We start from the raw sequence: 55156 nt of genomic DNA on the forward strand, positions 1-55156 counted from the left end.
ACCGCTGTTCGCCACCCCGCGTACCGCGACCGTGTCGTTTGAAGTGGGCCTGGCGCCGCTGACCGGCGAAAGCCCGCTGGCGTTGTTTCTCTACAGCTCGGTGTATTTCCTGGTGGTGTTCTTTGTCTCCCTGTACCCGGGCCGACTGCTGGACACCGTGGGTCGCTTCCTGGCGCCGCTGAAGATCATCGCCCTGGCCATCCTCGGCATTGCCGCGTTTGCGCTGCCGGCTGGTGAAGTGGGTATCGCCACTCCAGAATACGTTGCGGCACCGTTCTCCCAGGGCTTTATCAATGGTTACCTGACCATGGACACCCTGGGGGCGCTGGTGTTTGGCATTGTGATCGTCAACGCGATCCGTTCCCGTGGGGTCGAATCGCCCAAGCTGATCACCCGCTACGCGATCATTGCCGGGTTGATTGCCGGCGTCGGTTTGGCGCTGGTGTATGTCAGCCTGTTCCGCCTTGGGTCGGGCAGCCATGAAGTCGCTGCCGGCGCTGCCAATGGTGCCGCAGTACTGCACGCTTATGTCCAGCACACCTTCGGCTCCCTGGGCAGTGGGTTCCTGGCTGTATTGATCTCCCTGGCATGCCTGGTCACAGCCGTCGGCCTGACTTGCGCGTGTGCCGAGTACTTCAGCAAAATCCTGCCGCTGTCCTACAAGGCGCTGGTAGTGATCCTGGCGCTGTTCTCGCTGTTCGTGTCGAACCTGGGCCTGACCAAGCTGATTGCGTTCTCGATCCCGGTACTCACTGCGATCTACCCACCGTGCATCGTGCTGGTGGCGTTGAGTTTCTGCAAAGACTTCTGGCAGGAGCAGGGCCGTATCGTCGGTCCGGTGATGCTGGTGTCGTTCATCTTTGGCTGCATCGACGCGCTCAAGGGCGCAGGCCTGGCAGGTTGGATGCCTTCGCAACTGGCGAACCTGCCGCTGAGTGAGCAAGGCCTGGCGTGGCTGGTGCCCTCGGTGATGACGCTGGTCGTGGCTGTGGTGGTCGACCGAGTGCTCGGCAAGCGTAGTGAAGCTATCGCTTAACTCGCGGGCTTTGGCTTGCACTGAAATGCCCCGTATCGATTGATACGGGGCTTTTTTTTTGAGCGCAAGGCAGTGTCTTTTTCTCTGCGCTAACGTCGAACAGACGCAAAAAGTTTCTCAATCTTCTTTCTGCAAGGACCCGCATGTCGTTCGTCGAAGCCAATCAGATCCACCTGCTTGCCGCCCTCTGGTTCATCCTGTGCTGGGGCGGCTACACCCGTTATGCCACCTGGAAGGCGCGGGACACTGCATGCCTGGCCAGCGTGCTGCATTTGTATCGCGAGGACTGGATGCGTCGGATGCTGCTGCGCGACAACCGCATCGCCGACGCCAGCGTGATCGGCAACCTGGAGCGTAATGCCTCATTCTTCGCCTCCAGCACCTTGATCATCCTCGCCGGCATTCTCACGGTGCTGGGGGCCTCCGAACGGGCGGTGTCATTGCTGGCGGACATACCCATGGTGCAGCAGGCCTCCCAGGGCATGTCGGAGATCAAGCTGCTTTGCCTGGCGCTGGTCTTTGTCTATGCCTTCTTCACCTTCAGTTGGTGCATGCGCCAGTACAACTTTGCCGCGGTGCTGGTCGGGTCGGCACCGATGATCGGTGAACGGCATGTGTCGGAGCTGGAGCGCAAGGCGTTTGCCCTGCGTGCGGCGCGGGTGATCTCCATGGCTGCCAACCAGTTCAACTTTGGCCTGCGTTCTTATTACTTCGGCATGACCATGCTGGCGTGGTTCGTCAGCCCCTGGTTGTTCATGTTGATGAGTGCCGGGGTGGTGTTTGTGTTGTATCGCAGGGAGTTTCATTCCGACGTACTGCAAGTGATGGTGTATACGCAGACGGATACAACGATGCCTGAGCCGGCCAAAGAGGAGATTTAATGCGTGACGCGCTGAGTTAAAAACAACAGGCAAAGTAAAGCCCGCTATATAAGCGGGCTTTCTTTTTGCAGCGAAGCTATTTCATGCCGCGGTATCAGGAACCGGTGGCAGGAGTAGCTGGTGCTGCTTCTTTTGCGGCGGCTTCGTTCGATTCAGCCTGAGCTTTGGCAGCATCGGCGTTTTCTTTCGCAGCGTCGTTCACTTTATCCTGAGCTTTCGCCATGTCTTTTTGAGCTTGCTCAGAATGCGCTGCGGCATCTTGGGCTTTGTCTTCGGATTTCTTGTCGCAAGCAGCGAGACCGAGGGCAGCGGCCAACATCATGGAAATAGCTAAAGTCTTACGCATGGGGTGTTTCTCCTTAGTGAAGATATCTACTGGCCTTTCGAGCATGGCCGTTCAGCATTAGTTCCTTTTATTCCACAGATATATAAACAACGACCTCAAAGGAACTTTCGCCCGCACCGTCTATTTCGCCCATCAACACTAATAAGAGTCTGCAACGAATGACCGAAAATCCCTTGTTAGAGCGCGCGACGCGCTTTGTCTCGGCCTTGCGCCATTGTCAGGTGCTGGGTATCAGCGTTCATCATGCCAGCGAGGAGGGCATCACGTTGGTCATGCCTTACGCGCCGCAGTTGGTGGGTGATCCCCAGACCGGCGTGATCCACGGTGGCGCGTTGACATCCTTGATGGATACCGCCTGCGGCATGGCCACCCTGTGTGTCCTGCCGGAGTTCGAGGTGTGCCCGACCCTGGACCTGCGTGTCGACTATATGCATCCCGCCGAGCCCCATAAGCCGGTATATGGTTTCGCCCAGTGCTACCGGGTGACCACCGACGTGATCTTCACCCGTGGTTTTGCCTACCAGGACGACCCGCAACAACCCATCGCCCATGTGGTGGGCACCTTCATGCGCATGGGCAAGCGTCTCAAGGGCACCCAAGGGTTGGGGCGCGCCATCAAAGGAGAGCAGGCATGACCCATCGATTCAAGACCCGCCTGGAGCAGGCCCATCAGCGCGGCAGCTACGAGGCGCTGCTGGACCTGATCCCCTACGCCAAACTGATCGGGATCGAATGCACCCGGCTGGGGGATGAATTGCTGTTTCGCCTGCCGGCCCACAAGGACAATATTGGTAACCCCATATTGCCGGCGCTTCACGGCGGGGTGATTGCCGGCTTCATGGAGCTGGCAGCGGCGTTGCACCTGCTGGTGTTTACCGGAGCGCCGGGCCTCCCGAAAATCATCGATTTCTCCCTCGATTACCTGCGCGCCGGCCAGTTTCGCGACACTTACGCCAAATGCCAGGTGTGGCGCCAGGGCCGACGGGTGGCGAATGTGGCGATCACCGCCTGGCAAACCACCGCCGCCGAGCCCATCGCCACCGCCCGTGCGCATTTCAAGATCGAGGACGTGGTCCGCCCTTGAAATCCTGCTCTTAGCCCCCAACTTTGATGACAACCCGCCGCCAACCCTTCAGGGCGCGGCCACTGCCATCCAATTGGAGTTTGATGACCATGAGTGTGGAAACTCAAAAGGAAACCCTGGGCTTCCAGACCGAGGTGAAGCAACTGCTGCACCTCATGATCCATTCGCTGTATTCCAACAAGGAAATCTTCCTTCGCGAATTGATCTCGAACGCCTCTGACGCTGTCGACAAATTACGTTTCGAAGCCCTGTCCAAGCCTGAACTGCTGGAAGGTGGCGCGGAACTGAAAATCCGTGTGAGCTTCGACAAAGACGCCAATACCGTCACCCTCGAAGACAACGGTATCGGCATGAGCCGTGAAGATGCGATCACCCACCTTGGGACCATCGCTAAATCCGGTACCGCCGACTTCATGAAAAACCTGTCCGGCGACCAGAAGAAAGATTCGCACCTGATCGGTCAGTTCGGTGTGGGCTTCTACTCGGCCTTCATCGTGGCCGACAAGGTTGAAGTGTTCAGCCGTCGTGCCGGCCTTGACGCCAGCGAAGGCGTGCATTGGGCTTCCAAAGGTGAGGGCGAATTTGAAATCGCCACCATCGACAAGGCTGACCGCGGTACTCGTATCGTCCTGCACCTCAAATCCGGTGAAGACGAGTTCGCTGATGGCTGGCGCCTGCGCAATATCATCAAGAAGTACTCCGACCATATTGCCTTGCCGATCGAGCTGCCGAAAGAACAAACGGCTGCCGAAGGTGAAGAGAAGCCTGCCCAGGAATGGGAAACCGTCAACCGCGCCAGTGCCCTGTGGACCCGTCCGCGTACCGAGATCAAGGACGAGGAATACCAGGAGTTCTACAAGCACATCGGTCACGACTACGAAAACCCGCTGAGCTGGAGCCATAACAAGGTCGAAGGCAAGCTGGAATACAGCTCGCTGCTCTACGTGCCGGCCCGTGCGCCGTTCGACCTGTACCAGCGTGAAGCGCCGAAAGGCCTGAAGCTCTACGTGCAGCGCGTGTTCGTGATGGACCAGGCGGAGTCGTTCCTGCCGCTGTACCTGCGCTTTATCAAGGGCGTGGTCGACTCCAATGACCTGTCGCTGAACGTGTCGCGGGAAATCCTGCAAAAAGACCCGATCATCGATTCCATGAAGTCGGCGCTGACCAAGCGCGTGCTCGACATGCTGGAAAAACTCGCGAAGAACGAGCCAGAGCAATACAAGGGCTTCTGGAAAAACTTCGGCCAGGTCATGAAAGAAGGCCCGGCGGAAGATTTTGCCAACAAGGAAAAAATCGCCGGTCTGCTGCGCTTTGCTTCCACCCAGGGTGAAGAGGGCGAGCAGGTGGTGTCCCTGGCCGAGTACCTGGCACGTGCCAAGGAAGGCCAGGACAAGATTTACTACCTGACCGGCGAAACCTACGCACAGGTCAAGAACAGCCCGCACCTGGAAGTCTTCCGTAAGAAAGGCATCGAAGTGCTGCTGCTGACCGACCGTATCGATGAGTGGCTGATGAGCTACCTCAACGAGTTCGACGGCAAATCCTTTGTCGACGTGGCCCGTGGCGACTTGGACCTGGGTAACCTGGACTCTGAGGAAGAGAAGAAAGAAGCCGAGGAAGTCGCCAAGGCCAAAGAAGGCCTGGTTGAGCGGATCAAGGCGTCCCTGGGCGATGCCGTCAGCGAAGTGCGGGTTTCCCACCGTCTGACCGATTCCCCGGCGATCCTGGCCATCGGCGAGCAGGACCTGGGCATGCAGATGCGCCAGATCCTCGAAGCCAGCGGCCAGAAGGTCCCGGACTCCAAGCCGATCTTCGAATTCAACCCGGCTCACCCGTTGATCGAGAAGCTCGACGGCGAGCAGAGCGAAGAGCGCTTTGGCGACCTGTCCCACATCCTCTTTGACCAGGCGGCCCTGGCCGCTGGCGACAGCCTCAAGGACCCGGCCGCCTACGTGCGCCGACTGAACAAGCTGTTGGTTGAACTGTCGGTTTGATACCGTTGTAGAAAAACCCGCTTCGGCGGGTTTTTTCGTTTGTAGGAGCGAGCTTGCTCGCGAAAAACCTGCGGGCGACGCTGGGTGTCAGGTTGCCCGCGTGATCGTTGAGGTTCTTCGCGAGCAAGCTCGCACCTACAGCCTATTTCCGTTCTAGTGATCTTCAACTGGAGAAAATGATGAGCCAAGTCACCGTGCGTTCCGTGGTCTATCAGATTGATGGCCAGACTTATGAAAGCCGCCTGGCGTTCGATGCCAGCCAAAAGAACCCGCTGCCCGGCCTGCTGATGGCGCCGAACTGGATGGGGGTGAGTGCGGGGGCCGAGGAGATCGCCAAGAGCGTTGCCGCCAAGGGCTACGTAGTGCTGATCGCCGACCTCTACGGGCAAACCGTGCGCCCGTCGAATGGCGATGAAGCCGGTGCCGCAATGATGCCATTGAAGAATGATCGCCCGTTGCTGAACAAGCGCATGCAGGCTGCCCTTGAGCAGCTGCAGGGCCAGACCGAAGCGGCAGTGGACACCTCGAAGCTGGCCACCTTTGGTTTCTGCTTCGGCGGTTGCTGCTCCCTGGAGCTGGCACGGACCGGTGCGCCATTGAGGGCTGCCGTATCGTTCCACGGCACCCTCGACACGCCGAACCCGGCAGACGCGAAAAAAATCAAGGGTTCAGTGCTGGTGCTGCACGGTGCTTCCGATCCGTTGGTGCCGAAAGAGCAACTGCCGGCGTTCGAAGCTGAAATGAACGCAGCCGGCGTGGATTGGCAATTGCTGAGCTACGGCGGTGCGGTGCATTCCTTCACTGACCCGGATGCCAATGTGCCGGGCAAGATGATGTATGACGCCAAGACCGCTGCACGGGCGTTCCGGTCGATGCATAACTTGCTGGATGAAGTATTCAAGGGCTGAATCTTCAGCGCCTGTTCCGGCGTCATCGGGGGCTTGCCCCCGATAGCTATCTCAGCGGCAACTCAATTCTTTCAGCTTCACCCGGCACCGTCGGCCAATCCCCAGCGGCCCAGCGCTGCCTGGCCTGCTCGATCTTCAGCGGATCGCTCGCGACAAAATTCCAATTGATCCGCCGTGGCCCATCCAGCGGTGCCCCGCCGAACACCACCAACTGGCAATCGCTTTCGGCGAACAGGGTCATTACCTGCCCGGCCGGCAATACCACCAGGCTGTGCACCTCAAGCTGCTCACCCTCCAACTGGGCTTCGCCCTCCAGCACATACACCGCGCGTTCCTCGTGCTCGTCTGGAATCAGCAGGGTCGTGGCCGTTTGCATGTGTACATCTGCATACAACGTAGGCGACAGCACCGGCACCGGTGACTTGAGGCAGAAGCCATTGCCGGCGATCAGGCGAATCCGCACGCCCAGGTTGTCACTCACCGGCAGGCTCGCCGCAGGGTGATGGCTGTAGTGTCCAGGCCCCTCTTCGTGGTCCTTGGGCGATGCCAGCCATACTTGCAGGCCATGCATGCTGAAACCACGGGCCTTGAGTGCCTCGGGTGTGCGCTCGACATGGGCGATTGCACCGCCTGCGGTCATCCAGCTGACATCGCCGGCCTCTACCACCTGATCCGACCCCAGGCTGTCCTTGTGCTGCAGTGCGCCTTCGAACAGATAGGTGAGGGTGGACAGGCCGATATGCGGGTGCTGGCGGATGTTCATGCCGCTGCCCGGTGCATAGCGGGTCGGCAACATATGATCGAAAAACACAAAGGGCCCGACGCTGCGACATTCCCGCGAGGGCAGCGGGCGCAGGATCGGCTGGCCTTCGACATCTTCGGGGCGTGGGCGGATCACGGTGAGGGTGGTCATGGTGCGTCCCAGTCTGAGCGGGTTGTAGGGTAATGAGCATAACCCGCTCGACGGGAGGTTGCCGCTATTGGCTGAACGCGCCTTCAGAGAGGCGGGTTTCGATGGTGACCTCGGCGGTGGTCATCAGCTTGTGTACCGGGCAGCGATCGGCCACGCGGTGCAGCTCGTCGCGCTGTTCGTCGGTGAGTACGCCCTTGAGCGTCAGCTTGACGTTGAGCCTGTATTTGCCCTTTTGCTCTTCGCTGGCGTCGTGGGTGACTTCCACGGTGACGCCGGTCAGCGGGATGTCTTTTTTCTGGGCGTAGAGCTTGACGGTCAGCGCCTTGCACGATGCCAGCGCGGCGTCGAAGTAATCGTGGGGGGAGGGCGCGGAGTCGTCACCACCCAGGCTCTTGGGCAGGTCGGTAAACAGCTCGTGATTATTGATATTGACGCTGTGGCGGAAGTTGTCGGCGTTCAGCGTATTGACGGTAACAGGCATGGCAAACCTCACGGGGTGGCAGAAGGAAGGTCATGCAGTTATAGAGCATGCTGGCACGGGGGTGTTCCACATTTTTTTGCCGGCTGAACCCCGGTACGACACGCAAGGTCTACCGGTATTCGCCCTTATCGAGGTTATACCGTGCCCTGGACCCGCTTGAGTCTCGCCCTGTTGCTCGCTGCCAACAGCCTTGCCGCGCAGGCTCGCGACTATGCCTACAGCGATGCACACCTGCATTACGTAGATTTCTTCCAGGAAACGGCGGGGATGGACAAGTTGCTCAAGGCAATGGCAGAAAATCGCATCGAGCACGTCATGATTTCCGGCATTCCCGTCGCAAAGAAATGGCACGAAGACGAGCCCAAGCGCCCACGCTACTACGCCGGTGATGACGCGGATGCCTATTGGTACAGCGCCACGGACGTGATTGTTGCTGCAGCGGTAAATAAACTGACACCTGAGCAGCGCCAGCACTTTCATCCGTTTCTGTCCGGCTTCAACCCCAATGACAAGAATTCGGATGCCCATATCCAGCGCATGCTCGACCTCAACCCAGGGCTGTGGCAAGGCATCGGTGAAGTGTTTACCCGTCACGACGACCTTACCGCCCTCACATCGGGGGATACCCCGCGCGCCAACAACGAAGCCATGACGCGCATCTATCACCTGGCGGCGGAAAACGACTTGCCGGTGATGCTGCACTCCAATATCACCTCCAAACGCGAGCGTAACCCGCTGTACCTCGCCGAAGTGGAAGAGCCGCTGCGCAACCACCCGCACACCCGCTTTATCTGGGCTCACGCCGGTACCAGCAAGGAAATACACCGCCACCAGGTGCAGATGGACTTTTTGCTGCCCACCTTGAGCCGTATGCTCGAGGCTTACCCCAACCTGTATATCGACCTGTCCTGGAGCATGCTCACGCCTTACTTGCTGGATGATGGGGGCAAGCCTCGGCCGGAGTGGGTAACGCTGGTGGAACGCTTCCCGGAGCGCTTTATGCTGGGTTCGGACGTCGTCGGGCGTTTCAACAAGCTGGGTGAGGAAATGCACCGCTTTGATGTCTTCCTTGATGCATTGCCTGAAGACGTTGCCCACAAAGTGGCGAGGGACAACTTCCTGGCCATCCTGCCTAAACCTCGCGGCGATGAGGGTGCGCGTTGATATTACGTTTTCGTCTCACGCAAATGCGGTTGCGGTCTTAAATCCAGTCGCCCATAAAAAAGCCCCGAACCAGTCGGGGCTTTTTCAGGTGATCAACCTGCGGGGCTTACTTACCCTGCCAGCGTTTCAGCACCAGGGTGGCGTTAGTGCCACCGAAGCCGAAGCTGTTGCTCATCACGGTGTCGACTTTGACGTTTTCAACCGTCTTGGTCAGGATCGGCATATCGGCGACGACCGGGTCGATCTCGTCGATGTTGGCCGAACCGGCCATGAAGTTGCCTTCCATCATCAGCAGGCAGTAGATCGCTTCGTGAACGCCGGCGGCGCCCAGGGAGTGACCCGACAGGCTCTTGGTGGAGCTGATGGCCGGTGCCTTGTCGCCGAACACCGCGCGTACACCTTCCATTTCCTTGGCGTCGCCGACCGGAGTCGAGGTGCCGTGGGTGTTCAGGTAGTCAATCGGGGTGTCCACGGTGGACATGGCCATCTGCATGCAACGGATGGCGCCTTCACCGCTTGGCGCAACCATGTCGTAGCCATCGGAAGTGGCGCCGTAGCCGACGATTTCCGCGTAGATCTTGGCGCCACGGGCCAGGGCGTGTTCCAGTTCCTCGACCACCACCATGCCGCCACCGCCGGCGATGACGAAACCGTCACGCTTGGCATCGTAGGCGCGGGAGGCCTTTTCCGGGGTTTCGTTGTACTGGGTGGACAGGGCGCCCATGGCGTCGAACAGGAACGACTGGCTCCAATGTTCTTCTTCACCGCCGCCGGCAAACACGATGTCCTGCTTGCCCAGTTGGATCTGCTCGACGGCGGTGCCGATGCAGTGTGCACTGGTAGCGCATGCGGAGGAGATCGAGTAGTTCACGCCCTTGATCTGGAACGGCGTGGCCAGGCAGGCCGAAACGGTGCTGCCCATGGTCCGCGTGACACGGTACGGGCCAACGCGCTTCACGCCTTTTTCGCGCAGGATGTCCAGCGCTTCCATCTGGTTGAGGGTCGATGCGCCGCCGGAGCCGGCGATCAGGCCGGTGCGTATGTTCGATACCTGGTCTTCGCTCAGGCCGGAGTCGGCGATTGCGTCTTTCATGGCCAGGTAGGCGTAGGCGGCAGCATGGCCCACGAAGCGATAGATCTTGCGATCGATCAGTTCTTCGAGGGGCAGGTCGATGGAGCCGGAAACCTGGCTACGCAGACCCATTTCGGCATATTCCGGGTTGAAGCGGATGCCAGGGCGACTTGCACGCAGGTTAGCGGTGACGGTCTCTTTGTCATTGCCCAGGCAAGAAACAATGCCCAGACCAGTGATAACGACGCGGCGCATGCGGATAACCCTTAAAAGTTGTCAGTGGAAGTAAATACGCCGACCCGAAGGCCTTCGGCAGTATAGATCTCGCGACCGTCGACAGTCACCGAACCGTCGGCGATGGCCAGGTTCAGCTTGCCCTTGAGGACGCGCTTGATTTGAATGTTGTAGGTGACTTTCTTGGCGGTCGGCAGGACCTGGCCAAAGAACTTCACTTCGCCCGAACCCAGGGCGCGGCCACGGCCTGGCAGGCCTTGCCAGCCCAGATAGAAGCCGACCAGTTGCCACATGGCGTCGAGGCCCAGGCAGCCCGGCATGACAGGGTCACCTTCGAAGTGACAGGCGAAAAACCACAGGTCCGGGGTGATATCCAGCTCGGCGACCAATTCACCTTTGCCGTACTTGCCACCCTCTTCGCTGATATGGGTGATGCGATCCACCATCAGCATGTTCGGGGCGGGCAGTTGCGCGTTACCTGGGCCGAACAGCTCACCGCGACTGCAGCGCAGCAGGTCTTCCCGAGTAAAGGCGTTTTGTTTGGTCATGCGAGCTCCTCAATAATCCCATGCGGCAGGGTAGGGCAAATCTTCCCGAACCGAATGAAGCGTTCATGCCTCATGTCGGCAGCCTACACATAGACTATTGCGTTGTAGTGAAAGTCACAGCGGCAAGGTACTGAATGTACACTTGTTCACTGAAATTTTAAACCGAGCCTGTTCAGGGGCCCGTTCGGGTGCCTAAGACTGCCGCACTTTCGTCTTTCACGCCAGTCGGAGTTGGCTGATGGCGCGCCGCTATTGCACCCAGCGCTGCAGGATTTGCTGCAAATCCGTGCGTTTGAACGGCTTGGCCAGGTAATCGTTCATTCCGGCCGCAAGGCACGCTTCGCGGTCGCCCTGCAAGGCGTTGGCCGTCAGGGCGATGATCGGCAGATCGGCGCAGCCGGGCAGTTGGCGAATCTGCCGGGTAGCCTCATAGCCGTCGATCAAGGGCAAGCGACAATCCATCAGGATTGCGGTGAAAATCAGGCTCTCGGCACTGCGGATCGCCTCGGCGCCATCGGTGGCCAGGCTGACTTCAAAGCCCAGGCTGCGCAGCATGGCTTCGACCACGGTGCGGTTGACCGGATTGTCCTCCACCAGCAACACATGGCGACCCTCGCCGGCGCTGTGCTTGCCCTCGGCATCCAGGGCGATCGACGGCTGGCTGTGCGGGTCGATGGCAAGGGGGATCTCCAGGGTAAACACCGAGCCACGGCCTTCTTCGCTCTGCGCACGCAGCGTGCCGCCCATGCGTTCGGCCAGGGTACGGGCGATGGGCAGCCCGAGACCGGTACCGCCGTAACGTCTTGAAATGGAACTGTCGGCCTGCTGGAACGCATCGAACATCAATTCCAGGCGCTCGGCGGAAATCCCGATGCCGCTGTCACGCACGGTGCAGGTGAACCACACCAACTCATGGTCGAGCACCTGCCAGTGGGGCTCCACGCTGACGGTGCCGTGTTCGGTAAACTTCAAGGCATTGCCGATCAGGTTCACCAGGATCTGGCGGATCCGCGTCGGATCGCCCTTTACCCGCAGTGCGTCCATGCCCGGCGGGATCGGCAGCTTGAGCGCCAGTCCGCGCTGCTGGGCGCTGTGCTGGAAGGCTTGGGCGCAACTGTTGATCAGGTCGGCCAGGTTGAAGGGGATATGTTCCAGCTCCAGGGCCGCGCGCTCAATGCGCGAGAAGTCGAGAATATCGTTGATCACCTTGAGCAAATGCTCGGTGGATTCGGAGGCCAGCGCCGCGTATTCGCTCTGTTCCTCGGTCATGTCGGTGGTTTCCAGCAGTTGCAGCATGCCCAGTACGCCGTTCATCGGCGTGCGCAGTTCGTGGCTCATCATGGCCAGGAAGTCTGACTTGGCGTTGTTGGCCCGTTCGGCCTCTTCGCGGGTCTGGATCAACTGGGCCATGGCCTGCTGTTGTTCGCGGCTGGCCTGGTTGAGGCCTTCGGCGAGGTTGTTGATATGCCGCGACAGGTCGCCCAGCTCCGAGTCATCCACAATCGGCAGCGGTGTCTTGTAGTCGCCCTGCTGGATGGCCTTGACCGCATGGCCCATGGCGCTGATCGGTTGCGACAGGCTCGCCGCCAGGCGCCGGGCGAGCAGGAACGTAAACAGCAGGGCGAACAGCGCGAGGATACCGGCCTTGAACAGGATCTCCTGCTGGCGCTGGCTGAAGGCGTCATTGGACATGCCGACGATCACTCGGCCCAGGTAGTCCGCGCGGGGGGCCTTGGGTTCATTGAGGTTGTCTTGGAAAAAGTCGTTGCCCAACTGGATATGTTGCAGGCGGATCGGCGCCTGGAATACTTTTACCGACAGCGCGCGGTCGTGTTTCTCCGAGGGTTGCTCGACGTACACCAGGATATTTTCGCTGCTGTCCTGAATCTCCAGGAAGCGCACATGGGGCGTGGCCAGCGTGGCGCGCAGCAGGCTGTCGAGCACATCGTTGTTGCCCGAGATCACCCCATACTCGGTGGCCGGTGCCAGTTGGTTGGCGATCAATTGGCCGGTGTGGTCCAGTTCCTGGCGCAGGTCCTGGATACGCACGAAGGTGAAGAAGCTGATCAACAGCAACGTCAGCAACAGCGCCGGGCCCAGGGTGATGAGCTGGGTGCGGGTATTGATGTCCCAACGACGACGCAAGGTCATGGGCGTTTTTCTCCTTCGGCCATTCGGGCGGCGACGCTGGCTTCGTCCACCTGTTCGATGCCCAGTGAGCGTGCGACCTGCGCGTTGCCCACGACTTTGAAGTGGTCGGGGTACAGCGCGCGTGGCCAAGCGGCCGGCGGCTGGTCGAGCAAACGATCGAGTACCGCCAGCCAATCGTCCTGGTCGCTGTAGGTGCTGGCGAGGCTGCCGGCGCGCACAAACCCTGCATTGGGCCCGAACAGCGGCAATTGCTGGGCGTAGCTGCTCAGCAGCAGGTTTTTAGCGGTCTTCGGGTTGTACAGCTGCGGGTCATCGAGGCCGAGCAGCACGTCGCTGTTCCTGAACAGGGTTTGCAGCGGGCGACTGTCGTTAGTGTTGTCCCAGCGCTGCGGCACGATCTCCAACTCCAGGGCCGCCGCATGCTGGCGCAATTCGGGCAGCAGGAATTCACTGTCGGCGCCGTAGAGCACGCCGATGCGCCGTGCCTGGGGCAGGACGCTGGTGATCAGGCGCAGCTGCCGCTCCAGCGGTGGGTCGCTCCACAACAGGCTGACCCGCGCGTGCCGTGAGGCCTCCGGGCGCTGATGGGCTTGTAGCCGACTGATGCGCAGTACCAGCGTCGGCGGCCCTTGGGTATCCCGCAGTCGCCAGTCGAGGCCGGGCAGGTCGAGCAGGATCAGGCGCGTGCCGGCGGGCAGGTGGCTGGGTGCTGGCAAGTCGGCGAGGGACGTGAAGGTGACGCGGTCTTCGGGGCGTTGCCGGGCCAGCGCCTGGGTAAAGGCCTGCACCCCGGCGCCGTCTTCGGCGGCGGTCAGCAGGATCTCGGCGCTCCACGCCGGTGCGCACAGCAACAGGCCGGCCAGCAGCCCGGCAAGTCGCCGCAGCTTATAGATAAAGAAGAAGGTCATCCGTGACGAGTCGCCCATGTCAGAACTCTAACTCCGCGCTGAAGTAGAGTACGTGACGATGGTCGTAAGTGTTGTCGGCCCAGGTGGTGGGCTGGTTATCGAGGCGTTGTTGCAACATGCCGGCCAGCTCCACGTTGGCTTTGCCCAGGGCAATGCGCTTGGCCACCCGCAGGTCGACCCGTTCGAAACGATATTGGTTGAGTGCGTCGTCTCCATAGTAAAACAGCGCGCTGGACCAACCTTGGCCCCATTCGCGCAACCAGCCGGCCGAGCCACTGTTACGCGCGGTCTGTGCTTTGTCCAGTGGGTTGCTGGTGGTGGCGTCGACATACGCGTAAGTCAGCCGCAGGCGGTCGGCGTTGCTCACCCGCCAGTCGAACTGGGACTCGGCGCCGGTGAACCGTGAGCTGTTGGCGTTGCTGGCAATGTACTGGTTATTGCGCAGCGGTGAACTGATCATGTCGGTGATTTCGTCGTAGAACACCTTCACGTCCATGTTCAGCCCGATGTCGGCAAAGAAACCGTTGTAGCCCAGTTCCCGCGAGCGCATCAGTTCTTTGTCGAGGTTGCCCGGGCCCCGCGTCTTCACGAAGTACTGTCCGGAACTCTGCCCATAGGTCGGTGAGCTGAGGTTGGTGACGCGGTAGCTCCAGTTGACATTGTTCTCGAACATGTCCGGCGAACGGATGGCTTCCGAGTACACCGCGCGCAAGCCGTGGCGCGGGTTGATCAAATAGTTGACCGCCACCCTGGGCGTCAGCGAAGGGCCGCTCAGGTGCGTGTCTTCGAACATGGCGCCGCCTTGCAGCAGCCAATGTTCACTGGCGCGCCATTCCAACTGGCCGAACAGGCGCCAGGTGGTGTCGTCCAGGGTGCCGTTGAAGTAGGTATCGGAGTCGGCGCGGTCGTAGCGGTAGTTCATGCCACTGACCAGACGCAGGCTGTCGGACAGGCTGAGGGTATCCTGGATTTCCACGTCGTAGCGGCTTTCGCGGGTGCTCTGGTCGATGTCGCCGCATACGCTCTGGTTGGCGCCGTTGCGCCACTGGTCCAATACCTGGTTGGCCAAGGCTTGTTCGGCGGCGCTGCCCGGTGGCGCGGTGCCCTGGCTGTAGGTGTCCATATGCCGGGCCAGCCGTTCGGCATAGTTGGGGTTGAGCTGCCACAACTGGGTCAGCTCGGGGCTGAACGAGACCTTGGCGTCACAGGCCTTCCAGATTTGCCGGCGGTCCCACTGCTGGGCCGAGCCTTGGATATACAGGCTGTGATCGGGGTTGAAATCAAAGTTCCAGCGCAGGGAGCCGGCGTAGTCCTTGGCCGTGACATCGGAATTGTCGCCGCCTTCGGTAATCCCGGCGAATACCGGGGTGTAGGTGTAAGGGCGCTGGTTGGTGCCTTCCTTGGCATTCAGTTGCCAGTCGATACTCTGTTGCGCGTTCAAGGTCTGGCTCACTGCCAGGCTGAAGCGGTTGAGGCGACGGCCGTCCCGGCGGTCGGCGCCAGCGGCATCGCTGTCAAAGCCATCGTCCTGTTGCCCGGACAGCGACAGGCGCAGATCGCCGGTTTCCCAGCCCACGCCCTGGCTGGCATAAAAGTCATTGATGCCGCGCTCACCGCGAATCACCTTCACCCGTGAGCCATGGCTGTTGGCCGGTGAGCGCGTGAGGATATTGACCACCGCCATCAAGGCATTCGCCCCGTAGCTGACGGTGTTGGGGCCGCGGAAGACCTCGATGCGCTCGATGTCTTCCATTGCTACCGGGATGTCGCTCCAGTCCACCGTGGCCAGGCCGGCGCGGTACACCGAACGCCCGTCGATCAACACCTGCATGCGGCGCGCGTCGCTGGCACTGGTGCCGTGGTAATTCACCGCCGCCTGGTTGCCGGTGGTGTAGCCGACCATCATCCCCGGCACCAGGCGCAGCAGCTCGCTGATGTCCCTTGCGCCGCTGGCCTTGATCAACTCGCTGTCGATCACAGTCATGCTGCCCGGCACGGCGGCGGCCGATTGCTTGAGGCGCGTGGCGGTCAAGACCTGCGGCAGCGGCTGGCTGTCGAGGAACAGGTCGTCAGCCAGCGCAGGTGTACTGCACAACAGCACAAGCAGTAGAGATGAACGGGAAGGAGGGCCCAAATACACGACATGGCCTTGATAATGACGGATAGCCGCCCATGTTAACCGAGGTGAGGCTATTTGCCAGTCGTCGCCCTTGCAATTCCGTCACACGGACATGGCAGTTTTCGACAGGCCCACGATTTGATACGGGGGCTGGCCGCAAGCGGGTCGCCCCGTATAATGCCGCCATCGCCACTGGTATGGATTAACGGATTGCATATGACTGAACAGCGCCCTATTGCGGTCCTGGGAGGCGGAAGTTTTGGTACCGCCGTGGCTAACCTGCTGGCCGAGAACGGTCATGCGGTGCGCCAGTGGATGCGCGATCCCGAGCAGGCCGAGGCCATTCGCGTACACCGCGAAAACCCGCGTTACCTTAAAGGCATCAAAATTCATCCGGCGGTCGAGCCGGTCACCGACCTGTTGGCCACCCTGGCGGACTGCGACCTGTGCTTTGTTGCGCTGCCTTCCAGCGCCTTGCGCGCGGTGCTTGCGCCCCATGCCGAGCGTCTGGCGGGCAAGCTGCTGGTCAGCCTGACCAAGGGCATCGAGGCGCAGACCTTCAAGCTGATGAGCGAAATCCTCGCCGAGATCGCCCCCCGGGCGCGCATTGGCGTGCTGTCCGGGCCGAACCTGGCGCGGGAAGTCGCCGAGCACGCACTGACCGCCACGGTGATCGCCAGCGAAGATGAGGCATTGTGCGAGCGCGTCCAGGCGGTGCTGCATGGCCGGACCTTCCGCGTGTACGCCAGTGGCGACCGCTTTGGCGTGGAACTGGGCGGGGCGCTGAAAAACGTCTATGCGATCATTGCCGGCATGGCGGTGGCGCTGGGCATGGGCGAAAACACCAAGAGCATGCTGATTACCCGCGCCCTGGCGGAAATGACCCGTTTCGCGGTGAACCAGGGCGCCAACCCCATGACCTTCCTGGGCCTGGCCGGCGTGGGCGACTTGATCGTCACCTGCTCGTCGCCGAAAAGCCGCAACTACCAGGTGGGTTTCGCCCTGGGCCAGGGCCTGAGCCTGGAAGACGCGGTGACGCGCCTGGGCGAAGTGGCCGAAGGGGTCAACACCCTCAAGGTACTCAAGGCCAAGGCCCAGGAAGTCGGCGTGTACATGCCGCTGGTCGCCGGGCTGCACGCGATCCTGTTTGAAGGGCGCACCTTGAACCAGGTCATCGAGTTGCTGATGCGGGCCGAGCCCAAAACCGACGTCGACTTTATTTCCACCAGTGGTTTCAACTGAGGAACGCGCCATGAACGATCCAAAAGCTGCTCCCAAGTACGAGTCCATTGTCCTGCGTATCCTGTGGATGCTGGTGTTTGCCCTGGTGTGGCAGGTGGCGCAGTTCCTGCTCGGCGCATTGGTGGTGGTGCAGTTGATCTACCGCCTGGTCTACAGCGCGCCGAACCTGGGCCTGATGAACTTCGGCGACAGCCTCAGCCAGTTTCTTGCCCAGATCGGCCGCTTTGGCAGCTTCCACACCGAGCAGAAGCCTTGGCCGTTCGCCGACTGGCCAACCCCGCGCGCTCCCGAGGGCGAAGCCGCCCACAGTGTGCCGCCGGCGCCGCACCCGGTGCGGGATGAGGAGCCGAAGCTATGAAAGTGTGGGTCTTGCGTCACGGTGAGGCCGAGGGGCATGCCCGCACGGACGCCGAGCGCAACCTCACCGAGCATGGCCGCGCCGAGGTGTTGCGCAGTGCGGCGCACCTGATCGGCCAGCCGCTCAGCGCGATCATTGCCAGCCCGTACGTGCGGGCGCAGCAGACTGCGCAGTTGGTGCGGGACGCGTTGGGTTTCGAACCGGATATCCGCACGGTGCCTTGGCTCACGCCGGAGGGTAATCCGCTGGAGGTCCTGAGCAAGCTCGACAGCGATGACAACGTGCTGCTGGTCAGTCATCAGCCGCTGGTCGGCAGTTTGATCAGCTTTTTGCAGCATGGTCATCAGCGCCAGCCGCAGCCGATGTCCACCGCCAGCCTGGCGGAGCTTGAGGGCGACTTCCCGCTGGCGGGGTTGATGAGCCTGGTCAGCGTGAAGAATCCGTAGGCTATCGCCGTGCCACAGAGGATCGGGTCTTATGTCCGTCGCTTTTCGTTGGAGCGAGCGCAGCGAGGCAGTTGTGTGGCAGGATTAGGGTCGTAATAAAACCAATAAGGACAATTCCATGAGCTTGTGGCGCACCCAACCGAATATCGAACAACTCAATGCCGGCCAGAAAAACACCATCGGTGAATTGCTGGACATCCGTTTTGAAAGCTTCGACGACGAATCCCTCACCGCCAGCATGGTGGTCGACCACCGCACTCACCAGCCCTACGGTCTGCTGCATGGCGGTGCGTCGGTGGTTCTGGCCGAGAGCGTCGGCTCCGTGGCGGCCTATTTGTGCATCGACCCGAGCAAGTTCTATTGCGTGGGGCTGGAGGTCAACGCCAACCACCTGCGCGGTGTGCGCAGCGGGCGGGTGACGGCGGTGGCCAAGGCGATCCATATCGGCCGCACCACCCAGGTCTGGGATATTCGCCTGACCACCGATGACGGCAAGTGCAACTGTGTCTCACGGCTGACCATGGCCGTGGTGCCTCTGGGCGAAACCCCGCCGGCGCGATAGGTGTGGCGTGAGTGTCATCATTCCTGGCAGTTACAGTCATTGCTGTGGGGCTTGGGGCTGGTGACAATCAATCTCGGTTTTTGCAGATGGGTCCGCTATGTCGCAGCACGTGTTTTTTGCCCACGCCAATGGCTTCCCCTCGGCCACCTACGGCAAGCTGTTTGCCGCCCTGGCTCCGGAGTATGCGGTGGCTCACTTGCCGCAGCACGGTCACGACCCCAGGTTCCCAGTGGACGATAACTGGCAGAACCTGGTGGACGAGTTGATCCATCATCTGGAGCAGCAACCGCAGCCCGTATGGGGCGTGGGCCATTCCCTGGGTGGCGTGCTGCATTTGCACGCGGCCCTGCGCTGCCCGCAGCTGTATCGCGGGGTGGTGATGCTCGACTCGCCCGTATTGACCCGCGCCGACCGCTGGGTGATCCGCGCCGCCAAGCGTTTCGGTTTTATCGACCGACTCACGCCGGCCGGCCGTACCCTGGGCCGTCGTGAAGAATTCAGCGACCTGGACGCCGCGCGCAGCTACTTCGCCGGCAAGACCCTGTTCCGAGGCTTCGACCCGGAATGCTTCGACGCCTACCTGCAACACGGCCTGTACCAGGCGGGCGATCGCCTGCGCCTGCGTTTCGACCCGGCCACCGAAATCAGCATTTACCGGGGCGTGCCCCACACCAGCCCCGGCCAGGTGCGCCAATTGAAAGTGCCGCTGGCGGTGGTGCGCGGTCGCCAGAGCCGTGTGGTGATGCGTCACCACGCCAGCGGTGTCGACCGTCTGCCCATGGGCGAAATGCTCACCATGCCCGGCGGCCATATGTTTCCCCTCGAACGCCCCCAGGACACCGCGACCTTGATCAAGACCCTGTTCGCGCGCTGGGAAGCCCGGGAGCGCAGCTGCGCATGAGCACACCCGTCGAAGAGGTTCGCCTGAGCCTGCCGCACATTGAGTTGGCGGCCCATCTGTTTGGCCCCGAGGACGGTTTGCCGGTGATCGCCCTGCATGGCTGGCTGGACAATGCCAACAGCTTTGTACGCCTGGCGCCGAAGCTTGCGGGTTTGCGTATCGTGGCGCTGGACATGGCCGGCCATGGGCATTCGGCGCATCGTCCTACAGGTGCCGGTTATGCCTTGTGGGATTACGTCCACGACGTGCTGCACGTTGCCGAGCAACTGGGCTGGAAACGTTTTGCATTACTCGGCCACTCCCTCGGCGCCATCGTGTCCCTGGTGCTGGCCGGCGCCTTGCCGGAACGGGTGACGCACCTGGGTTTGATTGACGGCGTGATCCCGCCCACGGCCAGCGGTGAGAACGCCGCCGAGCGCCTGGGCATGGCCTTGCAGGCGCAATTGAACCTGCAGGATAAGCGCAAGCCGGTCTACACCACCCTCGACCGGGCGGTTGAGGCGCGCATGAAAGGTTTGGTCGCCGTGAGCCGTGAAGCCGCGGAACTGCTGGCCCAGCGCGGTTTGATGCCGGTGCCGGGCGGTTATACCTGGCGCTCTGACAGTCGCCTGACCCTGGCTTCGCCGATGCGCCTGACCGATGAGCAGGCGATGGCTTTCGTGCGCCGCGTGGGTTGCCCTACGCAGTTGGTGGTCGCCGCCGATGGCATGTTGGCGAAACATCCCGAATTGCTTTCCCAGCTACCCTTTACGGTAACCACGTTGCCGGGTGGCCATCATTTACACCTGAATGATGAGCCCGGTGCGGCCCTTGTTGCAGACTGTTTCAATCGGTTCTTCTCCGCGCCTTGACTTGGGGCGGTCAACTGCCGAGGCTGGGCGGATTGAAAGGGAGTCAACCATGAACCAACTCAACACTGCTGCGACCTCCGATGGCCAGGGCTCATCGATCCGATGAGCCTGCGTAAAGGATGTATACGTGCCCTTGGACTGTGCTGTTTCAGCCCCTTGGTGTTCGCCGCCGATGTGCCGGGAAGCCAGGACCTGCCTGCCGTGGCCCGTCAGGTCGACGCACAGATCGTCGATTACCGCCCCGCTGAAGAAAAGGAACGCATCTACCCCATGGGGGCGATCCGCAAGATCAGCGGCCAGTTGCGTTACGAGGGCCAGGCCATTGCCCGTGGGCGAGCCACAGCGATTACCTACGAACTGCCTGCCGAACACACCTCCAGTGCTGCGTTCACGTCGACGCGTGAAGCGTTGCAGGCCAACGGCGCGCAGTTGTTGTTCTGGTGCCAGGCCCGCGATTGCGGTGAAAGCAGCCTGTGGGCCAACGAAGTGTTCGGTAATGCCAAGCTGGTAGGGGCCGACGGGCAGCAGGAATACCTGCTTCTGCGCCTGGCCGCCCCGCAGGAAAACTCCCTGGTGGCCATGTACGGCATCACCCGAGGCAACCGTCGTGCCTACCTGCATGTGGAGCAGTTGGATGCCGGCGCACCGCTGGGCGACCTGCTGCCCACCTCGGCCACCTTGTTGCGCGAGCTCAAAAGCACCGGTGAGCTGGATTTTCCCGCGCTTGGCGGCGACCCGGACGACACCTGGCTGACCCTGATTTCCCGGGGCTTGAACCTCGATACGACCTTGCGCGTCAGTCTGACCGGCCCGAAAGCCGAAGCCTGGCGCCAGGCCCTGGTCGACAAAGGCGTGCGCGCCGCTCGCCTGGAAACCGGCACCACTGAAACCAAAGGCTTGCACCTGCATCTGATACGCTGACCGTAACAGGGCGAGCGGACCCGTGCCGTTCGCCTAAGCTCTCTTCCTACAGCCTTTTCTAGAGATACCCCATGCTCAATAACGATCGCCTGCTGGTGCAAATCCTGCTGCTGGTGCTGTTTGGTGCCAGCTTCTGGGTGATGGCGCCGTTCTGGTCGGCGCTGTTCTGGGGGGCGGTGCTGGCGTTTGCCAGTTGGCCGCTGATGGTGCTGCTGACCCGTTGGCTGGGTGGCCGTGAATCCCTGGCCGCCGGCATCCTGACCCTGGGCTGGATGTTGCTGGTGGCGGTGCCGCTGGTATGGCTGGGGTTCAATCTCGCGGACCATGTGCGCGATGCCGTGGCATTGATCAAGGATATTCAGGTCGATGGGCTGCCCGAGGCGCCAACCTGGTTGGCGGCGATTCCCTTTGTGGGGGAACGCCTGGTCGGCATGTGGAACAGCATCGACGAGCAGGGCGCGGCGCTGATGGTCAGCCTCAAGCCGTACCTGGGGCAGGTGGGTAACTGGCTGTTGGCGCGCAGTGCGCAGATCGGCGGCGGCATCCTCGAACTGACCCTGAGCCTGGTGTTCGTGTTCTTTTTTTATCGCGACGGGCCGCGTCTGGCGATGTTCGTGCATCGTTTGCTGGAGCGCCTGATCGGTGACCGTGCCGGCTACTACATCGAGCTGGTGGCCGGTACGGTGCAGCGGGTAGTCAACGGTGTGATCGGCACTGCCGCCGCCCAGGCCCTGCTGGCACTGATCGGCTTCCTGATCGCCGGCGTGCCGGGTGCGTTGGTGCTGGGGATCGTGACGTTCCTGCTCAGCCTGATCCCGATGGGCCCGCCGCTGGTATGGATCCCGGCCACGGCCTGGCTGGCGTGGAAAGGCGACTACACCTATGCGGTGTTCCTTGGCGTGTGGGGGACGTTCATCATCAGCGGCGTGGACAACGTGCTTAAGCCGTACCTGATCAGCCGTGGCGGCAACCTGCCGCTGGTGATCGTGTTGCTCGGGGTCTTCGGCGGCTTGATTGCCTTTGGCTTTATCGGCCTGTTTATCGGCCCGACCCTGCTGGCCGTGGCCTACAGCCTGCTGATGGATTGGAGCGCAACCCAGGCCCAGGTTCGACGTGAAGACAAGCCCCTTTAAGCCCTGGGCAACCACATCACGGCGGTCAAGCCGCCGCCTGGGGTCTCTTCCAGGCTCAGGCGGCCGCCCAGGCGTTCTGCCGCTTCCTTAGAGATGGTCATGCCCAGGCCAACGCCGCCGGAATTGCGGTTACGGGAACCTTCCAGCCGATAGAACGGCTCGAATACTGCCTCACGCTTATCGACCGCGATCCCCGGCCCGTGGTCGATCACACGGATGATCAGCGCTTCGCGGCTGTCCTCCAGCTCCACGCGGGCGGTGCCGGCATAACGCAAGGCGTTGTCGATCAGGTTGTTGAGGCATGAGCGCAGGGCCATCGGTTGCACCTGCAAGGGCAGGCAATTGCCCGCATATTGCACATCGGAGCCCTGGTCCTGGGCGTTTTCACTCATGGACTCCACCAGCGCCTGCACATCCAGCCAATGCCGGGTTTCACTGGTGCGCTGTTCGTGCAGGTAGCTCAGGGTGGCGTCGAGCATGCCGATCATGTCATTCAGGTCTTGGCGCATCTGGCCCTGCAGCCGGGTGTCCTCGATCTGCTCCAGGCGCAGCTTGAGACGTGACAGCGGGGTGCGCAGGTCATGGGAGACGGCGCCGAGCATGCGCGCGCGTTGGCTGACCTGCTCGCGAATGCGCCTTTGCATCAGGTTGAAGGTCGAGGCGGCCTGCCGTGCTTCCCTCGGGCCGGATTCATCGAGGGGTGGGCTGTCGAGGTCCAGGCTCAAGCGTTCCGCCGCTTCACTCAGGCGCTGTATTGGCCGGCTCAGCAGTTTGGCACCGTACCAGGCCGCGATAATCAACGAGACGAATTGAAAGGTCAGGGGCACCACCGGGCCGCCAAACCAGGGGCGTGGGTGCTTGTCGCGCATCGGCGCCCGGGTCCCGTCCGGCTGCTCGATAAATCGCTCAGGAGGGGGCGGCGGCGGTTGGCCGTAGTGGTGAAACCAGAAGAACGCCAGCCCATGGGCCAGCACAATCGCCACCAGCAACACGCCGAACAGCCGACCGAACAGCGTGTTGAAGGGCGCGCGCATCAGCCAATATCCCGGGCGTCGAACAGGTAGCCTTCGCCGCGCACGGTCTTGATCAACTGCGGTGCCTTGGGGTCATCCCCGAGTTTTTGCCGCAGGCGTGACACCAGCAAGTCGATACTGCGATCAAAGGCCTCTATCGAGCGGCCACGGGCGGCATCGAGCAGTTGCTCCCGGCTCAGCACCCGGCGCGGGCGTTCGATAAACACCCACAACAGGCGGAATTCCGCGTTGGACAGCGGCACCACCAGGCCATCGTCGGCCACCAATTGACGCAACACGCTGTTGAGGCGCCAGTTGTCGAAGCGGATATTCGCGCGCTGTTCGGTACGGTCATCGCGTACGCGGCGCAGGATGGTCTGGATGCGAGCTACCAGTTCACGGGGTTCGAAGGGCTTGGACATGTAGTCATCGGCCCCCAGTTCCAGGCCGATGATGCGGTCGGTGGGCTCGCAGCGGGCCGTGAGCATCAGGATCGGGATATCCGATTCGGCGCGCAGCCAGCGGCACAGCGTCAGGCCGTCTTCCCCCGGCAGCATCAGGTCGAGTACCACCACATCATAGGTTTCGGCTTGCATGGCCAGGCGCATGGCGGCGCCGTCGGTCACGCCGGTGGCGAGGATATTGAAGCGTGCCAGGTAGTCGATCAGCAATTCGCGGATCGGCACGTCGTCGTCGACGATCAGCGCACGGGTGTTCCAGCGCTTGTCATCGGCGACCACCGCGCCTTTGGGCTCGTCATTCACAGGGACGGAAGGGGTATGCATAGTGCGATCATCTGCCTGGTTGTTGCGCTCAGCATAGGCGCCCAGCCCCATGGCTGGTAGTGCTGGTCGGTGGGTCGTGCGGGCGAGGCTAGCGGCAGGGCGTGTTGTGGGCATGTCATGAATGTATCGGCTTTGAAATAATCATCTGGAATGCCCGGCTGATGGCGGTTGGTCAGTATTTACCGATCATCGGATCCCGCAACGGCGCTGCTTGCGCTACAATCCGCGCCGATTTCGACTTGCCTGAGAGCCCATTCCAATGTCCGTCTGCCAGACTCCTATCATCGTCGCCCTGGATTACCCCACCCGTGACGCCGCACTGAAGCTGGCTGACCAGTTGGACCCAAGGCTTTGCCGGGTCAAGGTCGGCAAGGAACTGTTCACCAGCTGCGCCGCGGAAATCGTCGGCACCCTCCGTGACAAAGGCTTCGAGGTGTTCCTCGACCTGAAATTCCACGACATCCCCAACACCACCGCCATGGCGGTCAAGGCTGCGGCCGAGATGGGCGTGTGGATGGTCAATGTGCACTGCTCCGGCGGTCTGCGCATGATGACCGCCTGCCGTGAAGTGCTGGAACAACGCAGCGGCCCCAAGCCGTTGCTGATCGGCGTGACCGTGCTGACCAGCATGGAGCGCGAGGACCTGGCTGGCATCGGCCTGGACATCGAGCCTCAGGAGCAGGTACTGCGCCTGGCCGCCCTGGCGCAGAAAGCCGGCCTTGATGGCCTGGTGTGCTCGGCGCTGGAAGCCCAGGCCTTGAAGACCGCCCATCCGTCGTTGCAATTGGTCACTCCGGGGATTCGCCCGGCGGGCAGTGCCCAGGATGACCAGCGCCGCATCCTGACCCCGCGCCAGGCACTGGACGCGGGCTCCGACTACCTGGTGATCGGCCGTCCGATCAGCCAGGCTGCGGATCCGGCCAAGGCGTTGGCGGCGGTAGTCGCCGAGATCGCCTGATCGATGCGCGTTCCCACGTTCGCGTGGGAACGCGCGGATCTGCCGCGTATCAGCTGACCTTGAGTACCAATTTCCCAAAGTTTTCGCCGTTGAACAGCTTCATCAGCGTCTCCGGGAACGTCTCCAGCCCCTCGACAATATCCTCCTTGCTCTTGAGCTTGCCTTGGGCCATCCAGCCGGCCATTTCCTGCCCGGCGGCGGCAAAGTTCGCCGCGTGATCCATCACCACAAAGCCTTCCATCCGTGCGCGGTTGACCAGCAGTGAGAGGTAGTTGGCCGGGCCTTTCACCGCTTCCTTGTTGTTGTACTGGCTGATGGCCCCGCAAATCACCACGCGGGCTTTCAACGCCAGCCGACTGAGCACCGCGTCAAGAATGTCGCCGCCGACGTTATCGAAATACACATCCACGCCTTTGGGGCACTCGCGCTTCAGGGCGGCGGGCACGTCTTCGTTCTTGTAGTCGATGGCGGCGTCGAAGCCCAGCTCATCCACCAGGAACTTGCACTTGTCGGCGCCGCCGGCAATCCCGACCACGCGGCAGCCTTTGAGCTTGGCGATCTGCCCGGCAATGCTGCCCACGGCACCGGCCGCGCCGGAGATCACCACGGTTTCACCGGCCTTGGGCGCGCCGGTGTCCAGCAGCGCGAAGTAGGCGGTCATGCCGGTCATGCCCAGCGCAGACAGGTAGCGGGGCAGGGGCGCCAGCTTGGGGTCGACCTTGTAGAAGCCGCGCGGCTCGCCCAGGAAGTAATCCTGCACGCCCAGGGCGCCATTCACGTAGTCCCCGACGGCGAATTTCGGGTTATTCGAGGCAATCACCTTGCCCACACCCAGCGCGCGCATGACCTCGCCGAGGCCTACGGGCGGAATGTAGGACTTGCCTTCATTCATCCAGCCACGCATGGCCGGGTCGAGGGACAGGTATTCGTTGCGCACCAGCACCTGCCCGTCCTCGGGCGTGCCCACCGGCACGACCTGGTAAGTGAAGGTTTCCCGTGTGGCCGCGCCGACCGGGCGTTTGGCGAGCAGGAATTGGCGGTTGGTCTGGGCGGTCATGGCAAGGACTCTTTAGAAGTGAAGCATGATTGATAGACCTTGGACGGCCCGGGGGCAAGGTCAGCCGAGGGTGCGAATGCTCATCGATAGGTGCCATTGATAGTGAGCCGGGTTGCCTTATCACCATGACTCATACGGCACTAATCGGCCTTCTGATAGTGCTGACAGCTCTGTCTTGGCGTTGGCTAGACTCCGTTCACTGCAATTAACCCCTATAGGACATCCTCCATGAGCATGACGTTTTCCGGCCAGGTCGCCCTGGTGACTGGCGCCGCCGCCGGTATTGGTCGCGCCACTGCGCTGGCGTTCGCCGCCGAAGGCTTGAAGGTCGTGGTCGCCGATCTCGACGTAGCCGGCGGCGAGGGCACGGTCGCGCTTATCCACCAGGCCGGAGGCGAGGCACTGTTCGTGCGTTGCAACGTCACCCAGGAGGCGGATGTGCAGCAGTTAATGGCACAGACCATTGGGGCCTATGGTCGCCTGGACTATGCGTTCAATAACGCCGGCATCGAGATCGAGAAGGGCAGGCTGGCGGACGGCAGTCTGGATGAGTTCGATGCGATCATGGGCGTCAACGTCAAGGGTGTGTGGTTATGCATGAAGTACCAGTTGCCGCTGCTGCTGGCCCAGGGCGGCGGGGCGATCGTCAACACCGCGTCGGTGGCGGGGTTGGGCGCGGCGCCGAAGATGAGTATCTATGCAGCCTCCAAACATGCGGTGATCGGCCTGACCAAATCGGCGGCGATCGAGTATGCGAAGAAGAAAATCCGCGTCAATGCCGTCTGCCCGGCGGTGATCGATACCGATATGTTCCGGCGCGCCTATGAAGCCGACCCCCGCAAGGCCGAATTCGCCGCCGCCATGCACCCGGTCGGGCGTATCGGCAAGGTGGAGGAGATTGCCAGCGCAGTGCTGTACCTGTGCAGCGACGGAGCGGCGTTCACCACCGGCCACGCCTTGGCCGTGGACGGTGGCGCGACGGCTATCTAGGACCTGGCGCCGGCCCCTTGTTCGAAAACGTCTGGGGGCGCGTGGGGCTTTTCCAGAGCTGGCAAAACGCTGTGATCGAATATGTGTCAGTAGGTAAATAAGTCAATAAAATCAATACTTTAATAAATTTATGCGGCCGGCAACCTGCGGCTTCTGTGCTTAACTCTCCGGGTTGATAACAGACAGTTGAAGTGAGTGGCTCATGGATTTAGGGATCGATCGACAGGCCCTTGTACCGGTAGTGCAGCAAATCGTCAGTGCAGTGGTGCAATGGATTCGCAAGGACGGCGTGAGCCCCGGAACGCGCTTGCCGTCCGTCCGCCAGTTGGCCCTGGACAACCTGCTCAGCCAATCCAGTGTGATCGAAGCATTCGAACGGATGGTCGCCCAAGGGGTGCTGGCGCCCCGGCAGGGCTCGGGATTTGTGGTGGCCCAGCCGGCTGCCTGCCACGAAGGCAACTGGTATGAGGGGGCGGAGCGCGAGTGGGGCGCCTTTGCCGACAATCCGTTGGGCGAGTTGAAGCTGGGCTGTGGCTGGTTGCCCGATGCCTGGCGCGAAAGCGATGACATCAGTTACGCGATTCGTGAAGTCACCCGCACCGACACGGCCGGCCTGTTCAACTACAGCACTCCCCTGGGGTTGCCCGCGCTGCGCGAGCAACTGCTCAAGCGCCTGACCCAGATTCACATCGCCACCAGCCTGGAGCGCATCCTGACCACCGCAGGTGCCAGCCATGCCCAGGACCTGCTGATACGTACGCTGCTCAAGGCCGGCGACAGCGTGGTGGTCGAAACCCCCGGGTATGCCAATCTCTACCGGCAGCTGGCGTTCCAGGGCGTGAAACTGCTGGAAGTACCGCGTACCCGAGGCGGCCCTGACCTCCCGGCACTTGAAGCGCTGCTGCAGCACCATCATCCCAAGTGCCTGTTCATTCACAGCCTCTATCACAATCCCACGGGCACCAGCCTGTGCCGGGTGGTGGCCGAGCGCTTGCTGGAACTGGCACACCGCGAAAACTTCCTGATCATTGAGGAAGATGTCTACGGCGACCTGCAACAGGCCAGTTGCACGCGGCTTTCGGCATTGCCCCATGATGATCGGGTGATCTACGTCGCGAGTTTTTCCAAGACCCTGAGCAGCGCCTTGCGTGTGGGCTACCTCTGCGCCAGCAGCGCAATCATCACGCAATTGGCCAGCCTCAAGACCTTGACCGGTTTCGGCACCTCCCGGTTTGCTGAAGCGGTGGTCGCCACGTTGCTGGCCAATGGTACCTATCGCAAGTGGGTGCAGCGCCTGCGCAAGCGGTTGAGCAGTGAAATGGCCGTGACCCTGCAAGTGCTGGAGGACGAAGAGTGGGAGGTGTTCGCCGTACCCACCGGCGGTATGTTCCTGTGGGCACGTCCGGGGGCGGCGCAGCCTTCGCGGTTGCAGGCGTGCGCCCGGCAGTTGGGGGTGTTGCTGTCGCCCGGGGCGTTGTTCAGTCCAAGCGGTAGTCACAGTGAGTGGCTACGCCTCAATGTCGCCTATGCTACTGATCAACGTGCCTTGGCGTTGTTTCGTGCGATGGGGCCCGCCAGATCGACCTCGACCATTCTGAAAACGACGAGCGTGTAGCTTTTTGCCATTATTGTGGCGCCAGTGCCTTGTGCTCAGTGCCTTTTGGTTGCGAATCTCGTTGCTTGTCCATCGGACTTGATGGCGTCCGCCATTGCAAGAGGATTCAAGTGCAATGATTTCAGGCGTGCAACGACGTTTCGCCAACCTGGGTATGGCGAAAAAACTGGGCTTGGGCTTCACCCTGGTGCTGCTGCTGACGGCGTTGGTCGCGGCTATCGGCGTGTGGTCCCTGCAAACCGTTGGCCTGCGTTTTGAAGGCCTCAAGGCCATGTCGTCGCTTAACAGCGGCTTGCTCAAGGTGCGCCTGATCGAACAGGATTACGCGCTGCACGCCGACCCCAAGGCCGTCGACGCCTTGCATGAAAGTCTCGATGCCCTGGCGGCCCAGGCGGCCGGCCTCAAGGCCCAGTCTGCGGCGAATGTGCCGGTGATGGCCGAGGTCGAGCAGGCTCTGGCAGCCTACCGGAAGGCGTTCGATGAGTTTGTCGAGCTGACGCAGACCAAGGACCTGGCGCTGGAAATGGCCAGTTGGTCGGTGTCCAGCGTGGCGAATAACCTGGATGTATTGCAGGCCGGGCTGGCGGACGACGGCGCCTATGGCCTCAAGGAAAGCCAAGGTAAGGAGGGCGCCGAGTTCATCGAGCAGGCAGGCCAGATCAGTCAGGTTTCACGCTTGATGTTGCAGGCCATGAACGAAGCCCATGTGCGCCTGGACCAGAGCCGCAAGGCGGATGCTGACGACGCCGAGCAAGGCAAGATCGAGCAGGCCGACCAGGCCCTGGCCCAGGTCGAGCAACTGAAAACGTCGGTCAAGGACCCTGGTTATCAGACGGTGCTCAACGAAGTCTCCGGGCATATCGCCGCCTTCAGCGAAAAGCTGGGGGAATACACCGGCCTGCTGGCCCAGGAAAAAGTCGTCTACAAACAACTGCATGATCGAGCTGACCAGGTCGTCAGCCGGGTCAACCAGGCCTATGACGCTGAAGACCTGTCAATGCAGGCGCAACTGAAGAAAAGCGCGATGTTGATCATTGGCTCGTCGGCCCTGGCTTTGCTGGTGGGGTTGATTGCGGCCTGGGTGATTACCCGCTTGATAGTCGCGCCGCTGCGCAGTGTGATCGCGGTAGCCCGACAGATTGCCGACGGGGATCTGAGCGGGCGCATGGAGGTCAGTCGTCGTGATGAAATCGGCCAGTTGATGCAGGCGATGCAACAGATGGGCGGCGGCCTCAGCCAGATGGTCAGCGGCCTGCAGGCCGGTATCGAACAATTGGCCAGCTCGGCGCAGTCGCTGTCCAGCGTGACCGAACAGACCAACGTCGAGGTCAGCAGCCAGAAGGAAGAAACCGAGCAGGTCGCTACGGCGATGAACCAGATGACCGCCACCGTGCACGATGTGGCGCGCAACGCCGAACAGGCCGCGCAAGCTGCGCAGACGGCGGATGAAAAAGTCGACAGCGGCCAGCAGGTGGTGCGCCAGAGTTTGCAGCGTATCGAATTGCTGGCCACGTCGAGTACCCGTGCGAGCACCAGTATCGAGAGCCTCAGTGCTGAAATCCAGAATATCGGCACCGTGCTGAGCGTGATCAAAAGCGTCGCCGAACAGACCAACCTGCTGGCCCTGAACGCGGCCATCGAAGCCGCCCGCGCAGGCGAACAGGGCCGGGGGTTTGCGGTGGTGGCCGATGAAGTCCGGGCACTGGCCAAGCGCACCCAGCAGTCGACCGAAGAAATCGAGCGGCTGGTCAGTACCTTGCGCAGCGCTGCGCAATCATCGGTGCAGCAGATCCAGCAAAGTGGCGAACTGGTCAAACTGGCGGTCAGCGATGCGTTGGAAACCGAAAGTGCCCTGGGCAGCATTGCGGTAGCGGTGTCGTTGATCCAGCAGATGAACCAGCAGATTGCCGCTGCGGCTGAGGAGCAGAGCTCTGTGGCCGAAGAGATCAACCGTAGCGTCACCAGTATTCGTGCGAGTGCCGATCAATCGGCGTTGAGCATGCAGGGCAATGCGGCGTCGAGCATCCAGCTGGCGCAGTTGGGGGCGGAGCTCAAGGGGATGGTGGGGCACTTCCGCCTTTGAGCGCCGCACAGAGGCGGCGATCGAAGGGGGGCGATCAGGCGTGGTTGGCGAGGAAGGTCAGCAGCGCTTCGTTGACGAAATCCGGGTTCTCCCGGCTGGAGATATGCCCGGCGTCTGGAATCAGGATCAGGGCACAGCCAATCAGTTCGGCCATTTCCTTGGATTCGGCGGGTGGCCGAGGCTTGTCCTGTTCGCCACACATCACCAAGGTGGTATCGGCGTCCAGCTGCGGTAGTTGTTCCAGCACATCTTCGCGGCTGAAGATCAATCGACCCAGGGGTACGATGCTGTGCAGCAGGCGTTCCCGGGGAAAGTCCTGCAGTGACTTGCGAAAATCCTGGTAGAGCGCCGATTCGCGGTCGATGTCCGGGCGAAAGAAGATCGGCGCAATCACATCCAGCAACGGCTCAGGAATGGCGCCAGCGTCTTCAATCATCTTGAACAACGAGAAGTAATACTGGCGCGTGGCCTCTGGCTCGGCACCTAGGTAGGTGTCCATCAGCACCAGGCTGTTGATCCGCTCGGGGGCCTGCAACGCCAGGCGTGCGCCCCACATGCCGCCCACTGACAGGCCTACCAGGTTGATCTGTGTGATCTCCAGATGGTCAAGCAGGGCCAGGACCTGGCGCGCAAGGTCGTCGAGGGTGTGGGTGGGGGTGGGGAGCTGGCCCGATTCGCCGTGGCCCCACAGTTCGGGCACGATGACCCGGTACTGTTGCGACAGGGCTTCGATCTGCGGGGCCCACATGTCGCGGTCCCACAGGTAGCTTGAGCCGAGCAGGACGACAGGGCCGGTGCCCTGGTCGACGTAATGCAGCGGTTGTCCATCAATGACGGCGATAGGCATAGCGGGCCTCTGACTTCACGGAGTGAGGGGCACTTTTTTACGCTAGTCGGGGGCGGGGCGATAGATGCAAATTGATGGCACGTTGCGGCGAGCGGGCAGCCCGCTCACCCCAGGGGAGTGGGCAGATCAGTCGTAGATGACTTTCTTTTTCCACTCGGCGTCGGCCTCGACTTCTTTCATGCCTTCGGTCAATTCGTTGACTTCCTCCGCCGCCTGTTTGCTGTTAGCCAGCACGGTCGAGTTGGCGCGGGCCAGTTGACCTTCCAGCAATTGCAGCTGTGCACTGTAGAGCACCGGCTCCGGCTGCTTGCGCAGGTATTGCACGCCACGCTCGAAGGCCAGGCGCGCCTGGCCCGGTTGGCCCTGCTGCAAGGCGTGCTGGCCGAGGTTGTTGAAGAACTCTATGTGCAACAGCACCAGGATATGACGGATTTCCTTGATCCAGTGCTTGGCTTCGTTGGTCGGCAGGAACCCGTCCTGGGCGGCGCGGGTGACCTGGCCATGCAGGGCTTCCAGCAGGAAGCGCACGTCCTTGGCCTTGGCTTCGGTCTGGATCGGCGCCGGCGGGTTGTTCACCGGGATGGACTCGCCCTGGGCCACCAGCGTGTTCAGCTCGGTGATACGGGCCTTGAGCGGTGCACTGGTCTTGTTGAGGTTCAACAGGCGCTGATTGACGTTGAGCTCCAGGCGGGCCAATAACAGCTTGAGCGCCGGGGTCATCAGTTGGCCAGGGAAGGTCTCGGTGATCTCACCGCAACGGCGCAGGCGATCATTAAGCTCGATCTCGGTGCGCTTCTTTTCCAGCTTGTTGTTTTCCACCACGTGGTTCATGTAGCCAATGGCGATCAGTATTACGATCCCGGCAATTACCAGCAGGGTGATCATGAGTGGTGTCACCGGTGTGACCTCTTTGATAGGGTTTACAGTGGAGTGTAGTGACTGGGCTTGTCGACGGATAGGACTGATCGACCAGTTACCCAGGTAGTTCTTCTATATAAGTAGCCGCTCCCTGCGTAGATGCACATTGCCATCACTTGCTGGAACGAACTATAGCGCCTTGTCGGACGCCAGAATATAGGCGTCAAGGCCTGGACGGGCAGAATGCCCCGCGCGGGCCGGTAAACACGGGCGAAGTCATTGATTTAAATAAATTTATCCTTGGGGGTTGACGACCTTTCAATCCATCCATAGAATGCGCGCCACTTACAGCGTAAAGCACACAGCGAAACGCGGTAGGGAGTGAATGTTGTACGTGTGTCCCCTTCGTCTAGTGGCCTAGGACACCGCCCTTTCACGGCGGTAACAGGGGTTCGAGTCCCCTAGGGGACGCCATATGCGGGAATAGCTCAGTTGGTAGAGCACGACCTTGCCAAGGTCGGGGTCGCGAGTTCGAGTCTCGTTTCCCGCTCCAATTTACAAGCAGTGTGGCTTTCGGGCGGCACTGAGTGAAACCAGGACCAAGTCTTCGGGCGAGGCCTCTGGGCACTGAAATACACACCATGTGTTTCAGTAGCGTGTCCCCTTCGTCTAGTGGCCTAGGACACCGCCCTTTCACGGCGGTAACAGGGGTTCGAGTCCCCTAGGGGACGCCATTTGCGGGAATAGCTCAGTTGGTAGAGCACGACCTTGCCAAGGTCGGGGTCGCGAGTTCGAGTCTCGTTTCCCGCTCCATATTCAACAAAAACGCCGATCAGTGATGATCGGCGTTTTTGTTTGTGCGTTATTTGTTCACCTGCCTGAACCTGTCATCTTCCTGGCTCAGATCCTGGCGTGTTCGAGATATAGTCTGGCGTTTGAGTTCAAGGAGCAGGCGTGATGGCAGAAACCTCTCAATCGTCCGGTGAAACCAAGGTCGCCCCATTGGGTATCAGCGCCTTGGAAAAAGCATGGGATTTCCATTGGGCAATGCGCTTTGTCAGCGTTGTGCTGTTTCTCGATATCGCTTTGCTAATCCGTACCCGTACACCCTTGGTGGAGTGGACGACCAGCAGCGATGCATTGCTCGCTGACTTGGGGTTCCTGGCGGTCACCGCGGCCTCTTTTGCGCTGGTGGTGTCTTTCGTTCTGCCGCTGTTGACGGAAATCGTTCGTGGGATCGGCACAAGGTTGCGAATGGCCTTTCCAAAGCTCTTGGGTGATGCCTATACACCTCCTTCAAGGGGGATCGGTTATGTGTGGGCCAACGACCTTCTGGACTTGGCACTGAAGGAAAACAGTGACTTCCTGCTTAGCTGGTATCAGCGGCATGTGCAGTTGCGAGAACAGCACCGGTTGATGATGAACAAAGTCGCGCACTTGGTGTTTGGTTGTTTGGTGCTGTCCGTCGTGGATTGGGCGGTGCCATATTTTGGATTCGGCACGGGTTCACTGATTTTTTCGGCCATGCATGTACTGGGTGATACGGGGCTGTTTTTGGCCAGTATGGTCGTGGTAGCGGGCGGGGTAATGTTGGCGTCGGCATGGTTTGCCATCGAGTCTTCCTTGTATATCTACTACCCACCTCTGGACATGTTGCAGCGGGAACAGGAGCGCAAGCGATACCTGGGCGCATGAAGAACCTGAATAAAAATGCCGATCATCACTGATCGGCGTTTTTTTCGCACACTTCAATCGCTGTCAGAGCTTCGGCAACTGTCCGACACGCCCCATCATTTCGGTGACGATCTGCAGATCCAGCAAGAACTGGTCGACCGTCTTGAACTCATTGTCGGTGTGCCCGGTGTATTTCACTTCCGGCCGCGCCAGGCCGAATTGCACGCCATTGGGCAGTTCATGCACGGACGTCGCACCGGCTGAGGTGCCGAATTTGTGCTCCATACCGAGGTTTTCGCTGGCCACGGCCAACAAGGCCTTCACCCACTCACCTTCCGGGTTGCGGTACATCGGTTCGGCGACCGAGTAGGTGAAGTCCACGTTGACCTTGGTTTGCTTGTCCCAGGCGCTCAACTTGTCGGAAATCTCGGCTTTCAGTTTCTCCGGCGATTTGCCCTTTGGTACACGCAGGTTCACCGCCAGCTTGAAGGCTTTGTCATCCAGGCCGACAAAGGTCAGCGAGGTGGTCAGCGGCCCCATGAAATCATCGGAGAAACCCACGCCCAATTTGCCGCCCAGATAATCCAGGCCCCAGTTGTCCGAGGCATAACGGGCCGCGTCGGTGATGTGGTTGTGCTTGAGGGCGATCGTGCCGTCGACGCTGTGGATCAGTTCCAGCATGCGCGACACCGGGTTGATACCGGATTGCGGCTCGGAGGAGTGCGCGGAAACCCCGGTCACTGTCAGCTTGACCTCTTTGCCAACCACCTTGGCTGTCACTTCGAAGTCACCGCCGTTGCGTTTGGCATACTCCGCGCCGGCTTTTTGCAGGCTGGCGGCCAGTTCGGCAGGCGTGTCGCTGATCAACGTGGCAACCGAGGCCGAGGGAATCTGGTTGGTGGCCATGCCGCCGGTCATCGCGATGATTTCCGCGCCTTGGCCTTCCCCTTTGCGGCGGGGGAAGGTAGCCATGACAGTGCCGTAACCTTTTTCGGCAATCACCACCGGGTAGCCGCCATCCAGCGCCAGGTTGTACTGCGGCGTCGGATTGCGTTCGAAGTAATAGGGGATCGCGTCGCCGGAGGTTTCTTCGGTGGTGTCCACCAGGAGCTTGAAATTGCGCGCCAGCGGCAACTTCTCTTCCTTGATCACCTTCATGGCGTACATCGCCACCACGATGCCATTTTTGTCATCCTCGGTGCCCCGGCCATACATGCGGTCGCCGATCAGCGTGACCTTGAACGGGTCGAGCCTGGTGCCGTCTTTCAACACCCAGTTCTCCGGCGTCACCGGCACCACGTCGGCGTGAGCGTGGATGCCCACCACTTCGTCGCCGTTGCCTTCCAGGGAAATCTCGTACACGCGGTTGTCGACGTTGCGGAAGTTCAGGTTGAAGGTCTTGGCCAGGGCCTGGATCTTGTCGGCAATCCGGATGAATTCCGGATTTTTGTACTGCGGCACGCCGTCCACGTTGAAGGTCGGGATTTCCACCAGTTCGCGCAGGGTATCTAAGGCGGCCTTGCCGTATTTCACTCGGGTGTAAATACCCAGCAAACGATGGATTTCGTTCTGTTGGTCGGCACTCAGGGTTTTGTTATCGAGGAAGGCACCGATCGCCGGGCCTACGTCGTCGGCCTTGCCCAGGTCGCCTTTGGCCAGGGTGCCGAGGAAACCACGGAAATCCGTAACCGGCGTTTCGCTGAAGCTCTTCAGGATCGCCGTGCTTTGCTCTGGGGTGATGTTGGCAAAGGCAGGTGCGGTCATCACCGAAAGGCCGGCCGCGAACAGGGTGGCAGCCGCTAATTGCTTGAGTCGAAAATGCATGGTCAGGGGCATTCCTTTGCAAAGGGAAATAGGGGATTCCTGATCAACATGTCAGAAATATTTCGACACACTACCACTGCCCAGGTGTGCCCGGGAGACCACTGAGAGGCTTATCTAAAAACTCGATAGCACCCTCGACCCTATGCCTTAGTCCAGGCTGTAACGCACCGACAACGCGCCCTTTTTCTCCGAAAGCGCCAGGATCGTTACCTGACCCAACTCGCTCAGCGTTTGCACATGGGTACCGCCGCAAGCGTAGGTGGGCAGATCACCGAAGCCCACTTCGCGGGTGCCGTCGTCCAGGGCCATATGGCGCGGATAGTCGGCGGCGATCCATTGGTTGATCTGCTGTTGAATGATCTCGGCGTCCATGGCTTGCGCGGTTTCGCCACGGATAAAAGTGATCTTGCCTTCACCTGGCCAGTGGTGCGCCTTGATCGGCATCCAACCCAGGGTTTCGCCGGCGTTGCCGATCAAATGCCCGGCGGAATGCAGGCGGGTGTGCAGGGCGCGGCGTGGTTCGTCGACCCGCGCGGTGATGGGGCCCGGTTCCACCGGTTGGTTGACATAGTGCACCACGCGATCGGTTTCCTGGGTCACTCGCAGCACCTGGCTGTCGCCCAGCCAGCCGGTATCGAACGGCTGGCCGCCGCCTTGGGGATGGAAAATCGTCGATTGCAAAACGACCGCAAACTGGCCCTCGCAGGGGGTGCAACTGAGTACTTCAAGCTCGGCGGTCAGGTGGTCATGGGTGAAAAACAGGCGCTCGGTCATTTTCTACATCCGCATCAGGGTTCTGCGGGGAGTATAAATAGTGCCTGGATAGGTGATAATCCGTTCAAATATCAATGGACCTGTGCGTCATGAGCATCAATCTTCCTTTGCCGCTGCTGGGCGAAATGGCGATTTTCGTCAAGGTAGTGGAGACCGGCAGCTTCTCCGAAGCGGCGCGGCAGTTGAGCGTTTCGCCGTCGGCGGTGAGCCGTAGCATCTCGCGCCTGGAAAAGGCCCTGGCTACCCGCTTGTTGCAACGCACCACACGCAAATTGCGCCTGAGTGAAGCCGGTGAGGAGGTCTTCAAGCGCTGCCAGGAAATGGTCAGCGCGGCGCGCTCAGTGATGGAAATCAGCGGCCAGTTCACCCACGAGGCCGAGGGCCTGGTGCGGGTCAGTGTGCCGAAGGCGGTCGGGCGGTTTGTGGTGCATCCGCATATGCCGGAGTTCCTGCGGCGCTATCCCAGGGTGGATGTGCAACTGATTCTTGAAGACCGGCATGTAGACCTGATCGACGACAATGTCGACCTGAGCATTCGCATCACCGACAGTCCGCCACCGGGGCTGGTCGGGCGACAGCTATTGCCCATCGAGCACTTGCTGTGCGCGACACCGCAGTACCTGGCCGAGCATGGCACGCCGAGTCATCCCCATGATTTGCTGGAGCACAGTTGTATCTACCTGGGGGAAACACCGGGTGACTCGCGCTGGAAATTCCGCCAGGGCGGTAAGGCGGTGACGGTCGGCGTGCGTGGACGTTATGCGGCGAATCACACCGGCGTTCGGCTGGATGCGGTGTTGCAGCATGTGGGAATTGGCAGCTTGCCGTATTTCACCGCGCGTCATGCGTTGGAGGAGGGGGGCTTGGTACAGGTGCTGCCCGGGTGGGACTTTATTGCGTCCTACCATGGCGAGGCGTGGTTGTTGCATTCGCCCACGCGTTACCTTCCGCCGAAGCTGCGGGTGTTTATCGATTATCTGGTGGAGTGCATGGCGAGGGAGCCGACATTGCGCCGTCGATAGGCGCGTGGCCGAAAATGTGGGAGACGGGCTTGCTCCCTCCCACATACAGTTCTGTGGTGCCTGGAAAAATCAGTGTTTGCTTTGGTCCTGCGGCATGGCCAGCAGTTGCTTTTCCTGGTTCCAGTCGAAGGGTTCGTCGTTTTGTTCGGCTTCAAAGCGACGCTCTTCCAGGGCCTGGTACAGGTCCAGTTCTTCGTCGGGCATGAAGTGCAGGCAATCGCCGCCGAAGAACCACAGCAGGTCGCGGGGGACCAGGTGGGCGATCTGCGGGTAGCGCAGGATGACCTGGCTCATCAGGTCCTGGCCCAGGTACTGGCTTTCGATCGGGTCGATCGGCAGCAGGGCGCGCAGTTCGTCGAAGCGCTCCAGGAACAGGGTGTGGCTTTCCTCGGGCACCTGTTCGGCTTCGCCGACGGCAACCAGGATGCTGCGCAGGTGGTCGAGCAAGACGAGATGATCGGCAACGACGTTGGACACGAGATAAGTCCTCTAAAGCAAAAACGGGCGCGAGAGTATATGCCTCTCGCGCCCGTTTTTATATGACCGCCGGACTCAGCGGACTTTACCTTCAGCGTGTACCAGCTCTTCCTTGCTGAAATCATCCACGTCGATCACCTTGCGCCGTGCTGCTTCGGCGTCACGCAAGGTTTGCGCTTCCGCCGGTTGCAGCACACCGGCATGCAGCGCGGCGTCGATAGCATGCTCGCCGGCAGTCGGTTTGACCTGGCCGCTTTTGAGCGCGGTGTGCAGCTTTTTCTGCAATGGATGGCTGGCACCCAATAGATCGTAGGCGTGTTGCAGCGCGCCCACGGGATCTTCTGCCGATTGCGGGCGGTAGCAGCCAGCCAGCAATTCTTCCAGGGTCGGATCGCCTTTGGCGCGGCCAATCACCGCAGCCACTTCGGCATCCAGCGCATCGGACGGGCCGGTATGGCGACGCCCGAACGGGAACACAATCACCCGCAGCAGGCAGCCCAGCACTTTATTCGGGAAGTTGCTCAGCAGCTCATCCAACGCACGCTCGGACTCGCCGAGGCTTTCTTCCATGGCCCAGGCGAACAGCGGTTCCAGGTGATCCGGCGAATCCAGGTCGTGGTAACGCTTGAGTGCCGCCGAAGCCAGGTACATATGGCTCAGCACGTCACCGAGGCGTGCCGACAGGCGTTCGCGGCGTTTCAACTCGCCACCCAGCAGCATCATGCTCAGGTCTGCCAGCAGCGCGAACGCGGCAGCCTGGCGGTTCAATGCGCGGAAATAACCCTGGCTCAAACGGTTGCCCGGGGCTTTCTCGAAGTGCCCCACGCCGAGGTTCAGCACCAGGGTGCTGGCGGCATTGCTCACGGCAAAACCAATGTGTTGCATCAGCAGCCCGTCGAACTCCTTCAGCGCCTGATCGTGGTCCTCACGACCGGCCAGCGCCATTTCCTTGAGCACGAACGGATGGCAGCGGATGGCACCCTGGCCGAAGATCATCAGGTTGCGCGAGAGGATATTCGCGCCTTCCACGGTGATGAAGATCGGCGCGCCCTGCCAGCTGCGGCCCAGGTAGTTGTTCGGGCCCATGATGATGCCCTTGCCGCCGTGTACGTCCATGGCGTGGCTGATGCACTCACGGCCGCGTTCGGTCAGGTGGTACTTGAGGATCGCCGACAGCACCGAGGGTTTTTCCCCAAGGTCCACGGCATTGGCGGTGAGCATGCGTGCGCTGTCCATCAGCCAGGCGTTGCCGCCGATGCGCGCCAGGGCTTCCTGGATACCTTCGAAGGCTGACAGCGGTACGTTGAACTGCTCGCGCACCTGGGCGTACTGGCCGGTGACCAGGCTGGTGAACTTGGCGGCGCCGGTGCCCACGGCGGGCAGGGAGATCGAACGGCCGACCGACAGGCAGTTCATCAGCATCATCCAGCCTTTGCCGAGCATTTCCTGGCCGCCGATGAGGTATTCCAGGGGGATGAACACGTCCTTGCCGGAGTTGGGGCCGTTCATGAACGCGGCGCCGAGGGGCAGGTGGCGACGGCCGATTTCCACACCGGGGGTGTTGGTAGGGATCAGTGCGAGGCTGATACCCAGGTCTTCTTCTTCACCCAGCAGGTGGTCGGGGTCATGGGCCTTGAAGGCCAGGCCCAGCAGGGTCGCGACCGGGCCGAGGGTGATGTAGCGTTTTTCCCAGTTCAGGCGCAGGCCGAGGGTTTCCTTGCCTTCCCATTCGCCTTTGCAGATCACCCCCGTGTCCGGCATCGCCCCGGCATCGGAGCCGGCCAGCGGGCCGGTGAGGGCGAAGCAGGGGATGTCATCGCCACGCGCCAGGCGCGGCAGGTAGTGGTTGCGTTGTTCGTCGGTGCCGTAATGCAACAGCAATTCGGCCGGGCCGAGGGAGTTGGGCACCATCACGGTGGAGGCCAGGTCGCCGCTGCGGGTGGCGAGTTTCATCGCGACCTGGGAGTGGGCATAAGCGGAGAAGCCCTTGCCGCCATATTCCTTGGGAATGATCAGGGCGAAGAAACCGTGGGTCTTGATGTGCTCCCACGCGGCCGGCGGCAGGTCCATGGCCTGGCCGATTTCCCAGTCGCTGACCATGGCGCAGAGTTCTTCGGTGGGGCCGTCGATAAAGGCCTGTTCTTCCTCGGTTAGTTGGACCTTGGGGTAGGCCAGCAATTTGTCCCAGTCGGGACGACCGCTGAACAGTTCGCCGTCCCACCACACGGTGCCGGCGTCGATGGCGTCGCGCTCGGTCTCGGACATCGGCGGCAAGACTTTCTGGAACCAGCTGAACAGCGGCTTGGAGAAGTATTGGCGGCGCAGGTCCGGCAGCAGCAAGGGCGCGGCCACCACTGCGATCAATACCCAGAAAATCAGCAGCAGCCAACCCGGTGCATGGCTCCAGGCGCCCATCGCCAGCAGGTAAACGGCGACCACGCCCAGGGCGGGCAGGGGGGCGACGCGGCGATGTGCCAGGTAGGCAATGCCGACCACCAGAACCAGTATCCACAACAACAGCATATTCAATCCTCCGTGAAACCAGGGGCGAAACCACCAGGGAGCTTAGTCGGCATCCGAACAAGCGGGTGATCAGGGTGTTACAAGTTGTACTGGGAACACCTGGCATCAGGCGCCGACATTTGGCCGAATCGTCGTTATCTCCGTGGCGGACCTGTCGTTAAACTCCAGGCTTCCTTCGGAGATCAAGCTCATGGATACGTACCTGAGTCCCAGCCGCTTCATCGATAGTGACCACCCTGCGGTGGTGGAGTTCGCCGAAAAACACCGCGGCTCCAGCGCGAATTTACGTGACCAGGCGGTCAGTCTCTATTACGCCGTGCGTGAGGCGATTCGCTACAACCCCTACACCTTCAGCCGCGACCCCGGCAGCCTCAGCGCCAGCTTTGCCCTGGCCGCCGGCGAAAGCTATTGCGTGCCCAAGGCCACTTTGCTCGCCGCCTGCGCCCGCCACTGCGGCATCCCGGCGCGCATCGGTCTTGCGGATGTGCGCAATCATCTGTCGACACCGCGCCTGATCGCGTTGCTCAAAAGCGATGTGTTCGCCATGCATGGCTACACCGAGTTTTATCTGGACGGCCGCTGGGTCAAGGCGACGCCGGCGTTCAACCGCCAACTGTGTGAGGTGTTCGACGTACCACCGCTGGATTTCGACGGGATCAACGACAGCGTGTTCCATGCATTCAACCGCCAGGGGCAACGCTCGATGGAGTACGTGGTGGACCATGGGCAGTTTCCCGATGTGCCCGAGGATTTCTTCTTCGCCCATCTGGAGAAATGTTACCCGCACCTGTTTGCCGAACAGATGCCGACCTTGCTGGGCGGCATGCAGAGCGATTTGAGACGCGGGTGAACCGGCGTATGCTGCTGCGTTCATCCAGCCATGTTCATCAACAAAAAGGCGCGGTCATGCTGAAGATCTGGGGTCGTAAAAATTCATCAAACGTCAGGAAAGCACTGTGGTGCGCCGAGGAACTCGGCCTGGACTATGAGGCAATTGATGCGGGCGGGGCTTTTGGCGTGGTGGACACGCCGCAATACCGGGCATTGAACCCGAATGGCCGGGTGCCGATGATCGAGGATGGCGACTTTGTGCTGTGGGAATCCAACACCATCGTGCGCTACCTCTGCGCCAAACACGCGTCGGGGTTGTACCCGAACGACCTGCAGGCGCGTGCCAGCGCCGAGAAATGGATGGACTGGACCACCTCGACCCTCGCCGAGCCGTTCAAGGCCGTGTTCTGGGGCATTGTGCGCACCCCGGCGCAGAAGCAGAACTGGGGCAGCATCAACGCCGGGCGTCAGGCCTGTATCGATGCACTGAGCACCGTTGACAACGCATTGGCCGAGCAGCCTTACCTGTCGGGCGAGACCTTCGGCGTAGGTGATATTCCCCTGGGCTGCTTTATCTACGCCTGGTTCGAGATGCCCATCGAACGCCCTGCGATGCCCCATCTGGAGGCCTGGTACCAGCGCCTGCAACAGCGCCCGGCCTACCGCAAGGCGGTCATGACCGCGTTGACTTAATACTGACTATTAATACAGGTGACTGTACTTGTGCGGCGCGGGCAAGCACCATGCCTGTCATGCGCCGCCGTTGAACTACGTGCGCTGCGCCCTCATCTACTCTTTCTATTCCCTTCTTTGGTGCGTATTCCGATATGAGTTCCGCTCTGTCCATCCGGCAGCTAACCAAAACCTACGGCAACGGTTTCCAGGCCCTGAGTGGTATCGATCTGGACGTTGCCGAAGGTGACTTCTTCGCCTTGCTCGGCCCCAACGGCGCCGGCAAATCCACCACCATCGGTATCCTCTCCACCCTGGTCAACAAGACCAGCGGCACGGTGAATATCTTCGGCCATGACCTGGACAAATCCCCGGCGGCGCTCAAGCGTTCCATCGGCGTGGTGCCCCAGGAATTCAACTTCAACCAGTTTGAAAAGACCTTCGACATTGTCGTGACCCAGGCTGGTTACTACGGCATCCCGGCGAAAGTTGCCAAGGAGCGCGCCGAGCAATACCTGACCCAGTTGGGCCTGTGGGACAAGCGCGACGTGCCGTCCCGTTCGCTGTCCGGTGGCATGAAGCGTCGCCTGATGATCGCCCGTGCACTGGTGCATGAACCGCGCCTGTTGATCCTCGATGAGCCCACCGCCGGCGTGGATATCGAACTGCGCCGTTCGATGTGGACCTTCCTCACCGAGCTGAACGAGAAGGGCATCACCATCATCCTCACCACCCATTACCTGGAGGAGGCTGAGCAGCTGTGCCGCAACATCGGCATCATCGACCACGGCACCATCGTCGAGAACACCAGCATGCGTAACCTGCTGGGCCAGCTGCATGTGGAAACCTTCCTGCTCGACCTGAAGAACAACCTGTCGGCACCGCCGCAACTGCTCGGCTACCCCAGCCGCCTGGTGGACAGCCATACCCTGGAAGTCCAGGTGGATAAAGCCATGGGCATCACTGCGTTGTTCACCCAGTTGGCGGCGCAGAACATCGACGTGCTGAGCCTGCGTAATAAAACCAATCGCCTTGAGGAGTTGTTCGTGTCCCTGGTGGAGAAAAATCTGACGAAGGTGGCGGTATGAGTTCTGAGCTGCAACCCAACCTCGTCGCACTGCAGACCATCGTCTACCGCGAAGTGAAGCGCTTTACCCGGATCTGGCCGCAGACCCTGCTGCCGCCGGCAATCACCATGGTGTTGTACTTTGTGATCTTCGGTAACCTGATCGGCCGGCAGATCGGCGACATGGGTGGTTTCACCTATATGGAGTACATCGTGCCGGGCCTGATCATGATGTCGGTGATCACCAACTCCTATGGCAACGTGGTCTCCAGTTTCTTCGGCAGCAAATTCCAGCGCTCCATCGAAGAACTGATGGTCTCGCCGGTGTCGCCCCACACCATCCTGATCGGCTACACCTTGGGTGGCGTACTGCGCGGCTTGATGGTGGGCGTGATCGTGACGCTGCTGTCACTGTTCTTCACTCACCTGCAGGTGCATCACCTCGGCGTCACCATTCTGGTGGTGGTGCTGACGGCGACGATCTTCTCGCTGCTGGGGTTTATCAACGCGGTGTTCGCACGCAACTTCGATGATATTTCGATCATCCCGACCTTCGTGCTGACGCCCCTGACCTACCTGGGCGGGGTGTTCTACTCCATCACCTTGCTGCCGCCGTTCTGGCAGACCGTGTCGCTGGCCAACCCGGTGCTGCACATGGTCAACGCCTTCCGCTACGGCATCCTGGGCGTGTCGGATATCAAGATCAGCGTGGCGATCACCTTCATGCTGGTGGCGACGGTGGTGTTGTATATCGGTTGTGCGAAGCTGCTGGTGAGCGGGCGCGGGATGCGTACCTGATAAGACGCGGTCAAAAAATGTGGGAGGGGGCTTGCTCCCGATTGCGATGTGTCAGCTACAGATAAGCTGACTGACATACCGCTATCGGGAGCAAGCCCCCTCCCACATTTGGTTTTTGTGTCAGGTCTTCAGGCTTTCAGTGCCAGCTCGATCAGCGCGTGCAGTTCTTCAACCGTCAGCGGTGTGCTTGAGAACAGAATACGAAACACCGTCGGCGCTGCCAGCAGATTGATCAAGTGGTCCACGCTCGGTGGCGCCTGGTGCGGATAACGGTCGACAATCGCCTGGAGCTGCCCACTCAAGATGCTCACGCAGTAGCCCGGCGTCCCCCTGCATTGCAGGTCGCGCATCATGTTGCGGCCCGGCTCCGAACTCATCTCATCCAGGTATTGCTCGGCCCACGCCCGCAGGTCGCCACGCAGGCTGCCGGTGTTGGCGGGCTCGCTGTCGGGGCGCATACGCGCAAGGGCCACATCCGCAAGCAGCACCGAGAGGTCGCCCCAGCGCCGGTAGATAGTCGAGGGCGTTACGCCTGCGCGCGCCGCAATCATCGGCACCGTGACACTGGAGCGCTCATGGGTTTCGAGCAATTCACGCACGGCCGAGTGGACCGATTCCTGTACCCGGGCACTGCGGCCCCCCGGGCGGAGGCCTTCTTTTATCGCCATGCGTGTGACCTTAACACAAAGAATTTGCTTTAAGCGCCAGCGGGTAGCACACTCCGCAAAAGCAAAATATTAGCTTTAGCGGAGCGTGCCCATGTCCAGCCTCACTTCTCATCGTTCCAGCCTGGTGTTCCTCGCGGTCACGTTGCTGACGTTTCTCGCCGCTTCCAGTGCGCCGACTCCGTTGTATCACCTGTACCAGGAGGGCCTGCATTTTTCGGCGGGCACGCTCACGCTGATCTTTGGCGTGTACGCCTTGAGCCTGTTGGCGGCGCTGTTGACCGTGGGCTCGCTGTCGGACCACCTGGGACGCAGGCCCGTGATTTTTACGGCGTTGGTCCTGAATATGCTGGCGATGCTGTTGTTTATCAATGAAGACAGCGTGGCCTGGCTGATCGCCGCGCGTACCGTACAAGGGTTTGCCACCGGCATGGCCACGGCGGTGCTGGGCGCGGCCTTGCTCGACACCGACCGCCAGCAAGGCCCGCTGGTCAACAGCGTGGCACCTCTGCTGGGCATGGCGTGCGGTGCGATGGGCAGCAGCGTGCTGGCGGAGTTCGCGCCACTGCCGACGCAGTTGATCTACTGGACGCTGCTGGCGCTGATGCTGATGCAGGCGCTGTATGTGTGGCGCCTGCCGGAAACCGTTGATCGCATTCCCGGTGCACTGGCCTCGCTGCGCCCCACGCTGCATGTGCCGCCCCAGGCGCGTCGGGCGTTGTGGCTGTCTTTGCCGGTGGACGTGGCGGTGTGGGCGATGGGGGGCTTTTACTTGTCTCTGGCGCCGTCGCTGGTACGGGCGGCGACAGGCTCTACATCGAACCTTATCGGTGGCGGCCTGGTGGCGGTGCTGACGTTGAGCGGTGCGCTGATGATCTTCACCCTGCGCAATCGCCCGGCCAGCAAGGTGCTGCGCCTGGGCGCGACGCTGCTGGCGGTGGGGGTGGCGCTGATCCTTACGGCGGTGCACAGCGCCAGCCTGCCGCTGTTTTTTATCGCCACGTTGATCGCCGGCAGCGGCTTTGGCGCCGGCTTTCTCGGCGCATTGCGCAGTGTGGTGCCACTGGCCTTGCCCCATGAACGGGCAGGCTTGATGTCGGCATTCTATGTGCTGAGTTACTTGGCGTTTTGCTTGCCTTCGCTGCTGGCGGGCAACCTGATTCGCCGCTTTGGCCTGATCGCCACCACCGACGGTTACGGCGCTGTACTGATCCTGCTGGCCCTCGGGGCGTTGGTCGCCTTGCTGCTGCAGGACTCGGCAAAATCCAAGGCGGCCTGCATATCTGCAAAGTAGATAACAGTTAGAGATATTACCCGTTATATAGATATTCGATCAGGTTCTACCATGGCCTCAACCTCATGCGAGGAAGAGGATTGCCATTATGACCTGCTCGACGACCATCAGCTACAAACCCTTCAGTCACCTGACCCGGCCTCGGGAAGTGATTCGCCAATTTACCCCCAACTGGTTCGCCGCGACCATGGGCACCGGGGTGCTGGCGCTGGCCTTGGCGCAATGGCCGGTCAACCTGCCAGGTGTGCACACCATCGCCGAAGTGTTGTGGTGGTTCACCATTGGCCTGTTCATTCTGTTCAGTGCCTTGTATACGGCGCGCTGGGTGATGTTTTTCCACGAGGCACGGCGGATTTTCGGGCACTCCACGGTCTCGATGTTCTTCGGTACCATCCCCATGGGCCTGGCGACCATTCTCAATGGCTTGCTGCTGTTTGGCATGCCGCGTTGGGGCGCCGATGTGATCCCGCTGGCCGAAGCCCTGTGGTGGCTGGATGTGGCGATGGCCCTGGCCTGCGGTGTGCTGATTCCCTTCATGATGTTCACCCGCCAGGAACACAGCATCGATCAGATGACTGCCGTCTGGTTGCTGCCGGTGGTGGCGGCCGAAGTCGCCGCAGCCAGCGGCGGCTTGCTCGCGCCGCACCTGGCGGACGCTCATTCGCAACTGGTGATGCTGGTGACCAGCTACGTGTTGTGGGCGTTTTCCCTGCCGGTGGCGTTCAGCATCCTGACCATCCTGATGTTGCGCATGGCCCTGCACAAACTGCCCCACGCCAACATGGCGGCGTCGAGCTGGCTGGCGCTGGGCCCGATCGGTACCGGTGCCCTGGGCATGTTGTTGCTGGGCGGCGATGCTCCGGCGATCTTTGCCGCCAATGGCTTGCCCGGCGTGGGTGAAATAGCCAATGGGCTCGGCCTGGTCGCAGGCATCACCCTGTGGGGCTTCGGCTTGTGGTGGATGCTGATCGCGGTATTGATCACCCTGCGTTACCTGCGCGGCGGTATTCCGTTCAACCTCGGTTGGTGGGGCTTTACCTTCCCGTTGGGGGTGTACGCCCTGGCCACGCTGAAGCTGGCGAGCCTGCTGCACCTGGGCTTCTTCAGCGCCTTCGGCAGCCTGCTGGTGGCGGCGTTGGCGCTGATGTGGCTGGTTGTGGCCAAGCGCACCGTGCAGGGCGCCTATAAAGGCGAGCTTTTTGTTTCGCCGTGCATTGCAGGACTAGGGAATAAGTAAGCGGAGTTAGGTAAAGTCGTGGCCTGATAACTATTAGGCCACGCAGGAACACGGACGATGAGCCACCCCTCACAATTCACCTTGCTGCGCACACGGCGCTTCCTGCCGTTTTTCATCACCCAGTTGCTGGGCGCTTTCAACGACAACATCTTCAAGCAATCGCTGATCCTGGCGATTCTCTACAAGCTCACCATCGACGGTGACCGCAGCATTTGGGTCAACCTGTGCGCCTTGCTGTTTATCCTGCCGTTCTTCCTGTTTTCGGCGCTGGCCGGGCAGTTTGGCGAAAAATTCAACAAGGATGCGTTGATCCGTGCGATCAAGATCGGCGAGATCGTGATCATGGCCGTCGGTGCCACAGGCTTCCTGTTCGACCATTTGGAATTGATGCTGCTGGCGTTGTTTGCCATGGGTACCCACTCGGCGCTGTTCGGTCCGGTGAAGTACTCGATCATGCCCCAGGCCCTGCACGAAGATGAGCTGGTAGGTGGCAATGGCCTGGTGGAGATGGGCACGTTCCTGGCCATCCTGGCCGGCACCATTGGCGCCGGGATAATGATGTCGTCCACCCATTACGCGCCGATCGTGGCGGTGGCGATTGTCGGCGTGGCGGTGCTGGGTTACCTGGCCAGCCGCAGCATTCCACGGGCGGCGGCATCCACGCCGCAACTGCGCCTGGATTGGAATATCTTTACCCAGTCCTGGGCCACGCTGCGCATGGGCCTGGGGCAGACGCCGGCGGTGTCGCGCTCGATTGTCGGTAACTCGTGGTTCTGGTTTGTCGGCGCGATCTACCTGACGCAGATCCCGGCCTACGCCAAGGAATGGTTGTACGGCGATGAAACCGTGGTCACCCTGATCCTCACGGTGTTCTCGGTGGGCATCGCCCTGGGCTCGATGCTCTGCGAAAAACTCTCCGGGCGTAAGGTGGAAATCGGCCTGGTGCCGTTTGGCTCGTTCGGCCTGACGGTGTTCGGCCTGCTGCTCTGGTGGCATTCCGGTGGCTTCCCGCAGAACGTCCAGGCCAACGATTGGCTCGCGGTGCTCAGCTACGGCCAGGCCTGGTGGGTGTTGTTCGATATCCTTGGCCTGGGGGTGTTCGGCGGCTTCTATATCGTGCCGCTGTACGCGCTGATCCAGTCGCGTACCGCTGAGAACGAGCGGGCGCGGGTGATCGCCGCCAACAACATTCTCAATGCGCTGTTCATGGTGGTGTCGGCGATCGTGTCGATCCTGCTGCTGAGCGTGGCCAAGCTGTCGATCCCGGAGTTGTTCCTGGTGGTGTCGCTGCTCAACATCGCGGTCAACGCCTACATCTTCAAGATCGTCCCCGAGTTCACCATGCGCTTCATGATCTGGCTGCTCAGCCACTCCATGTACCGCGTTGAGCATCGCAACCTTGACGCTATCCCTGATGAAGGCGCGGCGTTGCTGGTGTGCAATCACGTGTCGTTTGTCGATGCGTTGTTGATCGGTGGCGCGGTGCGTCGTCCGATTCGCTTTGTCATGTACTACAAGATCTACCGTTTGCCGGTGCTGAACTTTATCTTCCGCACCGCCGGGGCGATTCCGATTGCGGGGCGCAATGAAGACATCCAGATCTACGAAAAGGCCTTCACGCGCATTGCCCAGTACCTGAAGGACGGGGAGTTGGTGTGTATCTTCCCGGAAGGCAAATTGACGGCGGATGGCGAGATGAATGAGTTCCGTGGTGGGGTGACGCGCATTCTGGAGGAGACACCGGTGCCGGTGATTCCCATGGCGTTGCAGGGGCTGTGGGGGAGTTTCTTCAGCCGCGATCCAGACAAGGGGGGGGTTCGCCGATTATGGTCGCGTGTGACGTTGGTGGCGGGCCAGTCGATAGCGGCGCAGGTTGCGACACCGAGCCAACTACAGGCCGTGGTCGGGGAGTTGCGGGGGGCGGTGCGCTAACCCGTTACATTTATTGGCTGTTCGCTGCTTGAGAAGAGGCGCGAGCAGCACAATAGCTCGCGGTTTCTGTAGGCAACAGAAGTGGCCATTGCTCTATTCTCAGGAACGCTTTCAGCCGTCCACGCCACTTATTTGTCGTACACCCATGACGTGTTGTTGGAGGTTCCGTATGAGTTCTTCTACTGCACCCTCATCGCCTGTTTCGCATCAATCGTCTGGTTCCAGCGACGATGAGAAAAGCAACGCTGCCTATCGAGACGCCAGTGATCCGGCGAAACAGGCCGCCCGCGCAGCACCTTACACGGCCAACGTGCCATTTATGTACAACACCATCACCGAGTCTTCCGGAGCCGGAGGAGGGGGCGGCCCTGTCGAGAAGGTGCCGATTACCTATGGAGGAGATAATGACCTCCAGCGGCACGCAAGGCAGTCTGATGCCTTGCAGGGCAGTCCATATTTCCAGAGTGCCCCGAGTCGTGAAGAGGTTCGCAAGGCGGCCACTGGCAGTCGAGGCACGGTTGATTTTGGCGCTCCTGCACCGACCCCTGTCAATACACCTCAGTTCGATGACGGTAATGTACGCATCCAATACGACAGCAAGGGCTCGCCTGGTTCTGGTTCGGCCAAGGAAACCCTGAGAATCACTACTGGGCCAGGGGATGACAACGTCAATATTGAACGAGGGCAGGACGGTGGACTTCTCGCGCATGTGAATGGACGCTCGTATGCGATTCCTTTCCGTGAAGACCCTCGCAATCAGCAACGTGTCTTGATTGATACTGGCAATGGAAACGATGGCGTCAGAATCGATTACGGAGGCCACCAGGAAACCATCATCAATGCCGGTGCGGGTGACGACACTGTTTATGCCGGGGCGGGCAGGACGAGTGTGTACGGGGGAGACGGCTCTGACGTTATCAACCTGGGCAGTGGCTCGAGCTACGCGGAGGGCAATGACGGGAATGATTTTATAACGGGGGGCAGTGGCAACGCGGTGATCTACGGTGGCAGGGGCAGTGATGAGTTGCGTGCGGGGGGCGGCTCGACTAGCAAAGTCAATTACCTGGATGGCGGCGAGGGTAACGATTACATTTCGGGCGGCAGGGGGCACAACATTTTGCATGGCGGGCCGGGTGATGACTACATATTCGGAGGCGATAGCAGTGTTATTTACACTGGGCGAGGGAGTGACACGGTTCAGACATATAACTCAGAGGATACGGTATATGGGCAGCGCGATTTTGACGACCTGAGTCAACTGCGCTCATTAAAAGGTTTCAATGACGTGGCCCCTCTAAATGTCGGTCGCACGGGTATCAGGGTTTCGGGTTCTGAGCGGTTCATGCAACGTGTGAACGATGACCTGGAGTCCATGAGAAGCTCGCCGGTAGGGCAAGGGGTGCTTGCAAAGATCGACTCACTCGATGCACCTGTCACGATCCGGGAAGGCTTCGATGGCAGTTTCTACCACTATACGGACCCGGGCAGGGCAAATGCGCGCGACGATGACATCCGTCGTTTGGGGCTTGCAAATGGCTACATCATAAACGGCACTCCTGGAGTCCCAGCGAAAACCCCGGTTGTCACCTATCAGCCTAACTTCATCACGGGTAGCCAACGGCCCCCGATCGTTGTTTTACAACATGAATTGGCGCACGCAATCAACGGTGGCGAAGGTACTTTTCTATCAGGTAGCACGTTTACGCACTATCAAGGTTATACACCTGTGTACGAATCTAACCACGAGCGCCAAGCGGTAGGGCTTCCTACCAACCATAGGCCTTATCACTTCAACGGACCATATGCCAGGGCTACCTCCTACAATCCTTGGCCCTTTAATGAAAACGCGCTGCTTGCGGAGTACCGTCTATCCTTGAGACAGCGCTACTTGGAGTGATTCATCCCCTCAGGGCGGCCGGTCATAGTCAATGGGGGGATGGGGCAGAGTGGCAACTGCGCCCATCTTTCTGTTGCTATGTGCTGATTTTCAGGCCCACGAGACCGGCGATAATCAACGCCACACTGGCCAACCGGAACAGCGCCATCGACTCCCCGAACAGGACAATCCCGGCAATCACGGTGCCCACCGCGCCCACGCCGGTCCAGATGGCGTAGGCGGTGCCCAGAGGCAGTTCCTTCATGGCCAGCCCCAGCAGGCCGAGGCTGATGGCCATGGCGGCAATCGTCAGGGCCGTGGGCAGTGGCTTGCTGAAACCGTCGGTGTACTTCAGGCCGACGGCCCAGCCGACTTCGAACAGACCGGCAAAAAACAGAATGATCCAGGACATGATGACCTCGCTTCCATAGGCGGGGTCGTCCCCGGATTGTGCGCCTCGACAGCGTCGCGAGGTCGTCCCCGCGAAGCCCGGTAGAGTGCCGAATATTGATCATGCGATCAAGTTTGCGGCGTGTTCTCCAGTACGCGGCGGTCTTCCTTCTCGCTCATGCGGCGGAAATACGTCGACAGCAACGCCCCGGAAATATTGTGCCAGACACTGAACAACGCACTGGGCACTGCCGCCAACGGCGAAAAGTGCGCGCTGGCCAACGCGGCGCCCAGCCCTGAGTTCTGCATGCCCACTTCCAGCGCCAACGACTTGCGTTGGGCCAGTGGCAACTTGAACAAGCGGCCGGTGAAGTAGCCCAGCAAATAGCCGAAGCTGTTGTGCAGCATCACCACGGCCATGATCAGCAGGCCCGATTCGGCAATTTTCGCCTGGCTGGCCGCCACTACCGCGGCGACGATGATCACAATGCTGACCACCGACACCAGGGGCAGCACATCCACTGCATGGCGGACCCGCTCGCCGAGCAGGCGTTGCGCGACCACGCCGAGCACGATCGGCAGCAGCACCACTTGCAGGATCGACCAGAACAACTCCATGAACGACACCGGCAACCAGGCCGAGGCCAACAGCCAGATCAGCGCCGGGGTGAGCAGCGGGGCGAGGAGGGTGGTGACGGCAGCGATGGCCACCGACAGCGCCAGGTCGCCACGGGCCAGCCAGGTCATCACGTTGGACGAGGTGCCGCTTGGGCAGCAACCAACCAGGATCACGCCGACGGCAATTTCCGGCGGCAGGTGAAAGGCCTGGCACAGCAGCCAGGCCACCCCCGGCATGATCACGAAATGCGCGACTACACCCAGGGCCACGCGCCACGGGTGGCGAGCGACTTCGGCGAAGTCTTCAAGTTTGAGGGTCAGCCCCATGCCGAACATCACCAGGCCCAGCAGCGGGACGATGGCGCTTTTCAGGCCGATGAACCAGCTGGGTTCGAGGAAAGCCACGACGGCGAAGATCAACACCCAGTAGGCGAAGGTATTGCCGACGAAGCGGCTCAAGGCGGCGAGTGCGCGCATGGGGTGTCCTTGTTGTTAGATGCTTGAAGTGCAACTGCGATCAAATGTGGGAGGGGGCCCTCCCACAATTTGATCTTCACACGGCTTAGATGCCTTGCGGGGTTTCTTCGCCGCCAAGGGCTTCGATCAGCGCCGGCAGGAAGTCACCGAAGGTCAGCATCATCAGCGTGAAGCTGGCGTCCAGTTGACCCAGGGCTTCTTCACCACCGTCCTGTTCCGCCTGGTCTTGCAGCAGGTCTTCGAACTTCAGGCGCTTGACGGTCATCTTGTCGTCGAGCATGAAGGACAGCTTGTCCTGCCAGGCCAGGGACAGCTGGGTCACGACCTTGCCGGTGGTCAGGTGCAACTGGATTTCTTCGCCGGTCAGGTCCTGGCGCTTGCAACGCACAATGCCGCCGTCTTCGTGGGTGTCGCGCAGTTCGCATTCGTCGAGGACGAAGAAGTCAGCGGCCGGTTTCTGAGTGGTGACCCAGTCGGTCATGATGGCGGTGGGCGCGGTCTTCACGGTGAGTGGGCGAACCGGCAGGGTGCCGATCACTTCCCGCAGGGTGGAGAGCAGGTCTTCGGCGCGTTTCGGGCTGGCCGAGTTCACCAGGATCAGGCCCTGTTTCGGCGCGATGGCGGCAAAGGTCGACGAGCGACGAATAAAGGCGCGGGGCAGGAAGGCCTGGATGATTTCATCCTTGATCTGGTCGCGTTCCTTTTTATAGACCTTGCGCATTTGCTCGGCTTCGATCTCTTCGACTTTCTCTTTCAGCGCGTCACGCACCACGCTGCCCGGCAGGATGCGTTCTTCCTTGCGGGCGGCGATCAGCAGGAAGTCACCGCTGACGTGAACCAGGGGAGCGTCCTCGCCTTTACCGAAAGGCGCGACGAAACCGTAGGTGGTCAACTCCTGGCTCGCACAAGGGCGCGCCAGTTTGGTGGCCATGGCCGCTTCCAACGCCTCGGCATCAACAGGCAGATCTTGGGTCAGGCGATAGATAAGCAGGTTCTTGAACCACATGGGGTGAGTCTCTCCTCTATACAAAGGGGGGCATTATTCTCTTGATAGCGCCCCAGGCCAACCCTGCCTAAGCCATTGGAAGGCCTCAAAAAAAAGATTTAAGAAAGTGCTTGCCAGACATAAGGTCGCTCCGTAGAATGCGCGCCACACCGAGACGAAGGGTGATTAGCTCAGCTGGGAGAGCATCTGCCTTACAAGCAGAGGGTCGGCGGTTCGATCCCGTCATCACCCACCATTCGCTTCATGTGTTACGCGCAGCGGTAGTTCAGTCGGTTAGAATACCGGCCTGTCACGCCGGGGGTCGCGGGTTCGAGTCCCGTCCGCTGCGCCATATTCGGTAGCCTGGAACACTGAACGCCAGGTCACCACAGAAAGCCCGCTTAATCGCGGGCTTTTTGCTGTCCGGGATATGGCAAAAAATCGTGCGCTAAACTTTTTTTGAATAAATTGCATTTAAATCAAGACATTACGATTTTTTGGTGTATGATGCGCCCACACCGAAACGAAGGGTGATTAGCTCAGCTGGGAGAGCATCTGCCTTACAAGCAGAGGGTCGGCGGTTCGATCCCGTCATCACCCACCATTCGCTTCACGTGTTACGCGCAGCGGTAGTTCAGTCGGTTAGAATACCGGCCTGTCACGCCGGGGGTCGCGGGTTCGAGTCCCGTCCGCTGCGCCATATTCGGTCACCTGGCCCACTGAACGCCAGGTCACCACAGAAAGCCCGCTCATTGAGCGGGCTTTTTTTTGCCTGCGATTTGACCTTTCTGCGCCTTGCTGTCGCCCTGACGCTACCTGACCTTTTTCTTGCGTGGCTGGCGCGTGGCCAAGTGCTCGAAGCAAAAAGACGCAGTGCCGAACACGGCGATTATGGTCAGGACGATCATGCCTAGGGTTGAGCTTTCCACGATGGGCTTCCTACGTGATGGAGTAGGCGTCCACGATAGAGTTGCGGCGAAAGCGCCTCAATAGACCCGACGCAATCCTTACGACGCCGGGGCCATTGTTACGCACTCTTTACGGGGCGTTGCGGCTGTGGCGGTAATCGCTGACCGCTTCATACACCGCCTTGCGCAAGCGATTGATGCCACCGATGGGCCGATGCTCGGCTATGCCAAACCATGGGTTGAACGACTGGTTGTCGCACGCCAGGTTCTGCTCGGGCGTATCGAAGTCCTGGGCCGGGATCCGCACCTTGGCCACGCTCTCGTAGGGCGCATCGCTCTCCTTCCACTCGATGCTGGTGTCTTCGATCGGCATGAATTTCTGCGGGTTCTGCCGCTGGATCTGCAACACGAAACACGCCGGCACGCGGTCGGTGGACAGCTGCTGGCTCAAGGCGCTGCGCAGGAAGTTCGGCAGGTCCTGGTTCTGCTTGGGCAGGGCGTATTCCGGGCAGCTCTGTGGGTCGGGCGCCACACGGAACTTGGCATTGGCCGCGCCGAACTTGTAGGGCGATACCGAAAAATAGGTGGTCTGCGTCGGGCTGGCTGGTGCGGGTGCCAGGGTTGCCAGGGCGATAAACAGGTGACGCACCTGCC

At 60.9% G+C, this 55156-nt stretch carries 51 protein-coding genes and 8 tRNA genes (2 of these 59 only partly in view); 37 read left to right on the top strand and 22 right to left on the bottom strand.

Going from position 1 to position 55156, the window contains the following annotated elements; translation table 11 throughout:
* Both brnQ and J3D60_RS30630 read left to right on the top strand, forming a co-directional pair.
* Nucleotides 1-1036, top strand: partial view of a branched-chain amino acid transport system II carrier protein gene (brnQ, locus tag J3D60_RS30625; protein ID WP_253493844.1) — the 3' portion only. Its footprint begins 278 nt before the window's first position; the window shows 1036 of its 1314 coding nt (coding positions 279-1314); its start codon lies off the left edge, out of view; the stop codon is at nt 1034-1036.
* A 143-nt stretch (nt 1037-1179) separates the two neighbouring features.
* A complete protein-coding gene (locus tag J3D60_RS30630) occupies nt 1180-1917 on the top strand; it encodes a DUF599 domain-containing protein (RefSeq protein ID WP_065939926.1) in 738 nt (245 codons plus the stop codon).
* Nucleotides 1918-2011: 94 nt separating this feature from the next.
* On the opposite strand, the gene J3D60_RS30635 is transcribed toward J3D60_RS30630, so the two are convergent.
* The gene (locus J3D60_RS30635; protein ID WP_010211724.1) at nt 2012-2263 is read right to left on the bottom strand and encodes a hypothetical protein; all 252 of its coding nucleotides are present in this window, start codon (nt 2261-2263) and stop codon (nt 2012-2014) included.
* Nucleotides 2264-2421: 158 nt separating this feature from the next.
* Here J3D60_RS30635 and J3D60_RS30640 point away from each other — a divergent pair, with 158 nt between their 5' ends.
* The 4 genes from J3D60_RS30640 (at nt 2422) to J3D60_RS30655 (ending at nt 6249) form a co-directional block, all read left to right on the top strand.
* A complete protein-coding gene (locus J3D60_RS30640) occupies nt 2422-2898 on the top strand; it encodes a PaaI family thioesterase (protein WP_027607063.1) in 477 nt (158 codons plus the stop codon).
* Nucleotides 2895-3347, top strand: a complete 453-nt coding sequence (locus J3D60_RS30645) for a PaaI family thioesterase (protein WP_065939925.1) — start codon at nt 2895-2897, stop codon at nt 3345-3347. The genes J3D60_RS30640 and J3D60_RS30645 overlap by 4 nt, the downstream gene beginning before the upstream one ends.
* 89 nt (nt 3348-3436) lie before the next feature.
* Entirely contained in the window at nt 3437-5341 is a 1905-nt protein-coding gene (htpG, locus tag J3D60_RS30650) for a molecular chaperone HtpG (protein ID WP_065939924.1), read from the top strand.
* Between the two features lie 179 nt (nt 5342-5520).
* Nucleotides 5521-6249 carry a dienelactone hydrolase family protein gene (locus J3D60_RS30655; protein ID WP_065939923.1) on the top strand — a complete coding sequence of 243 codons (729 nt, stop codon included), beginning with the start codon at nt 5521-5523 and terminating at the stop codon, nt 6247-6249.
* Nucleotides 6250-6295: 46 nt separating this feature from the next.
* Here J3D60_RS30655 and J3D60_RS30660 read toward each other — a convergent pair whose 3' ends face one another.
* Both J3D60_RS30660 and J3D60_RS30665 read right to left on the bottom strand, forming a co-directional pair.
* Complete coding sequence (locus J3D60_RS30660) at nt 6296-7162, bottom strand: pirin family protein (RefSeq protein ID WP_253493845.1); 867 nt, start codon at nt 7160-7162, stop codon at nt 6296-6298.
* Between the two features lie 64 nt (nt 7163-7226).
* A complete protein-coding gene (locus J3D60_RS30665; protein WP_065924497.1) occupies nt 7227-7643 on the bottom strand; it encodes an OsmC family protein in 417 nt (138 codons plus the stop codon).
* Between the two features lie 141 nt (nt 7644-7784).
* Here J3D60_RS30665 and J3D60_RS30670 point away from each other — a divergent pair, with 141 nt between their 5' ends.
* Nucleotides 7785-8807, top strand: coding sequence for an amidohydrolase family protein (locus J3D60_RS30670; protein WP_253493846.1), 1023 nt, complete (start codon nt 7785-7787; stop codon nt 8805-8807).
* Nucleotides 8808-8913: 106 nt separating this feature from the next.
* Here J3D60_RS30670 and fabB read toward each other — a convergent pair whose 3' ends face one another.
* The 5 genes from fabB to J3D60_RS30695 form a co-directional block, all read right to left on the bottom strand.
* Nucleotides 8914-10134 carry a beta-ketoacyl-ACP synthase I gene (fabB, locus tag J3D60_RS30675; RefSeq protein ID WP_253493847.1) on the bottom strand — a complete coding sequence of 407 codons (1221 nt, stop codon included), beginning with the start codon at nt 10132-10134 and terminating at the stop codon, nt 8914-8916.
* Nucleotides 10135-10145: 11 nt separating this feature from the next.
* A complete protein-coding gene (gene fabA, locus J3D60_RS30680) occupies nt 10146-10661 on the bottom strand; it encodes a 3-hydroxyacyl-[acyl-carrier-protein] dehydratase FabA (RefSeq protein WP_003210552.1) in 516 nt (171 codons plus the stop codon).
* Nucleotides 10662-10910: 249 nt separating this feature from the next.
* Entirely contained in the window at nt 10911-12812 is a 1902-nt protein-coding gene (locus J3D60_RS30685; RefSeq protein ID WP_253493849.1) for an ATP-binding protein, read from the bottom strand.
* Nucleotides 12809-13738, bottom strand: coding sequence for an ABC transporter substrate-binding protein (locus J3D60_RS30690; protein ID WP_253493851.1), 930 nt, complete (start codon nt 13736-13738; stop codon nt 12809-12811). The genes J3D60_RS30685 and J3D60_RS30690 overlap by 4 nt, the downstream gene beginning before the upstream one ends.
* Nucleotide 13739: 1 nt before the next feature.
* Nucleotides 13740-15860: a TonB-dependent siderophore receptor gene (locus J3D60_RS30695; protein WP_083236428.1), complete on the bottom strand. Its 2121-nt coding sequence runs from the start codon at nt 15858-15860 to the stop codon at nt 13740-13742.
* A 195-nt stretch (nt 15861-16055) separates the two neighbouring features.
* Between J3D60_RS30695 and J3D60_RS30700 the strand changes: the two genes are divergently transcribed.
* From J3D60_RS30700 to J3D60_RS30735, 8 genes are all read left to right on the top strand, one after another.
* The gene (locus J3D60_RS30700) at nt 16056-17081 is read left to right on the top strand and encodes an NAD(P)H-dependent glycerol-3-phosphate dehydrogenase (protein ID WP_027607074.1); all 1026 of its coding nucleotides are present in this window, start codon (nt 16056-16058) and stop codon (nt 17079-17081) included.
* A gap of 10 nt (nt 17082-17091) precedes the next feature.
* The gene (locus J3D60_RS30705) at nt 17092-17439 is read left to right on the top strand and encodes a DUF4389 domain-containing protein (protein WP_065939916.1); all 348 of its coding nucleotides are present in this window, start codon (nt 17092-17094) and stop codon (nt 17437-17439) included.
* Nucleotides 17436-17885 (top strand): phosphohistidine phosphatase SixA, encoded by a 450-nt coding sequence (sixA, locus tag J3D60_RS30710; RefSeq protein ID WP_253493853.1) that lies wholly within the window; start codon nt 17436-17438, stop codon nt 17883-17885. Before J3D60_RS30705 ends, sixA begins: the two co-directional genes overlap by 4 nt.
* Nucleotides 17886-18003: 118 nt before the next feature.
* Complete coding sequence (locus tag J3D60_RS30715; RefSeq protein ID WP_027607077.1) at nt 18004-18447, top strand: hotdog fold thioesterase; 444 nt, start codon at nt 18004-18006, stop codon at nt 18445-18447.
* Between the two features lie 97 nt (nt 18448-18544).
* Nucleotides 18545-19348, top strand: a complete 804-nt coding sequence (locus J3D60_RS30720; RefSeq protein ID WP_027607078.1) for an alpha/beta fold hydrolase — start codon at nt 18545-18547, stop codon at nt 19346-19348.
* A complete protein-coding gene (locus J3D60_RS30725) occupies nt 19345-20199 on the top strand; it encodes an alpha/beta hydrolase (protein ID WP_253493855.1) in 855 nt (284 codons plus the stop codon). The genes J3D60_RS30720 and J3D60_RS30725 overlap by 4 nt, the downstream gene beginning before the upstream one ends.
* Nucleotides 20200-20301: 102 nt before the next feature.
* On the top strand, nt 20302-21120 hold the full coding sequence (locus J3D60_RS30730; protein ID WP_065939913.1) for a DUF4892 domain-containing protein: 819 nt from the start codon (nt 20302-20304) through the stop codon (nt 21118-21120).
* A 71-nt stretch (nt 21121-21191) separates the two neighbouring features.
* On the top strand, nt 21192-22253 hold the full coding sequence (locus tag J3D60_RS30735; RefSeq protein ID WP_027607081.1) for an AI-2E family transporter: 1062 nt from the start codon (nt 21192-21194) through the stop codon (nt 22251-22253).
* Here the strand turns inward: J3D60_RS30735 and J3D60_RS30740 are convergent.
* Nucleotides 22250-23287: a HAMP domain-containing sensor histidine kinase gene (locus J3D60_RS30740; protein WP_253493856.1), complete on the bottom strand. Its 1038-nt coding sequence runs from the start codon at nt 23285-23287 to the stop codon at nt 22250-22252. The genes J3D60_RS30735 and J3D60_RS30740 overlap by 4 nt on opposite strands.
* Nucleotides 23287-24051, bottom strand: a complete 765-nt coding sequence (locus tag J3D60_RS30745) for a response regulator (RefSeq protein ID WP_065939996.1) — start codon at nt 24049-24051, stop codon at nt 23287-23289. The genes J3D60_RS30740 and J3D60_RS30745 overlap by 1 nt, the downstream gene beginning before the upstream one ends.
* 259 nt (nt 24052-24310) lie before the next feature.
* Between J3D60_RS30745 and pyrF the strand changes: the two genes are divergently transcribed.
* Complete coding sequence (gene pyrF, locus J3D60_RS30750; protein WP_065924510.1) at nt 24311-25009, top strand: orotidine-5'-phosphate decarboxylase; 699 nt, start codon at nt 24311-24313, stop codon at nt 25007-25009.
* Between the two features lie 49 nt (nt 25010-25058).
* Here the strand turns inward: pyrF and J3D60_RS30755 are convergent, their stop codons facing one another.
* Nucleotides 25059-26066: an NADP-dependent oxidoreductase gene (locus J3D60_RS30755; protein WP_253493857.1), complete on the bottom strand. Its 1008-nt coding sequence runs from the start codon at nt 26064-26066 to the stop codon at nt 25059-25061.
* A 228-nt stretch (nt 26067-26294) separates the two neighbouring features.
* Between J3D60_RS30755 and J3D60_RS30760 the strand changes: the two genes are divergently transcribed.
* The 3 genes from J3D60_RS30760 (at nt 26295) to J3D60_RS30770 (ending at nt 30754) form a co-directional block, all read left to right on the top strand.
* A complete protein-coding gene (locus J3D60_RS30760; RefSeq protein ID WP_065924512.1) occupies nt 26295-27056 on the top strand; it encodes an SDR family oxidoreductase in 762 nt (253 codons plus the stop codon).
* Between the two features lie 202 nt (nt 27057-27258).
* Nucleotides 27259-28671: a PLP-dependent aminotransferase family protein gene (locus J3D60_RS30765; protein WP_065939910.1), complete on the top strand. Its 1413-nt coding sequence runs from the start codon at nt 27259-27261 to the stop codon at nt 28669-28671.
* A 115-nt stretch (nt 28672-28786) separates the two neighbouring features.
* Nucleotides 28787-30754, top strand: a complete 1968-nt coding sequence (locus J3D60_RS30770; RefSeq protein WP_253493859.1) for a methyl-accepting chemotaxis protein — start codon at nt 28787-28789, stop codon at nt 30752-30754.
* 34 nt (nt 30755-30788) lie between these two features.
* Here the strand turns inward: J3D60_RS30770 and J3D60_RS30775 are convergent, their stop codons facing one another.
* The gene (locus tag J3D60_RS30775) at nt 30789-31601 is read right to left on the bottom strand and encodes an alpha/beta fold hydrolase (protein WP_253493862.1); all 813 of its coding nucleotides are present in this window, start codon (nt 31599-31601) and stop codon (nt 30789-30791) included.
* A 126-nt stretch (nt 31602-31727) separates the two neighbouring features.
* Entirely contained in the window at nt 31728-32498 is a 771-nt protein-coding gene (locus tag J3D60_RS30780; protein ID WP_065939907.1) for a hypothetical protein, read from the bottom strand.
* Between the two features lie 359 nt (nt 32499-32857).
* Between J3D60_RS30780 and J3D60_RS30785 the strand changes: the two genes are divergently transcribed.
* From J3D60_RS30785 to J3D60_RS30805, 5 genes are all read left to right on the top strand, one after another.
* Nucleotides 32858-32933 (top strand) — tRNA-Glu (locus tag J3D60_RS30785).
* Nucleotides 32934-32936: 3 nt separating this feature from the next.
* Nucleotides 32937-33012 (top strand) — tRNA-Gly (locus J3D60_RS30790).
* Between the two features lie 105 nt (nt 33013-33117).
* A tRNA-Glu gene (locus J3D60_RS30795) sits at nt 33118-33193 on the top strand.
* 3 nt (nt 33194-33196) lie between these two features.
* Nucleotides 33197-33272 (top strand) — tRNA-Gly (locus J3D60_RS30800).
* Between the two features lie 144 nt (nt 33273-33416).
* Nucleotides 33417-34154, top strand: coding sequence for a hypothetical protein (locus J3D60_RS30805; RefSeq protein ID WP_065939906.1), 738 nt, complete (start codon nt 33417-33419; stop codon nt 34152-34154).
* Between the two features lie 63 nt (nt 34155-34217).
* On the opposite strand, the gene J3D60_RS30810 is transcribed toward J3D60_RS30805, so the two are convergent.
* Both J3D60_RS30810 and J3D60_RS30815 read right to left on the bottom strand, forming a co-directional pair.
* The gene (locus J3D60_RS30810) at nt 34218-35957 is read right to left on the bottom strand and encodes a dipeptidase (protein WP_253493866.1); all 1740 of its coding nucleotides are present in this window, start codon (nt 35955-35957) and stop codon (nt 34218-34220) included.
* A gap of 147 nt (nt 35958-36104) precedes the next feature.
* Complete coding sequence (locus J3D60_RS30815) at nt 36105-36731, bottom strand: hypothetical protein (protein ID WP_065939905.1); 627 nt, start codon at nt 36729-36731, stop codon at nt 36105-36107.
* 89 nt (nt 36732-36820) lie between these two features.
* Between J3D60_RS30815 and J3D60_RS30820 the strand changes: the two genes are divergently transcribed.
* Nucleotides 36821-37753: a LysR family transcriptional regulator gene (locus tag J3D60_RS30820; RefSeq protein ID WP_253493869.1), complete on the top strand. Its 933-nt coding sequence runs from the start codon at nt 36821-36823 to the stop codon at nt 37751-37753.
* A 69-nt stretch (nt 37754-37822) separates the two neighbouring features.
* Here the strand turns inward: J3D60_RS30820 and J3D60_RS30825 are convergent, their stop codons facing one another.
* Both J3D60_RS30825 and J3D60_RS30830 read right to left on the bottom strand, forming a co-directional pair.
* Nucleotides 37823-38230, bottom strand: coding sequence for a PA2817 family protein (locus J3D60_RS30825; protein ID WP_010567536.1), 408 nt, complete (start codon nt 38228-38230; stop codon nt 37823-37825).
* A gap of 75 nt (nt 38231-38305) precedes the next feature.
* Nucleotides 38306-40753, bottom strand: a complete 2448-nt coding sequence (locus tag J3D60_RS30830) for an acyl-CoA dehydrogenase (protein ID WP_253493871.1) — start codon at nt 40751-40753, stop codon at nt 38306-38308.
* A 190-nt stretch (nt 40754-40943) separates the two neighbouring features.
* On the opposite strand from J3D60_RS30830, the gene J3D60_RS30835 reads away from it, so the two are divergent.
* From J3D60_RS30835 to J3D60_RS30850, 4 genes are all read left to right on the top strand, one after another.
* Complete coding sequence (locus J3D60_RS30835; protein WP_253493873.1) at nt 40944-41603, top strand: transglutaminase family protein; 660 nt, start codon at nt 40944-40946, stop codon at nt 41601-41603.
* 56 nt (nt 41604-41659) lie between these two features.
* Nucleotides 41660-42277, top strand: a complete 618-nt coding sequence (locus J3D60_RS30840) for a glutathione S-transferase family protein (RefSeq protein WP_253493874.1) — start codon at nt 41660-41662, stop codon at nt 42275-42277.
* Nucleotides 42278-42411: 134 nt separating this feature from the next.
* Nucleotides 42412-43344 carry an ABC transporter ATP-binding protein gene (locus tag J3D60_RS30845; protein ID WP_027607098.1) on the top strand — a complete coding sequence of 311 codons (933 nt, stop codon included), beginning with the start codon at nt 42412-42414 and terminating at the stop codon, nt 43342-43344.
* Nucleotides 43341-44120, top strand: coding sequence for an ABC transporter permease (locus J3D60_RS30850; protein WP_012723134.1), 780 nt, complete (start codon nt 43341-43343; stop codon nt 44118-44120). The genes J3D60_RS30845 and J3D60_RS30850 overlap by 4 nt, the downstream gene beginning before the upstream one ends.
* A gap of 128 nt (nt 44121-44248) precedes the next feature.
* Here J3D60_RS30850 and J3D60_RS30855 read toward each other — a convergent pair whose 3' ends face one another.
* Complete coding sequence (locus tag J3D60_RS30855; RefSeq protein WP_065939902.1) at nt 44249-44788, bottom strand: TetR/AcrR family transcriptional regulator; 540 nt, start codon at nt 44786-44788, stop codon at nt 44249-44251.
* A 91-nt stretch (nt 44789-44879) separates the two neighbouring features.
* On the opposite strand from J3D60_RS30855, the gene J3D60_RS30860 reads away from it, so the two are divergent.
* From J3D60_RS30860 to J3D60_RS30875, 4 genes are all read left to right on the top strand, one after another.
* Nucleotides 44880-46079, top strand: coding sequence for an MFS transporter (locus J3D60_RS30860; RefSeq protein ID WP_253493875.1), 1200 nt, complete (start codon nt 44880-44882; stop codon nt 46077-46079).
* An 88-nt stretch (nt 46080-46167) separates the two neighbouring features.
* The gene (locus J3D60_RS30865; RefSeq protein ID WP_253493876.1) at nt 46168-47316 is read left to right on the top strand and encodes a TDT family transporter; all 1149 of its coding nucleotides are present in this window, start codon (nt 46168-46170) and stop codon (nt 47314-47316) included.
* Nucleotides 47317-47373: 57 nt separating this feature from the next.
* Nucleotides 47374-49248 (top strand): MFS transporter, encoded by a 1875-nt coding sequence (locus J3D60_RS30870; protein ID WP_253493878.1) that lies wholly within the window; start codon nt 47374-47376, stop codon nt 49246-49248.
* A gap of 169 nt (nt 49249-49417) precedes the next feature.
* A complete protein-coding gene (locus J3D60_RS30875; protein ID WP_253493881.1) occupies nt 49418-51145 on the top strand; it encodes a M91 family zinc metallopeptidase in 1728 nt (575 codons plus the stop codon).
* A 76-nt stretch (nt 51146-51221) separates the two neighbouring features.
* On the opposite strand, the gene sugE is transcribed toward J3D60_RS30875, so the two are convergent.
* From sugE to rdgC, 3 genes are all read right to left on the bottom strand, one after another.
* A complete protein-coding gene (gene sugE / locus J3D60_RS30880) occupies nt 51222-51536 on the bottom strand; it encodes a quaternary ammonium compound efflux SMR transporter SugE (RefSeq protein WP_253493884.1) in 315 nt (104 codons plus the stop codon).
* A gap of 107 nt (nt 51537-51643) precedes the next feature.
* A complete protein-coding gene (locus J3D60_RS30885; RefSeq protein WP_115488137.1) occupies nt 51644-52609 on the bottom strand; it encodes a bile acid:sodium symporter family protein in 966 nt (321 codons plus the stop codon).
* A gap of 85 nt (nt 52610-52694) precedes the next feature.
* Entirely contained in the window at nt 52695-53615 is a 921-nt protein-coding gene (gene rdgC / locus J3D60_RS30890) for a recombination-associated protein RdgC (RefSeq protein ID WP_065939896.1), read from the bottom strand.
* 159 nt (nt 53616-53774) lie between these two features.
* On the opposite strand from rdgC, the gene J3D60_RS30895 reads away from it, so the two are divergent.
* From J3D60_RS30895 to J3D60_RS30910, 4 genes are all read left to right on the top strand, one after another.
* Nucleotides 53775-53850, top strand: a tRNA-Val gene (locus J3D60_RS30895).
* Between the two features lie 19 nt (nt 53851-53869).
* Nucleotides 53870-53946: transfer RNA gene (locus J3D60_RS30900), tRNA-Asp, on the top strand.
* Nucleotides 53947-54122: 176 nt separating this feature from the next.
* A tRNA-Val gene (locus tag J3D60_RS30905) sits at nt 54123-54198 on the top strand.
* A 19-nt stretch (nt 54199-54217) separates the two neighbouring features.
* A tRNA-Asp gene (locus J3D60_RS30910) sits at nt 54218-54294 on the top strand.
* Between the two features lie 338 nt (nt 54295-54632).
* Here the strand turns inward: J3D60_RS30910 and J3D60_RS30915 are convergent.
* On the bottom strand, nt 54633-55156 hold the 3' end of the coding sequence (locus J3D60_RS30915) for a catalase family protein (RefSeq protein WP_253493887.1). The gene runs 643 nt beyond the window's last position; the window shows 524 of its 1167 coding nt (coding positions 644-1167); its start codon lies beyond the right edge, outside the window; it ends in the stop codon at nt 54633-54635.

It is taken from the genome of Pseudomonas sp. S3E17, assembly GCF_024168685.1.
In the GTDB taxonomy this organism is placed as follows: Bacteria; Pseudomonadota; Gammaproteobacteria; order Pseudomonadales; family Pseudomonadaceae; genus Aquipseudomonas; species Aquipseudomonas marginalis.

Excerpts from the sequence above, each read along its gene's own strand:
- J3D60_RS30640 (WP_027607063.1), top strand. The coding sequence starts at position 2,422 with ATGACCGAAAATCCCTTGTTAGAGCGCGCGACGCGCTTTGTCTCGGCC.
- J3D60_RS30760 (WP_065924512.1), top strand. The coding sequence starts at position 26,295 with ATGAGCATGACGTTTTCCGGCCAGGTCGCCCTGGTGACTGGCGCCGCC.
- J3D60_RS30655 (WP_065939923.1), top strand. The coding sequence starts at position 5,521 with ATGAGCCAAGTCACCGTGCGTTCCGTGGTCTATCAGATTGATGGCCAG.
- sixA (WP_253493853.1), top strand. The coding sequence starts at position 17,436 with ATGAAAGTGTGGGTCTTGCGTCACGGTGAGGCCGAGGGGCATGCCCGC.
- J3D60_RS30645 (WP_065939925.1), top strand. The coding sequence starts at position 2,895 with ATGACCCATCGATTCAAGACCCGCCTGGAGCAGGCCCATCAGCGCGGC.
- J3D60_RS30735 (WP_027607081.1), top strand. The coding sequence starts at position 21,192 with ATGCTCAATAACGATCGCCTGCTGGTGCAAATCCTGCTGCTGGTGCTG.
- J3D60_RS30755 (WP_253493857.1), bottom strand. The coding sequence starts at position 26,066 with ATGACCGCCCAGACCAACCGCCAATTCCTGCTCGCCAAACGCCCGGTC.
- J3D60_RS30820 (WP_253493869.1), top strand. The coding sequence starts at position 36,821 with ATGAGCATCAATCTTCCTTTGCCGCTGCTGGGCGAAATGGCGATTTTC.
- J3D60_RS30835 (WP_253493873.1), top strand. The coding sequence starts at position 40,944 with ATGGATACGTACCTGAGTCCCAGCCGCTTCATCGATAGTGACCACCCT.
- J3D60_RS30765 (WP_065939910.1), top strand. The coding sequence starts at position 27,259 with ATGGATTTAGGGATCGATCGACAGGCCCTTGTACCGGTAGTGCAGCAA.
- J3D60_RS30730 (WP_065939913.1), top strand. The coding sequence starts at position 20,302 with ATGAGCCTGCGTAAAGGATGTATACGTGCCCTTGGACTGTGCTGTTTC.
- J3D60_RS30885 (WP_115488137.1), bottom strand. The coding sequence starts at position 52,609 with ATGCGCGCACTCGCCGCCTTGAGCCGCTTCGTCGGCAATACCTTCGCC.
- J3D60_RS30715 (WP_027607077.1), top strand. The coding sequence starts at position 18,004 with ATGAGCTTGTGGCGCACCCAACCGAATATCGAACAACTCAATGCCGGC.
- J3D60_RS30775 (WP_253493862.1), bottom strand. The coding sequence starts at position 31,601 with ATGCCTATCGCCGTCATTGATGGACAACCGCTGCATTACGTCGACCAG.
- J3D60_RS30720 (WP_027607078.1), top strand. The coding sequence starts at position 18,545 with ATGTCGCAGCACGTGTTTTTTGCCCACGCCAATGGCTTCCCCTCGGCC.
- htpG (WP_065939924.1), top strand. The coding sequence starts at position 3,437 with ATGAGTGTGGAAACTCAAAAGGAAACCCTGGGCTTCCAGACCGAGGTG.
- J3D60_RS30805 (WP_065939906.1), top strand. The coding sequence starts at position 33,417 with ATGGCAGAAACCTCTCAATCGTCCGGTGAAACCAAGGTCGCCCCATTG.
- J3D60_RS30705 (WP_065939916.1), top strand. The coding sequence starts at position 17,092 with ATGAACGATCCAAAAGCTGCTCCCAAGTACGAGTCCATTGTCCTGCGT.
- J3D60_RS30850 (WP_012723134.1), top strand. The coding sequence starts at position 43,341 with ATGAGTTCTGAGCTGCAACCCAACCTCGTCGCACTGCAGACCATCGTC.
- J3D60_RS30870 (WP_253493878.1), top strand. The coding sequence starts at position 47,374 with ATGAGCCACCCCTCACAATTCACCTTGCTGCGCACACGGCGCTTCCTG.
- J3D60_RS30685 (WP_253493849.1), bottom strand. The coding sequence starts at position 12,812 with ATGACCTTGCGTCGTCGTTGGGACATCAATACCCGCACCCAGCTCATC.
- J3D60_RS30815 (WP_065939905.1), bottom strand. The coding sequence starts at position 36,731 with ATGACCGAGCGCCTGTTTTTCACCCATGACCACCTGACCGCCGAGCTT.
- fabA (WP_003210552.1), bottom strand. The coding sequence starts at position 10,661 with ATGACCAAACAAAACGCCTTTACTCGGGAAGACCTGCTGCGCTGCAGT.
- J3D60_RS30840 (WP_253493874.1), top strand. The coding sequence starts at position 41,660 with ATGCTGAAGATCTGGGGTCGTAAAAATTCATCAAACGTCAGGAAAGCA.
- J3D60_RS30745 (WP_065939996.1), bottom strand. The coding sequence starts at position 24,051 with ATGCATACCCCTTCCGTCCCTGTGAATGACGAGCCCAAAGGCGCGGTG.
- J3D60_RS30665 (WP_065924497.1), bottom strand. The coding sequence starts at position 7,643 with ATGCCTGTTACCGTCAATACGCTGAACGCCGACAACTTCCGCCACAGC.
- pyrF (WP_065924510.1), top strand. The coding sequence starts at position 24,311 with ATGTCCGTCTGCCAGACTCCTATCATCGTCGCCCTGGATTACCCCACC.
- J3D60_RS30770 (WP_253493859.1), top strand. The coding sequence starts at position 28,787 with ATGATTTCAGGCGTGCAACGACGTTTCGCCAACCTGGGTATGGCGAAA.
- J3D60_RS30690 (WP_253493851.1), bottom strand. The coding sequence starts at position 13,738 with ATGGGCGACTCGTCACGGATGACCTTCTTCTTTATCTATAAGCTGCGG.
- J3D60_RS30875 (WP_253493881.1), top strand. The coding sequence starts at position 49,418 with ATGAGTTCTTCTACTGCACCCTCATCGCCTGTTTCGCATCAATCGTCT.
- J3D60_RS30830 (WP_253493871.1), bottom strand. The coding sequence starts at position 40,753 with ATGCTGTTGTTGTGGATACTGGTTCTGGTGGTCGGCATTGCCTACCTG.
- J3D60_RS30725 (WP_253493855.1), top strand. The coding sequence starts at position 19,345 with ATGAGCACACCCGTCGAAGAGGTTCGCCTGAGCCTGCCGCACATTGAG.
- J3D60_RS30865 (WP_253493876.1), top strand. The coding sequence starts at position 46,168 with ATGACCTGCTCGACGACCATCAGCTACAAACCCTTCAGTCACCTGACC.
- J3D60_RS30855 (WP_065939902.1), bottom strand. The coding sequence starts at position 44,788 with ATGGCGATAAAAGAAGGCCTCCGCCCGGGGGGCCGCAGTGCCCGGGTA.
- J3D60_RS30635 (WP_010211724.1), bottom strand. The coding sequence starts at position 2,263 with ATGCGTAAGACTTTAGCTATTTCCATGATGTTGGCCGCTGCCCTCGGT.
- J3D60_RS30845 (WP_027607098.1), top strand. The coding sequence starts at position 42,412 with ATGAGTTCCGCTCTGTCCATCCGGCAGCTAACCAAAACCTACGGCAAC.
- J3D60_RS30860 (WP_253493875.1), top strand. The coding sequence starts at position 44,880 with ATGTCCAGCCTCACTTCTCATCGTTCCAGCCTGGTGTTCCTCGCGGTC.
- rdgC (WP_065939896.1), bottom strand. The coding sequence starts at position 53,615 with ATGTGGTTCAAGAACCTGCTTATCTATCGCCTGACCCAAGATCTGCCT.
- J3D60_RS30630 (WP_065939926.1), top strand. The coding sequence starts at position 1,180 with ATGTCGTTCGTCGAAGCCAATCAGATCCACCTGCTTGCCGCCCTCTGG.
- J3D60_RS30740 (WP_253493856.1), bottom strand. The coding sequence starts at position 23,287 with ATGCGCGCGCCCTTCAACACGCTGTTCGGTCGGCTGTTCGGCGTGTTG.
- J3D60_RS30810 (WP_253493866.1), bottom strand. The coding sequence starts at position 35,957 with ATGCATTTTCGACTCAAGCAATTAGCGGCTGCCACCCTGTTCGCGGCC.
- fabB (WP_253493847.1), bottom strand. The coding sequence starts at position 10,134 with ATGCGCCGCGTCGTTATCACTGGTCTGGGCATTGTTTCTTGCCTGGGC.
- J3D60_RS30700 (WP_027607074.1), top strand. The coding sequence starts at position 16,056 with ATGACTGAACAGCGCCCTATTGCGGTCCTGGGAGGCGGAAGTTTTGGT.
- sugE (WP_253493884.1), bottom strand. The coding sequence starts at position 51,536 with ATGTCCTGGATCATTCTGTTTTTTGCCGGTCTGTTCGAAGTCGGCTGG.
- J3D60_RS30660 (WP_253493845.1), bottom strand. The coding sequence starts at position 7,162 with ATGACCACCCTCACCGTGATCCGCCCACGCCCCGAAGATGTCGAAGGC.